The sequence below is a fragment of the Bradyrhizobium sp. WCU1 genome, assembly GCF_053474805.1.
The window spans coordinates 5384181-5440528 of sequence record NZ_CM130280.1; the positions used below are offsets into that span (position 1 = coordinate 5384181).

Annotated in this window: 49 protein-coding genes, 3 pseudogenes and 1 riboswitch (2 of these 53 cut by a window edge); of the genes and pseudogenes, 18 read left to right on the forward strand and 34 right to left on the reverse strand. The window is 65.1% G+C overall.

Going from position 1 to position 56348, the window contains the following annotated elements:
• Positions 1 to 290, forward strand: partial view of an SOS response-associated peptidase gene (locus tag ACTUWL_RS24865; RefSeq protein WP_021079991.1) — the final stretch only. 472 nt of this gene lie to the left of the window's left edge; only the last 290 of its 762 coding nucleotides appear in the window; the start codon falls outside the window, past its left edge; its stop codon occupies positions 288 to 290.
• A gap of 190 nt (positions 291 to 480) precedes the next feature.
• Here the strand turns inward: ACTUWL_RS24865 and ACTUWL_RS24870 are convergent, their stop codons facing one another.
• Genes ACTUWL_RS24870 through ACTUWL_RS24880 form a run of 3 tightly spaced genes read right to left on the reverse strand, consistent with a single transcriptional unit; the run spans position 481 to position 1779 of the window.
• Complete coding sequence (locus ACTUWL_RS24870) at positions 481 to 867, reverse strand: RidA family protein (protein ID WP_021079990.1); 387 nt, start codon at positions 865 to 867, stop codon at positions 481 to 483.
• A 4-nt stretch (positions 868 to 871) separates the two neighbouring features.
• On the reverse strand, positions 872 to 1351 hold the full coding sequence (locus tag ACTUWL_RS24875) for a DUF6691 family protein (protein ID WP_021079989.1): 480 nt from the start codon (positions 1349 to 1351) through the stop codon (positions 872 to 874).
• 2 nt (positions 1352 to 1353) lie between these two features.
• Positions 1354 to 1779, reverse strand: coding sequence for a YeeE/YedE family protein (locus ACTUWL_RS24880; RefSeq protein WP_021079988.1), 426 nt, complete (start codon positions 1777 to 1779; stop codon positions 1354 to 1356).
• A gap of 214 nt (positions 1780 to 1993) precedes the next feature.
• Here ACTUWL_RS24880 and ACTUWL_RS24885 point away from each other — a divergent pair, with 214 nt between their 5' ends.
• Positions 1994 to 2428 (forward strand): hypothetical protein, encoded by a 435-nt coding sequence (locus tag ACTUWL_RS24885; protein WP_021079987.1) that lies wholly within the window; start codon positions 1994 to 1996, stop codon positions 2426 to 2428.
• A 159-nt stretch (positions 2429 to 2587) separates the two neighbouring features.
• On the opposite strand, the gene ACTUWL_RS24890 is transcribed toward ACTUWL_RS24885, so the two are convergent.
• Positions 2588 to 3097, reverse strand: a complete 510-nt coding sequence (locus tag ACTUWL_RS24890; RefSeq protein ID WP_035652030.1) for a mismatch-specific DNA-glycosylase — start codon at positions 3095 to 3097, stop codon at positions 2588 to 2590.
• Positions 3098 to 3401: 304 nt separating this feature from the next.
• Positions 3402 to 3797, reverse strand: a complete 396-nt coding sequence (locus ACTUWL_RS24895) for a hypothetical protein (RefSeq protein WP_021079985.1) — start codon at positions 3795 to 3797, stop codon at positions 3402 to 3404.
• A gap of 155 nt (positions 3798 to 3952) precedes the next feature.
• Between ACTUWL_RS24895 and ACTUWL_RS24900 the strand changes: the two genes are divergently transcribed.
• Positions 3953 to 5623 carry a flavin-containing monooxygenase gene (locus tag ACTUWL_RS24900; protein WP_021079984.1) on the forward strand — a complete coding sequence of 557 codons (1671 nt, stop codon included), beginning with the start codon at positions 3953 to 3955 and terminating at the stop codon, positions 5621 to 5623.
• A 185-nt stretch (positions 5624 to 5808) separates the two neighbouring features.
• On the opposite strand, the gene ACTUWL_RS24905 is transcribed toward ACTUWL_RS24900, so the two are convergent.
• The 7 genes from ACTUWL_RS24905 to ACTUWL_RS24935 form a co-directional block, all read right to left on the reverse strand.
• Positions 5809 to 6528, reverse strand: coding sequence for a hypothetical protein (locus ACTUWL_RS24905; RefSeq protein ID WP_021079983.1), 720 nt, complete (start codon positions 6526 to 6528; stop codon positions 5809 to 5811).
• A gap of 120 nt (positions 6529 to 6648) precedes the next feature.
• Positions 6649 to 8547: a phosphomethylpyrimidine synthase ThiC gene (thiC, locus tag ACTUWL_RS24910; protein ID WP_021079982.1), complete on the reverse strand. Its 1899-nt coding sequence runs from the start codon at positions 8545 to 8547 to the stop codon at positions 6649 to 6651.
• 203 nt (positions 8548 to 8750) lie between these two features.
• Positions 8751 to 9359 carry a thiamine phosphate synthase gene (locus tag ACTUWL_RS24915; RefSeq protein ID WP_021079980.1) on the reverse strand — a complete coding sequence of 203 codons (609 nt, stop codon included), beginning with the start codon at positions 9357 to 9359 and terminating at the stop codon, positions 8751 to 8753.
• Positions 9346 to 10128, reverse strand: coding sequence for a thiazole synthase (locus ACTUWL_RS24920; RefSeq protein ID WP_021079979.1), 783 nt, complete (start codon positions 10126 to 10128; stop codon positions 9346 to 9348). The genes ACTUWL_RS24915 and ACTUWL_RS24920 overlap by 14 nt, the downstream gene beginning before the upstream one ends.
• A 173-nt stretch (positions 10129 to 10301) precedes the next feature.
• Positions 10302 to 10499, reverse strand: a complete 198-nt coding sequence (gene thiS / locus ACTUWL_RS24925) for a sulfur carrier protein ThiS (protein WP_021079978.1) — start codon at positions 10497 to 10499, stop codon at positions 10302 to 10304.
• Positions 10490 to 11503, reverse strand: a complete 1014-nt coding sequence (locus ACTUWL_RS24930; RefSeq protein ID WP_021079977.1) for an FAD-dependent oxidoreductase — start codon at positions 11501 to 11503, stop codon at positions 10490 to 10492. Before ACTUWL_RS24930 ends, thiS begins: the two co-directional genes overlap by 10 nt.
• Positions 11491 to 11633: riboswitch (TPP riboswitch) on the reverse strand. Its footprint overlaps the gene before it by 13 nt.
• 59 nt (positions 11634 to 11692) lie before the next feature.
• On the reverse strand, positions 11693 to 12217 hold the full coding sequence (locus tag ACTUWL_RS24935) for a lytic transglycosylase domain-containing protein (RefSeq protein ID WP_021079976.1): 525 nt from the start codon (positions 12215 to 12217) through the stop codon (positions 11693 to 11695).
• Between the two features lie 374 nt (positions 12218 to 12591).
• Between ACTUWL_RS24935 and ACTUWL_RS24940 the strand changes: the two genes are divergently transcribed.
• Positions 12592 to 12801, forward strand: coding sequence for a hypothetical protein (locus ACTUWL_RS24940; protein ID WP_021079975.1), 210 nt, complete (start codon positions 12592 to 12594; stop codon positions 12799 to 12801).
• 45 nt (positions 12802 to 12846) lie between these two features.
• Here ACTUWL_RS24940 and ACTUWL_RS24945 read toward each other — a convergent pair whose 3' ends face one another.
• Together ACTUWL_RS24945 and ACTUWL_RS24950 are read right to left on the reverse strand one after the other, a co-directional pair.
• Positions 12847 to 14205: an ATP-binding protein gene (locus ACTUWL_RS24945; protein WP_021079974.1), complete on the reverse strand. Its 1359-nt coding sequence runs from the start codon at positions 14203 to 14205 to the stop codon at positions 12847 to 12849.
• Positions 14206 to 14207: 2 nt separating this feature from the next.
• Positions 14208 to 14945, reverse strand: coding sequence for a response regulator (locus tag ACTUWL_RS24950; protein WP_021079973.1), 738 nt, complete (start codon positions 14943 to 14945; stop codon positions 14208 to 14210).
• A gap of 286 nt (positions 14946 to 15231) precedes the next feature.
• On the opposite strand from ACTUWL_RS24950, the gene ACTUWL_RS24955 reads away from it, so the two are divergent.
• Both ACTUWL_RS24955 and ACTUWL_RS24960 read left to right on the forward strand, forming a co-directional pair.
• A complete protein-coding gene (locus ACTUWL_RS24955; RefSeq protein ID WP_021079972.1) occupies positions 15232 to 15609 on the forward strand; it encodes a PRC-barrel domain-containing protein in 378 nt (125 codons plus the stop codon).
• Positions 15610 to 15982: 373 nt separating this feature from the next.
• Positions 15983 to 16501, forward strand: a complete 519-nt coding sequence (locus ACTUWL_RS24960; RefSeq protein WP_021079971.1) for a PRC-barrel domain-containing protein — start codon at positions 15983 to 15985, stop codon at positions 16499 to 16501.
• A gap of 397 nt (positions 16502 to 16898) precedes the next feature.
• Here ACTUWL_RS24960 and ACTUWL_RS24965 read toward each other — a convergent pair whose 3' ends face one another.
• From ACTUWL_RS24965 to ACTUWL_RS24975, 3 genes are read right to left on the reverse strand one after another with little or no spacing between them, the layout of a single operon-like run.
• Entirely contained in the window at positions 16899 to 17552 is a 654-nt protein-coding gene (locus ACTUWL_RS24965; protein ID WP_021079970.1) for an invasion associated locus B family protein, read from the reverse strand.
• Positions 17549 to 18337, reverse strand: coding sequence for a SapC family protein (locus tag ACTUWL_RS24970; protein ID WP_021079969.1), 789 nt, complete (start codon positions 18335 to 18337; stop codon positions 17549 to 17551). Before ACTUWL_RS24970 ends, ACTUWL_RS24965 begins: the two co-directional genes overlap by 4 nt.
• Positions 18338 to 18357: 20 nt before the next feature.
• The gene (locus ACTUWL_RS24975; protein WP_106940294.1) at positions 18358 to 25326 is read right to left on the reverse strand and encodes an autotransporter-associated beta strand repeat-containing protein; all 6969 of its coding nucleotides are present in this window, start codon (positions 25324 to 25326) and stop codon (positions 18358 to 18360) included.
• Positions 25327 to 25608: 282 nt separating this feature from the next.
• Between ACTUWL_RS24975 and ACTUWL_RS24980 the strand changes: the two genes are divergently transcribed.
• Complete coding sequence (locus ACTUWL_RS24980) at positions 25609 to 27273, forward strand: winged helix-turn-helix domain-containing protein (protein ID WP_021081464.1); 1665 nt, start codon at positions 25609 to 25611, stop codon at positions 27271 to 27273.
• An 87-nt stretch (positions 27274 to 27360) separates the two neighbouring features.
• Here ACTUWL_RS24980 and istB read toward each other — a convergent pair.
• The 6 genes and pseudogenes from istB to ACTUWL_RS25010 all read right to left on the reverse strand — a co-directional run bounded on the left by istB (position 27361) and on the right by ACTUWL_RS25010 (position 34372).
• Positions 27361 to 28225 (reverse strand): annotated as a pseudogene (gene istB / locus ACTUWL_RS24985) (IS21-like element helper ATPase IstB).
• Positions 28225 to 28515 (reverse strand): annotated as a pseudogene (locus tag ACTUWL_RS24990) (IS21 family transposase); the annotation flags it as partial. The pseudogenes ACTUWL_RS24990 and istB, both read right to left, overlap by 1 nt.
• 45 nt (positions 28516 to 28560) lie before the next feature.
• Positions 28561 to 29949 (reverse strand): glycerophosphodiester phosphodiesterase family protein, encoded by a 1389-nt coding sequence (locus tag ACTUWL_RS24995; protein ID WP_021081468.1) that lies wholly within the window; start codon positions 29947 to 29949, stop codon positions 28561 to 28563.
• A 151-nt stretch (positions 29950 to 30100) separates the two neighbouring features.
• On the reverse strand, positions 30101 to 31069 hold the full coding sequence (locus tag ACTUWL_RS25000; protein ID WP_021081469.1) for an HlyD family secretion protein: 969 nt from the start codon (positions 31067 to 31069) through the stop codon (positions 30101 to 30103).
• Positions 31056 to 33386, reverse strand: a complete 2331-nt coding sequence (locus ACTUWL_RS25005) for an ABC transporter permease (RefSeq protein ID WP_021081470.1) — start codon at positions 33384 to 33386, stop codon at positions 31056 to 31058. Before ACTUWL_RS25005 ends, ACTUWL_RS25000 begins: the two co-directional genes overlap by 14 nt.
• Entirely contained in the window at positions 33383 to 34372 is a 990-nt protein-coding gene (locus ACTUWL_RS25010) for an HlyD family secretion protein (protein ID WP_291730369.1), read from the reverse strand. The genes ACTUWL_RS25005 and ACTUWL_RS25010 overlap by 4 nt, the downstream gene beginning before the upstream one ends.
• Positions 34373 to 34826: 454 nt before the next feature.
• On the opposite strand from ACTUWL_RS25010, the gene ACTUWL_RS25015 reads away from it, so the two are divergent.
• Positions 34827 to 35114 (forward strand): hypothetical protein, encoded by a 288-nt coding sequence (locus ACTUWL_RS25015; protein ID WP_021081472.1) that lies wholly within the window; start codon positions 34827 to 34829, stop codon positions 35112 to 35114.
• A gap of 103 nt (positions 35115 to 35217) precedes the next feature.
• A complete protein-coding gene (locus tag ACTUWL_RS25020; RefSeq protein WP_021081473.1) occupies positions 35218 to 35370 on the forward strand; it encodes a hypothetical protein in 153 nt (50 codons plus the stop codon).
• A 111-nt stretch (positions 35371 to 35481) separates the two neighbouring features.
• On the opposite strand, the gene ACTUWL_RS25025 is transcribed toward ACTUWL_RS25020, so the two are convergent.
• The 5 genes from ACTUWL_RS25025 to ACTUWL_RS25045 form a co-directional block, all read right to left on the reverse strand.
• Positions 35482 to 36696 (reverse strand): ABC transporter substrate-binding protein, encoded by a 1215-nt coding sequence (locus tag ACTUWL_RS25025; RefSeq protein ID WP_021081474.1) that lies wholly within the window; start codon positions 36694 to 36696, stop codon positions 35482 to 35484.
• 166 nt (positions 36697 to 36862) lie between these two features.
• Complete coding sequence (locus tag ACTUWL_RS25030) at positions 36863 to 38431, reverse strand: DUF4403 family protein (RefSeq protein ID WP_021081475.1); 1569 nt, start codon at positions 38429 to 38431, stop codon at positions 36863 to 36865.
• A 208-nt stretch (positions 38432 to 38639) separates the two neighbouring features.
• Complete coding sequence (locus ACTUWL_RS25035) at positions 38640 to 39314, reverse strand: L,D-transpeptidase (RefSeq protein ID WP_021081476.1); 675 nt, start codon at positions 39312 to 39314, stop codon at positions 38640 to 38642.
• Positions 39315 to 39495: 181 nt separating this feature from the next.
• Positions 39496 to 40278: a sulfite exporter TauE/SafE family protein gene (locus ACTUWL_RS25040; protein ID WP_035653013.1), complete on the reverse strand. Its 783-nt coding sequence runs from the start codon at positions 40276 to 40278 to the stop codon at positions 39496 to 39498.
• Between the two features lie 113 nt (positions 40279 to 40391).
• The gene (locus tag ACTUWL_RS25045; RefSeq protein ID WP_021081478.1) at positions 40392 to 41774 is read right to left on the reverse strand and encodes a TAXI family TRAP transporter solute-binding subunit; all 1383 of its coding nucleotides are present in this window, start codon (positions 41772 to 41774) and stop codon (positions 40392 to 40394) included.
• A 138-nt stretch (positions 41775 to 41912) separates the two neighbouring features.
• Between ACTUWL_RS25045 and ACTUWL_RS25050 the strand changes: the two genes are divergently transcribed.
• The 3 genes from ACTUWL_RS25050 to ACTUWL_RS25060 all read left to right on the forward strand — a co-directional run bounded on the left by ACTUWL_RS25050 (position 41913) and on the right by ACTUWL_RS25060 (position 44529).
• Complete coding sequence (locus tag ACTUWL_RS25050; protein WP_021081479.1) at positions 41913 to 42968, forward strand: glycosyltransferase family 4 protein; 1056 nt, start codon at positions 41913 to 41915, stop codon at positions 42966 to 42968.
• A gap of 33 nt (positions 42969 to 43001) precedes the next feature.
• Entirely contained in the window at positions 43002 to 43691 is a 690-nt protein-coding gene (locus ACTUWL_RS25055; protein ID WP_021081480.1) for a class I SAM-dependent methyltransferase, read from the forward strand.
• 220 nt (positions 43692 to 43911) lie between these two features.
• Positions 43912 to 44529 (forward strand): hypothetical protein, encoded by a 618-nt coding sequence (locus ACTUWL_RS25060; RefSeq protein WP_021081481.1) that lies wholly within the window; start codon positions 43912 to 43914, stop codon positions 44527 to 44529.
• 282 nt (positions 44530 to 44811) lie between these two features.
• Here the strand turns inward: ACTUWL_RS25060 and ACTUWL_RS25065 are convergent, their stop codons facing one another.
• Complete coding sequence (locus ACTUWL_RS25065) at positions 44812 to 46476, reverse strand: aminotransferase class III-fold pyridoxal phosphate-dependent enzyme (RefSeq protein WP_021081482.1); 1665 nt, start codon at positions 46474 to 46476, stop codon at positions 44812 to 44814.
• Between the two features lie 34 nt (positions 46477 to 46510).
• Here ACTUWL_RS25065 and asd point away from each other — a divergent pair, with 34 nt between their 5' ends.
• Both asd and ACTUWL_RS25075 read left to right on the forward strand, forming a co-directional pair.
• A complete protein-coding gene (gene asd / locus ACTUWL_RS25070; RefSeq protein ID WP_021081483.1) occupies positions 46511 to 47380 on the forward strand; it encodes an archaetidylserine decarboxylase in 870 nt (289 codons plus the stop codon).
• Between the two features lie 135 nt (positions 47381 to 47515).
• A pseudogene (locus tag ACTUWL_RS25075) lies at positions 47516 to 47932 on the forward strand (NUDIX hydrolase); the annotation flags it as partial.
• Positions 47933 to 48416: 484 nt separating this feature from the next.
• Here ACTUWL_RS25075 and ACTUWL_RS25080 read toward each other — a convergent pair.
• The 5 genes from ACTUWL_RS25080 to ACTUWL_RS25100 all read right to left on the reverse strand — a co-directional run bounded on the left by ACTUWL_RS25080 (position 48417) and on the right by ACTUWL_RS25100 (position 53309).
• Positions 48417 to 49904, reverse strand: a complete 1488-nt coding sequence (locus tag ACTUWL_RS25080; RefSeq protein ID WP_291730356.1) for a FecR domain-containing protein — start codon at positions 49902 to 49904, stop codon at positions 48417 to 48419.
• A 208-nt stretch (positions 49905 to 50112) separates the two neighbouring features.
• Positions 50113 to 50439, reverse strand: a complete 327-nt coding sequence (locus ACTUWL_RS25085) for a hypothetical protein (protein WP_021081486.1) — start codon at positions 50437 to 50439, stop codon at positions 50113 to 50115.
• A 124-nt stretch (positions 50440 to 50563) separates the two neighbouring features.
• Complete coding sequence (locus tag ACTUWL_RS25090; RefSeq protein WP_021081487.1) at positions 50564 to 51211, reverse strand: inner membrane-spanning protein YciB; 648 nt, start codon at positions 51209 to 51211, stop codon at positions 50564 to 50566.
• Between the two features lie 129 nt (positions 51212 to 51340).
• Positions 51341 to 52444: an AraC family transcriptional regulator gene (locus ACTUWL_RS25095; protein WP_021081488.1), complete on the reverse strand. Its 1104-nt coding sequence runs from the start codon at positions 52442 to 52444 to the stop codon at positions 51341 to 51343.
• A gap of 115 nt (positions 52445 to 52559) precedes the next feature.
• Entirely contained in the window at positions 52560 to 53309 is a 750-nt protein-coding gene (locus ACTUWL_RS25100) for a DUF2147 domain-containing protein (RefSeq protein ID WP_106940290.1), read from the reverse strand.
• A gap of 200 nt (positions 53310 to 53509) precedes the next feature.
• On the opposite strand from ACTUWL_RS25100, the gene ACTUWL_RS25105 reads away from it, so the two are divergent.
• From ACTUWL_RS25105 to ACTUWL_RS25120, 4 genes are all read left to right on the forward strand, one after another.
• Complete coding sequence (locus ACTUWL_RS25105) at positions 53510 to 54301, forward strand: DUF2147 domain-containing protein (RefSeq protein WP_021077269.1); 792 nt, start codon at positions 53510 to 53512, stop codon at positions 54299 to 54301.
• Positions 54302 to 54769: 468 nt separating this feature from the next.
• Complete coding sequence (locus ACTUWL_RS25110) at positions 54770 to 54931, forward strand: hypothetical protein (RefSeq protein WP_158267770.1); 162 nt, start codon at positions 54770 to 54772, stop codon at positions 54929 to 54931.
• A 59-nt stretch (positions 54932 to 54990) separates the two neighbouring features.
• Positions 54991 to 56208 carry an extensin family protein gene (locus ACTUWL_RS25115; protein WP_021077267.1) on the forward strand — a complete coding sequence of 406 codons (1218 nt, stop codon included), beginning with the start codon at positions 54991 to 54993 and terminating at the stop codon, positions 56206 to 56208.
• Between the two features lie 115 nt (positions 56209 to 56323).
• Positions 56324 to 56348, forward strand: the 5' end (the start) of a protein-coding gene (locus ACTUWL_RS25120) for a response regulator (RefSeq protein WP_035650273.1). 359 nt of this gene lie beyond the right edge of the window; only the first 25 of its 384 coding nucleotides appear in the window; the start codon lies at positions 56324 to 56326; its stop codon lies beyond the right edge, outside the window.

A 56348-nucleotide genomic window follows, 5' to 3' on the forward strand; every position in this document is an offset into this window, starting at 1 on the left:
TGCATCACCGCGTGCCCGTCACGATCCGGCCCGAGCAATTCGCACGCTGGCTCGACTGCCTGCCCAACGATGTCGATGACGTGATGCCGCTGCTGAAGGGGCCAGATGTCGGCGAGTTCGCCTGGCACCGGGTGACGATGCGCGTCAACGCCGTCGCCAACGACGACGCGCAATTGCTGCTGCCGATGACCGCGGAGGAGATCGCCGCGGAAGACGCGCCGGCGGCGAAGAAGGTGGCAGTGCGCAAGACGGCGCCGCGGGAAGATGACGGGCAGGGGTCGTTGTTCTAGCGGCCGATGCTGTGTGGAAAGTGCACGCATACAGGCGCGGGCATCTCCACGTCGTCGTCCTGGCGAAAGCCGGGACCCATAACCACCGCATTTGATCGCAAGCGGGATCGCGGCCCCAGCGTCGCGCAACAACCGACATTTGGGGTAATGGGTCCTGGCTTTCGCCAGGACGACGGCGGTGGATGGGCGGCTATGTCTTCACCGACGCCACGCCCTCGATCTCGATCAGCATCTTCGGATTGGGCAGCGCCACCACGACGCAAGTGGTGCGTGCGGGATAGGGCGCGGGGCCGAACGCGCCGGCATAGAGCGCGTTCATCGTGGCGACGTCACTGGCGCGGGTCAGCAGCACGTTGACTTTGACGAGATCGCGCATCGTCGCGCCCGCCTCGGTCAGCACCCGCTTGAAATTGGTGACGACGTTGGCGAATTGCGCCTCGAAGCCGTCAGGCAGCTCGCGGTTGGCGTCGAAGCCGGGGATGCCCGAGATGAACAGGAGATCGCCGACGCGGGCGCCGAACGAAAGCGGCGGCGCCTGGATGCCGGGCGGAGGAGGAAAGTGCTTGATCGTTGTCATGAGGTCACCCGTCTGCACGAGATGGAAGAGAGGAAGGTTCGGCGGCGCGCGGCGCCATCGTGCGCGAGCGCCACAAAGTCTTGCCGAACAGATTCTGGCCGATCATGCCGGCCAGCATCGCTGCGACGAACGCCACGATCGGCAGCGAGAGGCCGGCGAGATTGACCAGCGCGGGGCCGGGGCAGATGCCGGCGAGGCCCCAGCCGATGCCGAACAGGATTGCGCCGCCAACCAGCGGCGCATCGATGTCGTTGCGGTCAGGCCAGACAAAGCGTGGCGAGAACGCCGGCGCAGCGCGCCGCCGCGCGAGCGCAAAGCCTGACGCCGCGACCGCGACCGCGCCCGCCATCACGAAGGCGAGCGTCGCATCCCAGGCGCCGAACAGGTCGAGGAAGCCGAGCACCTTCTGCGGATCGGTCATGCCGGAGATCAAAAGGCCCGCGCCGAAGATCAGGCCGCAAAGGAAGCTTGCGAGAACCTGCATCGCTAGCCTCCGATTCCGTGTCTGACGATTGCGACGGTTGCGATCGCCGCCGTCATGAAGATGAACGTCGCGATGATCGAGCGGCCGGACAGCCGCGCGAAGCCGCAGACGCCGTGGCCCGAGGTGCAGCCATTGCCCATGCGGGTGCCGAACCCGACCAGCACGCCCGCGATCGCGATCACGACGAGGCTGCCGTTCATCGCCGGCCGCGGCAGCGGCGCGCCGAACAAGGCCGCAATCAGGGGCGCTGCGATCAGTCCTGCGATGAACGCGACGCGCCAGCCGCGGTCGGCGGTATCGGGTTGGAGCAGGCCGCCGACGATGCCGGTAACCCCTGCGATTCGCCCGGTCAGCAGCATCAGCAGCGCCGCGGCGAGGCCGATCAGCGCGCCGCCGGCGAGGCCGGAAAATGGGGTGAAATCGTGCATCGGTGCGGGGCCTCTGTTGCGCAAACTCCTCAGCGATCCGGCAAAGCGGTCGGCGTGCATGCGCCAGCGTCGCGCGGCTGCGCGGGCGATGATAGACTTCGCCTGATCAGGAACAAGCGCAATCCCGCATGTTTCGCAGGCGTTTCAAGGGTGCCTGCCCGTCGGCTGGATTGCCGCGATTCGCATCTCGCCTCACTTCGTCCGGAGAACCCCCATGAGACTGTCATCCGCCGCCCGCGCCGTGCTGTTCGCGCTGGCGCTGCTCACCGGATCGTCCGCTGCGCTGGCCGACGAGGGCGCCGTGACGCTCGTCATCTTCAAGGGCGGCTGGATCTTCGGCGGCTCCGCCGGCAAGGGCGTGTTGACCTTCAAGGGGCAGACCTACGGGCTCACCGCCGGCGGGCTGGACTACGGCCTCGTGTTCGGCGGCTCCCAGACCACGTTGCAGGGCCGGGTGCGCAATATCCGCCGCGCCCAGGACATCGCCGGCGTCTACGCCGCGGCCGGCATGGGCGTTGCGCTCGGCGCCGGCGTGCGCGGCATCCTGCTGACCAACCAGAACGGCGCGGTGCTCGAGCTGAGCGGCAAGCAGATCGGCCTGATGGCCAATGTCGACCTCAGCGGGCTCGCGATCACGTTGAAGGAGTAGGTGAGGTTCGATTCTTGGCCTTGTCATTCCGGGGCTCGCGGAGCGAGAGCCCGGAATCCATTTATCCACTAACTGTGCGGCCCAATGGATTCCGGGCTCGCGCCGAGTAGCGCGCCCTCAGGTGCGCAATTGCGCACCGGGGAATGACGAAAAATTCGTCTACGTGATCCACTCGGCGAGCTCGCGCCACGGCTGCAAACTCCAATGCCCGGACGCCGCTCCTGATGGTGACGGCAGCACGAACACGTCAGGGAAGCCGCTCGTTGATGGCTGCCGCCCGAGCGCAAGCGCGCTGGTCGGCCTGTCGTAAAACAGGCTCGCCGCCTTCTTGCTGGTGAACGCGATGGTCCTCGGGCGATAGGTCTCGATCTTCGCTCTGAAGCCCACAACATCGAACGACTGTCGCGCGATCTCGTGATCCATTCCGGCGCCGGTCTTGGAGAGATCGGTGAAGCCGATGCCGAGCGATAGCAGCGCCGCGAACTCATCCGGCCGATAGTGCCGCGGCGTGATGCCGGCCTCGTGCAGCGCGCGCCAGAACCGGTTGCCGGGATGCGCGTAGTAGTGCCCGACCTCGGCTGAGCGCGTGCTGGCCGCGGTGCCGACGAACACCAGACGGAGATCGGCGCGGAGCTGGTCGGGGAGGCGGTGGGAATTGTTGTCAGGCATCTGATGGGAGACCGAGCAGAGCATACGCGCGTTAACGTGTGATGAGATCAGGTCGAATAGCGACAGCGCTGCGCTCCCTCTCTCGCTTGCGGGGAGGTCGGATCGCAGCCGCGCCGAGCCGTTCGCCGCAGATGCGCGGGGCCAAAATATCGAAAACAACCCCATGCAAAGGAGCCGGCGGCTGCCGCCGTCCGATACGACACCTTGACACGTCGGGCAAATCAGGGATAGATTTCCAATATTCCGAAATCGCGTGAGCATTCCCTCGCCCGCCGGGCCCGCGCATTTGGCGTCCCAATACGCGCTAGCGCACCGGCTCCCTGGTCTCGTCTTCGGTCGTCACCGCCTGCGCCGGCCCCGTCGCACGCACCATCAAAAACCGTCCCGAAAACGCCGTGCCGTGGATGCTCCAGCGGCCGTCGATCTCGGTCGCGTCGGCATTGACCGCGCCTTCATAGTGCACGGTGCCGTAGCCGTAACCGGCCGGCTCGTAGCGCTTGACGAATGTGACCGCGCTGCCGGAGCGGTGACCGGACAGCGAAGCATCGTGAGTGCTGATCGGGCAGCCCGGTGCGACGCAAGGCTCGGTCACGCTGCCGCCGAGCGCGCCGCCGGCATCGATCAGCGTCGCCAGGAACGTGACCATGCCGCCAGGCTGAACGTAGCTGCCGTCCCAGACGCCGGTGAGATTGTCGTCCATGTCGCTCGTCCGGATTTCCGCGCATTGCAATGCAGTGATCGATGTGGCGCTCGCAGCGTCTCAACGCAAGTCGCGCGCGCCGCGCCCGGTTGCCTGATCCGGCAAAAGGGTCTGTAATCCAGCCCAACAGATCAAGAAGAATTTTGGAGCGGAGCATGACGGGAGAGGCGAAAACCCATTACGAGGTGATCGTGGTCGGCGCCGGCGTCGCCGGCATCTACCAGATCAAGCGGCTCGCCGATCTCGGCATCGATGCCACCGTGCTGGAAGCCGCGCCCGATCTCGGCGGCACCTGGTACTGGAACCGCTATCCCGGCTGTCGTTTCGACTCGGAGAGCTACACCTACGGCTTCTCGTTCTCGCGCGAGCTGCTCGACGAGTGGCACTGGAAGGAGCGCTTCTCCGGCCAGCCCGAGAATCTGCGCTACCTCAACTACGTCGCCGACAAGTTCGACCTGCGCCGGCACATGCAGTTCAATTGCAAGGTCGAGGCCATGCAGTTCGACGAGACGCGCGATCTCTGGCAACTCAGGCTCGGTGACGGCCGCGAACTGACCTGCCGCTTCGTGGTGCTCGCGATCGGGCTATTGTCGGCGCCGACCATGCCGCGCGTGCCCGGGATCGAGGACTTCAAGGGTCGCTCGTTCCATACCTATTACTGGCCGCACGAGCCGGTCGATCTAACGGCTAAGAAGGTCGCCGTGATCGGCACCGGCGCCACCGGCATCCAGTTGATCGGCGAAATCGCCGACAAGGTAGGCCAACTCACCGTGTTCCAGCGCCGGCCGAACTGGAGCGCGCCGCTCAACAACAGCGAGATATCGGACGCTGAAATGGCCGACATCCGCGCGCGCTATGACGAGATTTTTGCCGCCTGCGCACTGACACCGGGCAGCTTTGTGCACGGCCCCGACAAGCGCGGCTTCTACGAGGTCAGCCGCGAGGAGCGGCTCAAGACCTGGGACAAGCTCTATGACGAGCCCGGCTTCGGCATCTGGCTGGCGAACTTCCGCGAGATCTTCATGGATGAAGCCGCCAACGCCGAGCTGTCGGAATATATCGCAGGCCGCATCCGGCAGCGCGTGAACGATCCCAAGGTCGCCGAAAAACTGATCCCGCGGGATCACGGATTTGGGGTGCAGCGCCTGCCGCTGGAGACGCGGTATTTCGAGGCCTACAACCGCGACAACGTCCATCTCGTCGATCTCAGCGAGACGCCGCTGGTGCGGATCACCGAGACCGGCCTGCGCACCACGGCGCGCGACTACGAGTTCGATATCATCGTCTACGCCACCGGCTTCGACGCCATCACCGGCGCCTACGATCTGATCGACATCAGGGGCATCGGCGGCGAACGCCTCGCCGACAAATGGAAGCAGGCGCCGTCGACCTTCCTCGGCATGCTCGTGCACGGCTTCCCGAACCTGCTGATGCCGACCGGCCCGCAAAGCGCCTCCGCGTCGACCAACTTCCCGCGCGGCATCGAGAACGGCGTCAACTGGTGCACCAACCTGCTGCAATACATGTGGGACCGCGGCCTGACCCGCGCCGACGCCACGCTGGAAGCCGAGCAGCGTTGGACCGCGCATGTCGTCAAGATGTACGAGATCATGCTGATGCGCAAAGCCAAGTCCTGGTTCACGGGCTACAACTCCAACGTCGCCGGCCACGAAGAGGGGACTGTGCGCTACTTCGTGTACAACGGAGGGACACCGAAGTTTCTGGGGATCATCAACGGCGTGGCGGCGGGAGGGTATCAGGAGATCGCATTTGGCGGTGGCTCGCAGCGCAACGTGCAAGGGGCGGCGGTTGGTACGTCGGCTTAGCTTCGAGAGAGGCAATGTGCGGTTAAATACCCAGACGTCACTTCGCATAGCCGGGCTACATTCTTGCGAGTGACTCCACTCGCCCGGTCGGCAGCGCCGGGAGGAGCCGACCGAACATAGCGCACAACGGACACAGAAAATCGTCGATCGCGATCGTTCGGTTGAATAAATGGCGCAACGTGAAGTCAGTCCTCTCTTTCAAGATCGGTCATGCCTGACCGGTTGACGTTAGTACCAAGGCCGACCTTTCCGCGGTCGTTCGCCTCAAGCATCTTGCGAGCAATCAGCTCCATCACTATTCCCCGCACCACATCAATAGGAGCATTCATTTTCTGAGATACTTTTATTGAAAGATCGGAGACAGCATATCGAAAAGGTTCATCCCCTATGATATTGAAGACGTCGTTGGATATTCGCGTCGCGAACGCCATGTGAGTTTGCAGCTGGTTAGTCATTTCGGAGATCATGGTAGCCGCGTTCGATTTCTGCAACGCCGCCATAGCGCTGTTGTGGTTATTCATGAGCTCAGCCTGGGCTTCTTTGTAGCTCTCGACGCCGCTGTCAAATGATTTGAGGCTGTACTTGTCCTCTTTCCTTTGCTCGAGGATATCTTGTTCCACCATTTCCAAGAGTACGAGCCGCAACGCCTGCGGCGAGAGCTCCTCTGCCTTAAGGTTGTACTTGCCGTAACCAACGGCCTCGTTTCTATATCGTTGTGCAATCTCGTCGAATGACAAGACGCGAACTGTTCCCTGAAATATTTGCTGAATCACAGCTCGTTGCCATTTCTGGATCGCTAAATTGCGCCGCTCGCGAGCTTGATCGATGAGTGAGATAATAAATGCGGCCGTTGCTGCGACGGCTGAAATTGATACGGTTACGTAGTAGATGTCTGATAGTGCCATGCGCTAGGCCCCCTTCATGACTACCTAAGATAGCGCCGAAAGGGGCTTAATCAAATGGAGAATGTGCGGCTTCAGTGATACCTAGCTTAGATTACCGAAGCCGCCTGACCGTCGCATGCCTCACAACACCCGATTGCTCTCCTTCACCTTCTCCGCGTCGAGATACAGGTTCTCGCCCATCTCCTTGAACTTGGCGCTCATCGTCGCCATGCCGTCCTCGATGGTGCCTGACATCGATGCGCCGACGCCCGAGGGGTCGTTGAGCGTCGCGGCGTAGTCGCGGACGTCCTGGGTGATCTTCATCGAGCAGAACTTCGGGCCGCACATCGAGCAGAAATGCGCGACCTTGTGGGCTTCCTTCGGCAGGGTCTCGTCGTGGAAGTTCTTCGCGGTCTCGGGATCGAGGCCGAGGTTGAACTGGTCCTGCCAGCGGAAGTCGAAGCGGGCGCGGCTCAGCGCGTCGTCGCGGAGCTGCGCAGCCGGGTGGCCCTTGGCCAAGTCAGCCGCGTGGGCTGCGATCTTGTAGGTGATGACGCCGACCTTGACGTCGTTGCGATCGGGCAGGCCGAGATGCTCCTTCGGCGTGACGTAGCAGAGCATCGCGCAGCCGAACCAGCCGATCATCGCAGCACCAATGCCCGAGGTGATATGGTCATAGCCCGGCGCGATGTCGGTCGTCAGCGGGCCCAACGTATAGAACGGCGCCTCGCCGCATTCCTTGAGCTGCTTGTCCATGTTGATCTTGATCTTGTGCATCGGCACGTGGCCGGGACCCTCGATCATGACCTGGCAGCCCTTGTCCCACGCGATTTTCGTCAGCTCGCCGAGCGTCTCGAGCTCCGCGAATTGCGCGCGGTCGTTGGCGTCGGCGATCGAGCCCGGCCGCAGGCCGTCGCCGAGCGAGAACGAGACGTCATACTTGCGCATGAGGTCGCAGATCTCGTCGAAATGGGTGTAGAGGAAGCTCTCCTTGTGATGCGCGAGGCACCACTTCGCCATGATCGAGCCGCCGCGCGAGACGATGCCGGTGACGCGGTTCGCCGTGAGGTGGATGTAGGGCAGCCGCACGCCGGCGTGGATCGTGAAATAGTCGACGCCCTGTTCGCACTGCTCGATCAGGGTGTCCTTGTAGAGCTCCCAGGTCAGCTTGACGGGATCGCCGTCGCACTTCTCCAGCGCCTGGTAGATCGGCACGGTGCCGATCGGCACCGGCGAGTTGCGCAGGATCCATTCGCGGGTGGTGTGGATGTTGCGCCCGGTCGAGAGGTCCATCACGGTGTCGGCGCCCCAACGGATCGCCCACACCATCTTGTCGACTTCTTCCTCCACTGATGACGTCACCGCCGAGTTGCCGATATTGGCGTTGATCTTGGTCAGGAAGTTGCGGCCGATGATCATCGGCTCGAGCTCGGCATGGTTGATGTTGGAGGGGATGATGGCGCGGCCGCGCGCGATCTCGTCGCGGACGAATTCCGGGGTGATGAAGGCCGGCACCGAGGCGCCGAAGCTCTCGCCATCGGCGAGCGCGGCTTCGGCACGCTCGAGTTGCTGCTTGCGGCCGAGATTCTCGCGCTCGGCGACGTAGATCATCTCCTTGGTGATGATGCCGGCGCGGGCGAATTCGAGCTGGGTGATCTTGTGGCCGTCGAGGCCGCGCAGCGGCTTGTGGTGCGCGGTGAACGCCTTGGCGGCGTGGGATGCGCCGACATTGCCGTTGTCCTCCGGCTTGATGGTGCGGCCCTCATATTCCTCGACGCCGCCGCGCTCTTTCACCCAGGCGAGGCGATTGCGCGGCAGGCCGGAGTTGACGTCGATCGTGACGGCCGGATCGGTGTAGGGACCCGAGGTGTCATAGACCGGCAGGTTCGGCTCGCCGGCGCCTTCCGACAGGATGATCTCGCGCAGCGGCACGCGAACGTCGGGCGCGCTTGCGGGCGTCGCGAAGATCTTGCGCGAGGCGGGCAGCGAGCCGGTGGTGACGGCGGGGAGCGTGGTGTCGGGGTTGGAGCGGATGTTCATGAGGGATCCTCCTTACTTCAATTCGTTGGCATTGCTGCGCGAGAAACAATTACCGCTGTCATCCCCGCGAAAGCGGGGATCCAGTATTCCAGAGGCCGCGGGGCGATACGGAGACGCCGCGGCGTACTGGATCGCCCGGTCCATGTGCGCAATTGCGCACAGGCCGGGCGATGACAGCAGAGTGTGTGGGACGAGAGTTTGCATCACGCGGCCTCCGCAGGGATGCCGAGCCATTGCCGCACCCGCGCGTCGGGGTCGGCGTTCTGGGTGACGTCACTGACGACGGCGATCGAATCGGCGCCGGCGGCGAAGATCTCGGCTGATTGCTCGAACTTGATGCCGCCGATCGCGACAAGCGGGATATTGCCGATCCGCTTCTTCCACTCGGTGATCTTCGGAATGCCCTGCGGCTCGAACCGCATCGACTTCAGCGTGGTGAAGAAGATCGGGCCGAGCGCGACGTAGTCCGGCTTGGCGGCGAGCGCGGTGGCGAGTTCGGCATCGTCATGGGTGGAGATACCGAGCGTGAGCTTGGCTTTGCGGATCTCGGCGAGGTCGGCGTCGGCGAGGTCTTCCTGGCCGAGATGCAGATGCTCGGCACCGGCGACAACAGCCGCGCGCCAGTAGTCGTTGACCACGAGCTTTGTGGGCGTGCCCTTCGTCACGGCCAGCGCGTCGGTGACGATCTGCAACGCCGCGGAATCGTCGAGGTCCTTGGCGCGCAGCTGGATGGTGCCGACGCCGAGCTTGGTCAGTCGCTCGACCCAGTTGATGCTGTCGACGACGGGATAGAACGGATCAGGATACGGCATGCCAGAACGGGGTCCCAACGACAGGGGTGGAGGGGGAGGCGAAGTCGCGGGCTTCCATCAGCCCGGCTTCATAGGCGGTGCGGCCGGCCTCGACGCCGAGGCGGAAGGCATTGGCCATCGCAACCGGGTCGGCGGCCTTTGCGACGGCGGTGTTGAGCAGCACGGCGTCATAGCCGAGCTCGAGCGCCTGTGCCGCATGCGACGGCGCGCCCAAGCCGGCATCGACCACCAGCGTGATGTCGGGCAGGCGGTCGCGCAGAAGTTTCAACGCGTCGCGGTTGGTGATGCCTTTGGCGCTGCCGATTGGAGCTGCCCACGGCATCACCACCTTGCAGCCGGCTTCGACCAGGCGCGAGGCGACCGAGAAATCCTCGGTGCAATAGGGGAACACTTCAAAGCCGTCCTTGATCAGGACAGTGGCGGCCTCGACCAGGCCGACGACGTCGGGCTGCAGCGTGTCGTTGTCGGCGATCACCTCGAGCTTGATCCAGGGCGTGCCGAACAATTCGCGCGCGAGCTTGGCAGTGGTGACCGCCTCGCGCACGCTGCGGCAGCCCGCGGTGTTCGGCAGCACGGTGACGCCGAGCTCGCGGATCAAGGACCAGAACGCATCGCCGGTCTTGCCGCCAGCGGCTTCACGGCGGAGCGATACGGTGACGATGCTGGCGCCGGAGGCGCGGATCGCGTTCTGCATGATCGCAGGCGAGGCGTAGAGCGCCGTGCCGATCAGCAGGCGGGACGGGAAGGATTTGCCGTAGAAGGTGACCATGGTCCGTGGTGTCTCCTCAAACCGTGCCGTCGTCCCGGCGAAGGCCGGGACCCATACGCCGCGGCCCTTCAACGAGGCACGCGGGGCGTCGTTCTTTCCGCCAATAACCGGTCGTGGTTATGGGTCCCGGCCTGCGCCGGGACGACGGGAGGAGAGCGCGTGCAGTCATCACATCACCCTCCCTGCCGCGGCGTGATGATCTCGATCTCGTCGCCGGCTTTCAGTGCAGTCTCGGCCCAGCGGCTCTTCGGCACCACGTCGTAATTCAGCGCGATCGCGAAATGGCTGCCCTCGTAGTCGAGCTCGGCCAGCAGCGCGTCGACGCTCGCTGCGTTGATCTCGCGCTGCTCGCCGTTCACGATCACGCGCATAGCATCACCTCATTGTCGATTTCGCCGCGCTGGAGATAGGCGAGCGTCAGCTCGGCCAGCGCCGGAGCCAGCAGGAAGCCATGACGGTAGAGTCCGTTCACCGTGATGCGTTCCTGCTCGATCCTGATTTTCGGCAGATTGTCCGGAAAGGCCGGACGCAAACCGGCGCCGAACTCGACGATGCGCGCCTCGCCGAACGCCGGATGCACGACGTAAGCCGCCCCCAGCAGCTCCAGCGCCGAGCGCACGCTGACGCCATTGTCCTCGGCCTCGATCGTGGTCGCGCCCAGCATGAAGCGGCCGTCGCCGCGCGGGATCACGTAGAGCGGCCAGCGAGGATGGATCAGCCGCACCGGGCGCGACAGCTCGACCTCCGACGTCTCGATGATGATCATCTCACCCTTGACGCCGCGCAGGCTCGGCTCGCGGTCGCGTGCGGCAAGCCCGCGGCAGTCGATCACGAGGCCGTCGAGATCGTCAGCTTCGGCATCGCTGCCGAACTTGATGGCGCCGCCGGCCTTGGCGATCGCGGCATGCAGCCGCGGCAGCACGCGGCGCGGCTCGACATGGCCCTCCTCGGGATAGAACAGGCCGGCGCCGAAGCGGCCCTCGAGCGCCGGCTCGAGCGCGCGAACGCCCTCGGCATCGAGCCGGCGATGGCCTGACGTGAGGCGGGCAAAGCGCTCGAAATCGGCGCGGTCGCGCGGATGCGCCACCACCAGCGAGCCGTTGAATGGGGTTTCCGGGAGATGCTGTCGCCACAGCGCGAGCGAGCGAATGCCGAGGCGGGTGATGACAGGCTCCGCGGCCTCCTCCTCGCACCAGGGCGCCAGCATTCCGCCGGCCCAGTGGCTTGTGGATTCCGTCATCGCCGCGTCACTGCGCTCATGCAGGGTGACGGCACGTCCGGCCTCTGCGAGCAATAGCGCATGCCAGGCGCCGGTTATGCCTGCGCCGATGATGGTGACGGGGGAATCCCCCCGCGGTCGCAACGTCTGATACATCCCTGTCCCTTCGCCGGCATGACCCGGATCAGGTTCAAAGGGTCACCGCGGTCCCGGACTGTTCGCCTGATGGCGAGGCCCAAGCTTGCGGTATCTCAGCTCCTCCTTCGGAGCACCCCTCGGAACGCCCCTAATGTAGGCGGATGGGCTGACGTGTCAACGTGTATGCCAGCGGGGGGCCGCGATCGGTTATTTTTCGGCCTGTTCCGGCTTCGGCTCGGCGGGTTCGGCCGCCACCTGATCCTGCCTGGCGAGCTCTTTCGGCGGCGCACCGGCGGCGCCATGCATCGCCTCCTTGAGGTGGCCGCCGCGCTGCCGCTTTGCGACGTAGTAATACCCGCCCGCGAAATAACGCACGGCTCGGTCGAAATCGCCGTTGGCGGCACGGTAGGCGCCGGCGAGGTATTTGACGCCGTATCGGAGGTTGGTCGCGGCGTCGCGCAGACCTTCGGCGGTACCGGTGTAGCCGACCCCACGGGCGGTCGCGAGCTTGATCTGCATCATGCCGATGGCGCCGCCGCGCCCGATCAAATGCGGCTGGTACTTGCTCTCACGGACGATGACGCGATGCACCAGCTCTTCCGGCACCAGATTGGCCTGCGCCTCGGCTGCCACCATCGCCTCATATTGCGCGCGAGACTGCGCCTGCGCGCCGGCGCAGGACACAAGCCACGCGATCGCGGCAAGGCAGCTAAGGGTCTGAACGGTCTTCATGTCTGATACGCTCGGGGTAATCAATGCGCGTCGGTTCTGCGGTCTCATTGGTACGGCGAGCGGGCAGGAATGTGGCAAAACCTTCGCATCAGCGAACGTTCTGCGTCCGTGATTGTCCGGATCTGGGCGAGGCGGACGACGCGATTGCGAAATGCTTCAAATTGTCTGCTTCGATCGACTCAGCCAGGAATTGTTCTGTCACATCCTGGCTTTCAGTTTTCGCGGCCGCGCTTTGATGCACGCTATCCACAGCTGATTGTCGTGCAAACGACTCGATGAAGGTTTACACTTGGTGGCAAGGCAGAGCGCGCGCGGTGAGTCAGCACGTCTGCCCATTCCAAAGCACGCAAGAAACAACATTCGGGAGATGCGCCATGAATCGTCAAGATTCAGTCCGTCAGGACATTGGCTACATGCCTCGCGAAAATCCCTGCGCGCAATGCGGCAAGCCGATTGCACGCCCCGATTGGGTGGAGCACAGCGAGGGACGCACGTCGTTCCTGTGGAATTGCCGCGCCTGCAATTACCGCTTCGAGGCCGTCGCGATCTACGACCTGACGCAGCTCACGCCACTCGCCGCCTGATGCGTTAGTCGCCGGTCCGTTGCGTCGCCGGTCAGCCGCAGCTGATCAGGCCGCGGACTTCTGCGGCTGCTGCAACTGCTGTTGCCGCGCCGGCAATTCGATCCGGACCACGAGCCCGTGCGGCTTGCGATCGTGCAGCGACAGCGTGCCGCCATGCGCGAGCACGATGGCGTTGGCGATCGACAGGCCGAGGCCGAAGCCTTCGGCCTCATCCATGTTGCGCGCCTGGTCGCCGCGCACGAACGGCTCCAGCACGCTCGCCTTGTGCGCCTCGGAAATGCCGGGGCCGTCGTCCTCGATGTCGATGACGAGGCGCTCCGGCTCGACGTCGAGCCGGACGGTGACTTCGCCGCCGAAGCGCACGGCATTGTCGACCAGATTAGTGATGCTGCGATGCAGATCGGCGGGCCGCGCGGTCGCCATCGCATGCTGCGGACCCTCGTAGCTGACCTTGTGGCCCATGTCGGCGAACTGGTCGGTGACGAGATGCAGCGTGCTTGCGATGTCGACCAGCGTCATCTCCTCGAGCTTGCGGTCGTTGCGCAGGAACGACAGCACCGATTCCAGCATCGAGCGCATCTGGTCGAGGTCGCGCAGCATGCGGTGGCGATGGGTCTCGTCCTCGATGAATTCGGCGCGCAGCCGCATTCGCGTGATCGGCGTGCGCAAGTCGTGGCTGATCGCGGCCAGCATCTTGGTGCGGTCGTCGATCAGTGCCGTGATGCGCTCGCGCATCCGGTTCAGCGCCTTGGCCAGCGAACGGATCTCCTCGGGGCCGCGCTCGGGCAGCGGCGCGGCGGCGCCGTTCAGGCTGAAGGTCTCTGCGGCCTTGACGAAGGACGACAGCGGCGCGGTCAGCGCCCACGCCGCCCACAGGCCGAGCAGGGTGACGCTGATGACGGCGAACAGCACCGTCATCATCCAGGGCCCGCCCCAGAACGGCCGCATGTGCTGATCCGGCATCAGGTTCGCGGCGAACATGGCGCCATCCGGCAGGCGGATCGCGACGCGGCGGATCTCGCCCTCATGCGGCGTGCTGCCCGCCTCGCGCGGCAGCGAGAAGACATGGTAGCCGGCACCGAGCCGGCGCAGCGCATGCAGGCTCGGCGTTTCGGTTTCGGTGAGCGGGCCGATATCGGCCGACAGGTCGCTGATCGCAAGCTGCGGGAAGGCCCTGATGATATCGGCCTGCAGCCGCGGCCGCTCCGATGCCGGGGCATGTCCCAGCAGTTGCGCGGCGGCGGCGAGCTGGGTGTGCCAGCGATCCGACGGCTCCGGCCGGTCGGGGCGATGGATCAGGAAGGTCGCGGTGATGATCAGGTGCAGCGCGACGATCGAGACGACGACCAGCGCCGCCATCTGGGCGCCGATCCCCCGCAGACTCAGCACACGCAGCAGCTTCATGGTCAGTTGCTCGTGGCGGCAACCGCCTCCACCCTCGGAGTGAACACATAGCCGCCGGAGCGCACCGTCTTGATCATGGTGGCTTCCTGCGGATCGGGCTCGATCTTGCGTCTGATACGGCTGACCAGCACGTCGATCGAACGCTCGAACGAACCGGCGCTGCGGCCCTGCGTCAGGTCGAGCAGGCTGTCACGCGACAGCACGCGGCCGGGTCGTTCGCAGAAGGTGCGCAGCAGGTCGAACTCGGCGCTGGTCATTGCGACGCGCGCGCCTTCGGGATTGCGCAGCTCGCGCAGGCGGATGTCGATGCGCCAGCCGAGGAAGGTCAGCGTGGTCGCGCCCTCGATCGCGCTGGCGTTGCGCGCGGCGGCCTGGCGGCGCAGCACGGCGTTGATCCGCGCCAGCAACTCGCGCGGGTTGAAGGGCTTGGCCAGGTAGTCGTCGGCGCCCATCTCGAGGCCGAGGATGCGGTCGACATCCTCGCCGCGCGCGGTCAGCATGATGATCGGCGTCTGCGACTCCGCGCGCACCTTGCGGCACAGGCTGAGGCCGTCCTCTCCCGGCAGCATGACGTCGAGCACCAGGAGATCGACCCGGTGGTCGGTCATGGCCTTCGCCATCTCGCGGCCGTCGGAGGCGGTCGTGACATGACAGGAATTGGTGCGGAGATATTTTGCGATCAGGGATCGCGTTTCGCGGTCGTCCTCGACGACGAGGATATTGGGCGCAGCCTGGGTCATACCGACTCTTTTGTCCGTGATTCGGGGGAAGCGGCTCAGGAATTTTGTTTCAGTATATGTCTGAAATTTTGCCCGGAATAACGAGTTAACAGGTCGGCGGTGCGGAGAAAAGTTATCGTTCTGTCATCCAGCTAGTGCGTTGAAATACAGATCGAAGTCGCCTTCGGCATGGCACCGTCCTGCGCTGCTGCGGTCACCGGAAAAGGGAAGGGCAGCTGCCATATCCAGCGGCGGAACCGGTTCCCCCGGCGATGCGTTGTTTCTCTTTCAGGCCAGGGAGGGTGAGATGGCTGTCGAGGTCAGGACGAGGCCGCATCAACTGATTGCCAGCGATCGCGTCGAGGGGACCGCGGTGCGCCGGGCCAATGGCGACATGATCGGCCACATTGAGCGGCTGATGATTGACAAGATCTCGGGCAAGGTGTCGTACGCCGTGCTGAGCTTTGGGGGCTTCCTCGGGATCGGAACCAATCTGATTCCGCTGCCGTGGGGCCGGCTGCACTACAACCCGAAATTCGAAGCCTACGAGCTCGACATCGAGGACGACGAGCTGAAGCGCGCGCCGTCGTTCCGCGCCGACAAGGATTTCGATTGGGGCGACCGTTCGCAGGAAGTCGAGCTGCATCGCTTCTACGGCGTGCCGCCCTATTGGGGCGGCTTCTGATCGCAGGGCTGGGCGTGCGCGTGATCGACGCATGTCGATCGACGATGCCGCAGCGTGGGCGCGTGCCGGCTTGTGCAGCGCGGTTCGCCGGGACGACTTAGTGAGCCAAACATCGTCACATCCGGGACTGCGGGTCCGGCGCAGTCGTGAGGCTCAACCGCAAACCCAATTGAGAGGTGACGGTCGCGTTCGTCAAGGAGCGCGACGTTCCATGCGTTGGAAACGCACGCGCTGCTTGCCGCGTCGTATTCATGGCGTTCCAGGATCGCGTTCGCAGGCATCGGGGCGGCTTTTGAGCGCACGCGAAATAGGAACGGACGCCTACATCACGGGTTCTCCCGGCATCGATTTTGCGAACTGAGGAGAGCGCATAATGTTGATCAAATCCATCGTTGCCGGCGTCGCCGGTTCCGCCCTGCTCGCAACCGTCGCGGTTGCGCAGACACCCGCCGAGAGGGCCGACAAGATGGCTCCTGCGGCGTCGACGACAACGTCGACCACGACGCCCACCGCGTACACGGGCGAATGGCGCGCGTCCAAGGTCGTCGGCCTCAGCGTGTACAATGACGGCAACGAGAGCGTCGGCTCGATCAACGACCTCTTGATGGACAAGGGCGGTACCATCAAGGCGGTCGTGATCGGCGTCGGCGGCTTCCTTGGCGTCGGCGAGCATCTGGTCGCCGTGCCGATCGACAAGGTGAAGTTCGTCAACGAGCCGGTCTCTTTGACCAGTGCCGCCAACACCGGCAGCACGACCAAGCAGACCACCACCGGCGCGGCGCCTGCTGCGACGGCGTCGAAGCCGAATCCCTGGTACCCGGATCACGCGGTGTTCAGCGCGACCAAGGATGAGCTGAAGGCGATGCCGGAGTTCAAGTACTCGACCGACTAACGCGGATTGTGCGCCCGAATGTCCAACTGCGTAGAACGTGAGTCAAAAGCGTAAAAGCCGAGTCAACCCAAGGGACGCCTCGCGACGCCGTTCGCGGAGGCGTCCTCAGATGATCGCGGAGTGGGCGGCCGAGGATCGGTCTCCCTGGCGGACATCGGAAATGAAAAGCCCCGCCGTCGCCGGCGGGGCTTTTTCTGCTTCAGAGGAGGACAGGTTTAGACCGAGACCGACATTTGTTGACGGTTGACGGTTAACGCTCCAGCTGCGGCGCCTCCAGCACGATTATAAGGACCAAATCTGACATAAAGCCATGGCCGCTGAAGGGCGGCCTGGTCGTTCCGGTCACCCGGATAGGCGGCGATCGAGGTTTACCCGGCCAGGCGCATAATGATCGTCATCAGCGGGCCAGCGCCGCCACGCGATCAAGCGCGGTGCTGAAGCCCTGAAGCGAGATCGAGAAATTTGCCAGAGCCCCGCCATCGGCGACGGCCTTGACCTTGAGTGCCGTGCCCGCCCGAACGGCCACCAGCGTGGCCGCGTCGAAGGTGACATTGACGAGGCAACCGGCCGGCAGGCAGGTCCGGAAGCGGATTGGCGACAGGGCTGGCTTGTCGTCGATCTGGAAAGTGACGCCGGAGTCGAGCGCGAGGCCGAATGGCAGAACGAGAGTGCCCGACACGGTATTACCCGACGGTGCATTCAGTTCGATCGCCAGCACCCGCTGTCCGTTTTGCTGGGACTGGAGCTGCGACAGCGCACAGCGCTTTGTGCTGCCGTCTTGTGCGCAGACCACGCCCCAGTCCTTGTAGGTCTCGTTGAGGGAGGACGCGCCGCCCGGCAGGGACGATGCCGTTGCGCCGGCGGGTTGGCTTCCGGATTGCGCCTGAGCCAGTTGGAAGCGTTGGGGCGCCGGCTCGTCGCGATTGTCAGTGATGGATGCGGCCTGGGAAGGCGTCGAAGACGCAAGTTCGGGCACGAGGTACAGCGTCACGCCTGCCGCGATCGCGGCGGCGGACGAGATTCCAATAAGGCAGACTTTGCGGCTCATCATGCGAGCGCCTTTCGTTCGTCTGCGCGCTGCGCATTGAGGCCGAGCAGGCTTTGAAAATTCTGAAGCGAAGCTAGATGCAGCGTGGCGAGATCAAGCCAGCCTCTAGCGTGCCAGTCGGCGACTGTTTTTGCAGGCAATGCCCGGAATGCCTTCTCATCCACCACGCAGAAGCCGTCGAGCGTCTGTTGACCGCCGTCGGGAAACTGCATCTGAACGTGGTTCGGAGTAAGAAGCTTCGCCTCGCCAAGCGCCTTTGCGAAGGCGAGCGTATTGACGATATCGGCATGGTAGGCTTGGCAGAAGGCCATGGCCGACTGCGCCGTCGAAGTCGGCTTGCCGTCCGCGCCGAACAGGCGTTCCGCGTCCGTCCGCGCCGATGCCGAGGCGACGAAACGGTTCGACTTCCGGTCGATAGTCAGGAGTTGCTGCGCCTTGTCGGGCGTCTCGACACCGATGAAAGGATAGCGGCGCACATAGGCCGGAATGTAGGTGCCCGCGCGCCATCCTCCGTCGCGTTCGACGAAGAGGTTGTGACCTTGCCGAATGCCGACGACAACAAGTGGCGAAGCCGAACCGTCCGCCGCGAAGACGATCGGATAGTGGCGCATGGCGGGAACGAACTCGCCAACGCAAAGCGGAATGACGACGGCCTCGCTCGCGAACCCGAAATCGGCGGGCGGAGCGAGCCCCACATCGCCGTGGTCCTCGAAGCGCAGGAGCACCGGGTCTTTATAAAAGAGAGGAAGCGTTGGCGCCCCTGTTGCTGCGTGCGTATTTTTGGTCATCGTCAACCTTGGATTGCAGCTCAGAATTTGACGTTGAAATTGGAGCGGCCGGACTGATCGGAAACTCCGGAGCCGAACTGGCCACCATAGGTGACGCTGAGGGTGGCCTTGGGCGACAGCGCGTAGTCGATGCCGGCCTCGACCACCGAGGCATTGCGGGCGATTGGAACGCCGCCGATGGTGAAGTCACCGCCGCTTGCGAAACGCATCGTCGAGAACGGCGTGGCGTCCCCGAAAGCGTGACGCCAGCCGACCACGCTTCTCGCCGTCAGAACGGTTCCGCCAATGTCGAAAGTGGTCGATGTGCGCAGGCCGAGCGTGGAGAAGGTCGTATCCGTTGCGGTGGCTGCGCTCGTCAGCGCCGCCGCGCCGCCCTTCTCGGTGAAGGCGTCGGTATGCAGGCTCACATAAGCGAGGTTGGCGAAGGGCTCGAACCGGGCAGCGCCGGCATTGATGCCGTAGCCGAGCTCACCGAAGACCTGGGCCGTACCGGCGTTGTAGTGGCCCGTCAGCGTGTCACTGAGGCCGGGGAGGATCACGCTGCGGGTCGCGGTGATGTCGTGAACGGTGAAGGCCGTGCCAGTGCGGAAAGCGAGAGCGCCCCAGGTCGTGCCGCCATAGAGGCCGACATGATAATTGTCGCTCCAGCCGGATGAACGGTAATCCTTCACGTCGAAGTGGGTGGCGCTATAGCCGGCCACCGCGCCAAAGCGCCAGTTGTCGAAAGCGGGCGCATCCGCCCCGATGAAGAAACCGTCGATCGAACGGTTGAGGCGCGTGGCGTTGCCGTCGCCATTGGTGTTGCCCCAGGAGCCGAAACCCTGGCCCCAGACCGCAAGGTGGTCCGTGGTCGCAGCGACGGTGACCGGTTTGCCGTCGATATAGGTCGTGACCGCGCCGTTCGCGGCGCCGACACGGTCGAAGGCGGCCCGGATGCGGTCGTTGACGGCGCCGCGAACGAAGCGGCTGTCGTCGATCATCGTCGTCTTCGCCGAGGCGTTGATCTCGCCCGAGAGCTGGCCGAAAGCCGACCGCGCCTGCGGGGCGGAAAGGTTCGACACGGCATTGTAGATCGAATTGCCGAAGCCGAGGCTTTCGACCCCGCCGCCTGCGGCGATCTGGTTGGGCGTGACGCCGATGGCTTTGAAGTCTATATTGTTACGGGTCATCGTCAGCCAGACATTGCTGGCGTCATAGCTGAGCGAGGGCGTGAGGAAGGCCAGATTGGTAGTCACGCCGGAGAAGGTGCTGTTGGCCGTGAGCCCGCCGGTCGCTGTGAGGATATTGTACCTCGTTTGCGGCGCGTAGTTGCCTGCGCCGGCCAGCACCTGCACCGTGCCGCCGTTGATCGTTGCCGTGCCCGAAGCGACGATCTTGTCGGATTGCCCCTGTGCGTTAATCTCTACTTCGTAGATCGAGCCAGGATTGAAGGTGATGCTACCGGCAATGGTGAGCGTCCCGATCGAGTTGCCCGGTGCGACCGTGCCATTGACGGTGGTGCTGCCGACCGTGCCGATGCCCTGAAGGCGGCCTCCGGCAAGCACATCGAGCATGCCGCCGAGCAGACCGTTCACCGCGAGCGTGCCGACCTGAACCAAGGTCGTGCCCGAAAATGCGGAGGAGTCGCCGGTAAGGTTCAACAGGCCGGTGCCGGTCTTGTTGAAGCCGCCATTGCCCGACAGCACGCCGGCATAGGCGGCGTTGGCAGTCTGGTTGAAGGTGAAGGACGCGCCTGAAGCGATGGCGGCGTTGCCGCCGAAGCGTCCGGCCGAAGAGACAAGGCTTCCTGCCGAAATCGTCCAGTCGAGCGAGGACATGCCGGTCAAGGTCAACGTGCCAGCGCCCCGCTTGACCATCGTACCGCGCGTGCCATTGAGTGCGCCAACGTCGCCGGCGAAACTGGCGTCCGTTGCCTGATTGAATATCACCGTGCCGGCATTGCCGATGTTGCCTGAGATCGAGCCGGCATGTCCGATCAGCGTGCCGGCTGCGACAAGGGTGTTGCCGTAGGCGTTGGCTCCGTTATCGAGCCGCAGCGTGCCACCGCCCTGCTTGACGAGATTGCCGCCTCCGGAAACCACGCCGGTCAGACCGAGTTCGGTTCCATTAGCGACGTCGAAGTTGCCGGCCTGCGTCAGCGCGATCAAACGGGCGGTATCGAAGCTCGCGGTAGTCGCGAGCGTGCCGCCGGTGAAGGTCAGGCCGCCCGGCGCCGCGCCGAGATTCGCGTCGCGCGACACCGACAGCACACCGCCGGCGATGGTGGTGCCTCCGGTATAGGTGTTGTCAGCGGTTAGGGTGAGCGTGCCCACGCCGGCCTTGATCAGCGACGAGCCGTTCCAGCCGGTCGCGGGATTGGCGGCCTGGTCGGTGAGCGCTGTTCCGACCGTGAATGTGTCGGTCGCGTTGGTCAGCGTGAAGGTGCCGCGGGCGAGATTGTTGCCGGCGAACCAGCTCAGGCCGTAGCTGGCGAGATATTGCAAATTGTCGGCTGACTTGTGAGTCGAGACGGTGAGATAGTCCACCGTGCCGCTAAAGCCGCCCACGGTGACGTTGGCGAAGTCGCCGCTGATGCCGGAACGGGTGTCGATCAGCACTTTGTCGAGCTGGCTCGCACTGTCGATGCCGCCGATGTTGAAGGTGACGCCGCTGCCGATCGAAACGCTGCCCGCCGATAGCGCCGGACTCTTAGTGCCCGCGACGATCGAGAGCGTGGTGTTGTCGGCAAAGGTCACAGCCCGCGCGACATTTGCGGTCGCCGGTGTCTGGATCGCCAGCGTGCCGCCGGTCACGGTCAGGTTGCCGCCGAGATTGTTGCTTCCGCCCGCGCTGCCGTTTCCAAATTGCAACGTCCCGCTGGAGACAAGGGTGTCGCCGGTGTAGCTGTTCGTGCCGGTCAGGATCGTGGTGCCCATGCCTATCTGCTGCACTGTGCCCGTGCCGGAGATATTGCCGGAGTAGGTCGCCATGTCCGAGCGATTGAAGGCGAGCGTGCCGTTGTTGACGACATCGCCAAGAAGCGAGCCGGTATTCCCTCCATTGCCGAGTTGCAGGGTGCCCGCCGAAATCGTCGTGCCGCCGGTATAAGTATTGTTCGCGATCAAGGTCAGCGTGCCCGCGCCGGTCTTGACGACATCGCCGGGGCTCGACCCATTCGAAATCACGCCGCTCTGCGTCACGGTCTGGCCCGCGGCGACATCGAAGGTGGGATCGCCCCCGACGGTGATCGCGTGAGTGTAAACGCCGCCCTGGGTGAAGGCCAGCGTCGTGCCGTTCAGAAGGGCGAGCGTGCCGCCGGTGCCGAGATTGCCGTCCGAGGAAATGCTCAGCGTACCGCCCGCGACCGTCGTGCTGCCCGTGTAGCTGTTATTTCCCGACAGCGTGAGCGTGTCCGTTCCCAGCTTCATCACGGAACCGCTGCCGGAAATGGCGCCGGAAAAAGTCACCGCGTCGGAGCGGCTGAAGGCGAGCGTTGCGTTGTTGACGACATTGCCCGCGATCAGACCGCTCGTGCCGCCGTTACCGATCTGCAAAACGCCAGCGGAAATGGTCGTTCCACCGGAGTAGCTATTCGTGCCGGTTAGGATGGTCGTGCCCGCACCGATCTGCCGCACCGCGCCGCTGCCGGAGATGTCGCCGGAAAAGATCATGGTGTTGCCGCGGTTGAAGACGAGCGTCCCGTTGTTGGCGACATCGCCAAGGATCGAACCGGTGTTCCCGCCATTGCCGAGTTGCAGCGTGCCACCGCTGATCGTGGTGCCGCCGGTATAGGTGTTGGTGCCGGTCAGGATCAGCGTGCCCGCGCCGGCCTTGGTCAGCGACGAGCCGTTCCAGCCGGTCGCGGGATTGGCGGCCTGGTCGGTGAGCGCTGTTCCGACCGTGAATGTGTCGGTCGCGTTGGTCAGCGTGAAGGTGCCGCGGGCGAGATTGTTGCCGGCGAACCAGCTCAGGCCGTAGCTGGCGAGATATTGCAAATTGTTGGCTGACTTGTGAGTCGAGACGGTGAGATAGTCCACCGTGCCGCTAAAGCCGCCCACGGTGACGTTGGCGAAGTCGCCGCTGATGCCGGAACGGGTGTCGATCAGCACTTTGTCGAGCTGGCTCGCACTGTCGATGCCGCCGATGTTGAAGGTGACGCCGCTGCCGATCGAAACGCTGCCCGCCGATAGCGCCGGACTGTTGGTGCCCGCGACGATCGAGAGCGCGGTGTTGTCGGCGAAGGTCACAGCCCGCGCGATATTCACGGTCGCGGGCGTTTGGATCGCCAGCGTGCCGCCGGTCACGGTCAGGTTGCCGCCGAGCGTGTTACTTCCGCCCGCGCTGCCATCGCCGAACTGCAACCGGCCGCCGGAGACGAGGGTGTTGCCGGTGTAGCCGTTCGCGCCGGTCAGGATCGTCGTGCCCGAACCGATCTGCTGCACAGCACCGCTGCCGGAAATAGCGCCGGAGAAGGTCGCTGTATTGCTGCGATTGAAGGCGAGCACCCCGTTGTTGAGTACATCGCCAACGATCGAACCGCTGGCACCGCCGTTGCCCACTTGCAGCGTGCCCGACGAAATCGTCGTGCCGCCGGTGTAGGTGTTCGCGCCCGACAACGTCAGGGTACCGGTGCCGATCTTGACCAGCGAACCGCCGCTACCCGAAATGACTCCGCTCACCACGGTCGATAGATTGTTCGAGCCGACCGTTAGTTCGTTGGCCCCGAGATTAAAGGTGCCGCCGCCCGCGATTGATCCCGCGCTCAGCTTGCCATGGCCGTTCGGGCCGAAGCTGCTCGAAAAGTCGGTGACGGCCACCGCACTGTTGGCGACGGCGGCGTTGCCAGCCGTGCTGGTGTTATTAAAATTCAGATTGCCGTTGTTGGTGATAGTGGCGTTGCCGGCCGTACTGCTGTTGTTGAAATTCAAACCGCCGTTGTTGGTGATGGTGGCGTTACCGGCCGTACTGGTGTTGTTGAAATTCAGACCGCCGTTGTTTGTGATGGCGCTGCCACCGGCCGTGCTGCTGTCGTTGAAAAACAGGCCGAAATTATTCGTGATGTTGGCGCTACCGGCCGTGCTGCTGTTCAGAAAATACAGGTAGTGATTGTTGGTGACGGTGGCGCTACCTGCGCTCGTGCCGTTTCTAAAAAAGGTGATGCCGCTGTTCGTGATGGTGGCGATGCCGCTGGTGTCGGCGTTGACGACGTTGAACGTGCCGCCCGCATTCACGGTCGCCGCGCCCTGGATGGCGCCAGCGCTGACGGCGGTGCCGAGTTGCAGCGTGCCGCCGTTGATCGTGGTGCCGCCGCTATAGGTGTTGGCGCCCGAAAGCGTCAGCGTGCCGGTGCCGACCTTGACCAGCGAGCCGCCGCTGCCCGAAATGATGCCGCTCACCTCGGTCGTGGAATTGTTCGAGCCGACTGTCAGTTGGTTGGCCCCAAGAGCATAGCTGCCGCCACCCGCGATCGACCCCGCGCTCAGCTTCCCGTCGCCGTTCGGTCCTATGCTGTTCGAAAAATCGACGGTGGCATTCACATTGCTATTGTTGATAGCAGCGCTGCCCGCCGTGCTGGTGCCGAAGAATTGCACGTATCCGTTGTTTGTGATGGTGGCGCTGCCGGCCGTGCTGGCGTTTTTGAAAACTAGGCCGAAGTTGTTAGTGATATTGGCGCCGCTGGCCGTGCTGGCGTCGACGAAAGCCAGGCCGTTGTTGTTGGTGATTGTCGCGCTGCCAGCCGCGCTGGTGCCGTAGAAATACAGGTAGCCGCTATTGGTGATGACAGCACTGCCCGCGCCGCTCGTGCCGTAGAAGTTCAGGTAGCCGCTGTTGCCGAAAGCGATGCTGCTTGCGCTGGTTCCGGTCTGGAAGTTCGTCGTGCCGATGTTCGTGATGCCGGTGATCCAGGAGGTGATGGCATTGGTGACGTTGAGCGTGCTGCCTGCGTTCACGGTCACCGCGCCCGAGACCGCGCCGGTGTTGGCGGCGGTGCCGATCTGCAATGTGCCGCCGTTGATCGTGGTGCCGCCGCTGTACACATTAATGCCCGACAGCGTCAGCGTGCCCGAACCGGTCTTGACCAGCGAGCCGGTGCCCGAAATGACGCCGGTCACCTCGGTCGAGAGCCCGTTCGAGCCGACAGTCAATTGGTTGCTGCCGAGCATATAGCTGCCGCCGCCCGCGATCGATCCGGCGCTCAGCTTGCCGTCGCCGTTGGGGCCGGTGCTGGTCGAAAAATCGGTGGTGGCGCCCGCGCCGGTGATGATAGCGGCGCTGCCGCCCGTGCTGTTGTTGTAGAACCTCAGGGTGCCGGTGTTGGTGACGTTGGCGCTGCCAGCGGTGCTACTGTTTTGGAAATACAGATAACTGTTGTTGGTGATATTGGCGTTGCCGGCCGTGCTGCTGTTGAAAAACGTCAGGCCGAAATTGTTCGTGATGGTGGCGCTGCCGGCCGTGCTGTTGCCGTAGAGCCACATGTAGTTGTTGTTAGTGATATTCGCGCCGCCAGCCGTGCTGGTGTCGTAGAACCGCAGGTAGCCGCTGCTGCCGTTGGTGATGGTGGTCGTGGCGGGGCCGGCAGTGCTGCTCCCGAAGAAGTTCACGTTGCCGTTGTTGGTAACGGCGATCGTGCCGGTGCCGTTGTTCGTGATGCCCGTGCCCCAGAAGCCGAGGGTTGCGTTGTTGTTGAGGTTGAAGGTGTAGTTCGGCGCGCCTGCGCTGAAGGTCCAGCCGGCGATGGCGTAAGTTGTCGGGGTGCCTGGCGTGATCACCAGGTTGGATTGCGTCGAGGCGCCGAAAACGGCCGTGGCGGTCTCTCCGTTCGGCACCACCCCGCCGTTCCAGTTGGCGGCGTTGGCGTAGTTGCCACCGGTCGGAGTGGTGCTCCACGCCGCCGTCTGCGCCCGCGCTGCGTATCCGGTGACCGTCAGCGCGGTCGAGGCCAACAAGGCCGCGCGGAACAGGCCGTCCATGACGCCACGCGGCGAAGCCGAAATCGTTCGTGAAGCCATTATAACCAGTCCCCCGGCCTAAACGCGAGGGGTGCGGCTCCGTGCGTGTTCAGGCCCCTGCCTTCGCCCGCGCATTTTGCGACCGTATTCCCCGCATCATATTCGTTGTCTCTTCGTCTTATGTCAGCGCGTCTCGGCACAGTCCTGAAGCAGGGCCGGTGGAGTTCTGAGATTTCGCTGATAATTTCTGATTTCGAGGGAATTCACATGATTTTTGAGGATTCTGTGTGCTTTTGGCATGATGCCGCGATTCTGCGGCTTCGCTGGGAAGAGGGGGGATGAGTGCTCAGATTCGCCGGGTTCGAAATCGATCGGCAGCGTTCCGAACTGCGCGGTCCCGGCGGCCAGACGATCAAGCTGCGGCTGAAGGCGTTCGCCCTGCTATCGCTGCTCGCGGCCAACCCGAGACGAATCATCGGCAAACAAGAACTGATGGAGGCGGTGTGGCCGGGCGTCCACGTCAGCGACGATAGCCTGTTCCAGACCATCCGGGAGCTTCGCGCCGCCCTGGGCGATGACAAGCGTCAGTTGATCCGAGCCGTTTCCGGCCGAGGCTATCTGCTGGAGGCCGATGTGTCCGGTCCGCCGGACGCCGCCGACATTCCTGCAAAGCCGCTCCCGGACGCCGACGCCGTCGCCCCGGAAACCATAAGCGAACCAGCCGAAAGCCGGCCTGGGTTCAGGATGAGCCGCCGCGCCGCCCTCGTGGCCATGGGGGGCGGCGTGTCGGCTTTGGCGGCGGCCACGACCCTGCTCCCGCGTTTCTTCGCTGGCTCTCCGGCAACCATGGCCGTGATCCCCATGACAACCGTGAGCAACGACCCGGAAACCGCCCGGATGGCGAGCGGTGTAATCCGTGAACTGGCGGACGGTCTGGCGAAAATCGAGACGATCCGCGTGATGACGGCGCCGGGCGTTGTTCAAGGCGCCGATTTCGTCGTCAACGGCGATCTCGAAAAAACCGAATCGGCTTGGAATTTGCGCGCGCGCCTGACCGAATCGTCCACCGGCACGGTGAGATGGACGACGGCGCTTTCGGTCGCTCTCGCCGGCGACGACATGCAACTCCAGCAGACCCGCCTCGTAGCCGGCACGGGCTACCCGCTCGCACTGAGCATCAACGCGCTTTTGAGGTCAGGCAATCGCTCGGCCGATGGCTTGCCCTCTGGCAGCGCCAAGGCCGCTATCGACCAGGCGACGGCCGCGATCAACCGCACCACGCTGGAGCGCTATCACGCAGCGCTGGCGATGCTTGAAAATGCTCTTGCCGCCGATGCCGGCAATGTCGATCTGCAAGTTGCGCTCGCGGCATTCCAACTGCGCGGAATTCAGATGGCCTGGTTTCCTGCCGCAGAGCGCGAACCGACGGAGGTTCGGATCGGCGCGATCATGGAGCACGCGTTGCGCACGCGGCCCGACTATATTCCGGTGCTCCAGACCCAGTGCCGGTTTTTGTCGGCAACCAATAGCTTCGTCGAAAGCCTGGTGGTGTGCGACAGAGTGCTCGCTCTCGATCCATGGGACGGGATCGCACTCTATCTGATGGGGCTCGCCCAGGTCTTTCTCGGCCGTTTCAATGACGCGCTCGCGACGTTTGAGCAGGCGGACCGGTTCGATACGCCTCAGGTCGCGCGCTGGACCTGGGCGATCGGGGTGGGTTGGACCTGTCTGCTCTTGGACCGTCCTGCGGATGCATTGCCCTGGCTGCAACGGTCGATCGCGATCACCCCGGCGAGCGGACGCACTCATATGCTGCTGGCCGCGGCTTATCAGCAATTGGGTCAGACCGCCGAGGCGCGTGCAGCCATGGCAAAGGCGCTGGAACTGAGGCCGGGCTCGACGGCGCGTACCGCGCCGCCTCCCACCAAGAATACCAGCCCGGTTTATCTCAAGGCCACCGATCGACTGATAAGCCTTATGGTCGCCGCCGGGCTACCCGAGAACTGACGCCTCGCAAGAGTGGCGCCGATCGAGTGGCGCTGCAAATCCGAGTGTTTTAATGCGTTTGTCGCTCACTCCGCAGCGAACGCCTTGTCAACCGGCGTCCAAATCTGCCCCCTCATCGGCGTCCAATTTTGCCCCCTTTGCACGGCGTGGTTTGCTGGTAGCGCTCGTCTCGTCGGAGCTGGCCGGGAGAGCGGAGGCGAGACGAGCGCGGGTGATGTGATCGTCGTCTCGGCTGTTGAATCGCCAACTGTCGTTTCCGGTCTCGACGATGTCGCAGTGGTGGGTCAGCCGGTCGAGCAGCGCGGTGGTCATCTTGGCATCGCCGAACACGCTCGGCCATTCGCCGAAGGCGAGATTGGTGGTGACGATGACGGAGGCGCGCTCATATAGCCGGCTGATGAGATGGAAGAGAAGCTGGCCACCCGACTGGGCAAAGGGAAGATATCCAGGTTCGTCCAGGACGATAAAGTCCATCCGGGTGAGATGCTCAGCAAGCCGGCCCTGCCGTCCGTTGCGGGTCTCGGTCTCGAGGCGGTTGATGAGGTCGACCACATTGTAGAAGCGGCCACGGGCGCCGGATCGGATGCAACTTCTGGCGATTGCGATGGCCAGATGGGTCTTGCCCGTGCCAGTACCGCCAACGAGCACGACGTTGCGCTGCTGAGCGATGAAGCCGCCGCTAGCAAGGTCGTTGACGAGCGTCTGGTTGATCGGTGTGCCAGTCGAACTGGAAGTCGGCGATATCCTTGGCGAGCGGCAACTTTGCAATGGTGAGCTGGTACTTGATCGACCGGGCCTGCTTCTCGTTGATCTCGGCGTTGAGCAGGTCACCGACGATGCGCTGAGGTTCATGCTGTCGCTTGATGGCGGTTGCCATGATCTCGTCGAAGGCGGCCTTCATGCCGTAGAGCTTGAGCTCGCCCATGAGGTCGAAGATTTGAGTTCGTTCCATCAGTTGGTCTTCCGGAGGTTGTCGTAACGGGCACAATCGGCGATCGGCGCATGGCGGAGCGTTAGCGCAGCCGGCGTCATGATGTTTGCCGGTGGAGCGGGTTCGCGTTGCCTGGCCAGGATGTTGAGCACGACGTCGTCAGAGTGGACGCCGTGGCCGAGTGCTTCGGCACAGGCGGCTTCCACCGCCGGCAGACCGTCGGTCAGCACCGCGTTGAGGATGTCGACCATCTGCCGACTGCCATCGTCGATGCTGGCAAGCCGGCGCCGAATCCGCCCGGCGATGCCGGGCGCATTTTGTCGCCAGTTGCATGAAATCCGCGTCTGGTGCCGGTCTCACCAGCCCAGTTCACGCAAGTAGGCCGCGCGGGCGGCGATACCGGTGTGGGTGAAGTCCGTGAAGACGCCATCCACGCCGAGACGGAAGAACTTCAGGTACTCGAGGCTCGGATCGTTGCGATAGTCGGCCGCCAGGTACTTCTTCTCGTTCCGGAACGTGAAGACGTGGACGAACAGGCCGAGCTTGTGCGCGTCGGCGATGACGCTGGTGGCGTCCTGCGTCGATGCGTCTGCCGTCGAGCCCTTGTAGGGCGTGCCGTCGGCATTGCTGTCCTTCCACGGCGAGATCTTGTACGGCACGATATAGGCCTTCCACGGGCCGATGCCGTCGGCATAGGTCTTGATCTCGGCGAGGCCTTCCGGCGTCAGCATCGCATCGAAGGTGCGGCTGTCCCCGGCAACCGTCCAGTCATAGGGACGGGAATTGGCGATGTTGTTGAGCAGCACCTTGCCGGTCTTGAAGTCGACGCCGTTGCCGTCGATCAGCTGGACCTGCCGCGTTTCCAGTCCGTGGCTGCGCATGTATTTCAGGCTGCCGGGCTCGAAGCTCTGCACGATGATCGGCGCGTCCTTCGCATTGAGGCCGTTCTCCTTGATGATCTTGATCAGGGCATCCTCGAGCGGATGGCTGCCGGGCGCGCCGCAGCCGTTGGCGATCGCCTGCGCGTTGTTCCAGGTCGGATTCTTGGTTTCCGGATAGACCGAGATCGTGCGCCCCGTCGCCTTGCTCTTGGCCCTGGCGATGTCGATGATGTCCTGGAAGCTGATGATCGGGAATTTGCCGTTGAACAGCTTCGGCCGTTCGTTGGCCGCATCATAGGTGGTGCCGGCGATCCACTGCCTCAGCTCGGCCATGGTGAAATCGGTGATCGACCAATCGTTGGTGTGATCGTCGCCGTCGACGATCAGCGCCTTCAGCACCGACTTCGGATCGGCCGGATCGACGAGGTCGCTCGGATACTCAGCCGGCCCGCTGGTCGGCGTTTGCGCCCATTTCACCTTGACGGGCACGCCCGGCGTCGTGCGCTTGCGCTTGGCGACCTCCGCGTTGGTCTTTGCCACTTCGGCAACGTTGGTGTTGTCGCCGAGCCATGGATTGTGGCGTGCCACCAGCACGCAATCCTTGGTCAGGTGCAGGTCCTCTTCGAGCGAGTCCGTGCCGAGGTCGGCGGCCAGCTCATACGAGGCCTCGGTCTCCTCCGGCACCAGGCCCGGCACGCCGCGATGTCCGATGACGAGCGGCAGCTTTCCGTCGACGGTCAGGAAGGGCTTTGCGCCTGATGGTGCCGGGCCGGTCTGCGCCGACGCCATCGACGGCAGCAGGACGGCCGCACCGAGCAGCATCGCTGCAAAATGTAGTTTCCGTCCCGAACGAATGTGCTTCACGGCCAAGTCTCCATCTCTTGTGCGGCATCGGGGCGATGCCGCAACGGCCGAGCCGAACCGGGCCGACGCGGCTATCTTCTTGTCTCAATCTTCTGACAGTCCGATGACTGTTGGGCAGGCGCGGGCGGACAACGGGCCGGCGTCCCGCGTATCAGCGTTCGATCCGGACGCTCATGCCGGGTTCGAGACCTTCTGCGGCGCCGGCGGGGTCGAGGCGCAGCCGCAGCGTGTTGCGGTCGTGATCGCCGATCACGCGCTCGGCCTGCCAGGTGGCGAACACGCCGAGCGGCCGCAACTCGGTGACGAGGGCCTTGGTCGCGCCGCCGCCGGCATTGCGGTTGACGTTCACGGTGCTTCCGATCGCAAGACCGTCGAGATGGTCCTCGCGCACGTTGAACGAGAGCCATTGCCCGCCGGCCGCCGCGACCGCCATGATCGGCTGACCCGCACGCACGTTCTCGCCCAGTTCCGCAGCGATCACGCTGACCACGCCATCGACCGGCGCGCGCAGCACCATCTTGTCGAGCCGGCGTTCGAGCACCGCGACGGCGGCCGCAGCGGCCTGCACCTGCGCGTCGGCGATGGCGCGCTCCTCCTTGGTCGGCCCCGCCACCGCGGCATCGTAATTCGCCTGCGCCGCCGCCACGCCAGCGCGCGCCGCGGCGACGTCATTCTCGGCCTGGTCGAGCGCCTGCTGGGTTTCGAAATTCTGGCCTGCCAGCGTGTTGATCCGCTTGAACTGGGTCTCGACATAGTCGAGGCGCGAGTTGGCCTTGGAGATCGCCGCTTTCAGCGAATCGACCTGCTCGCGGCGGACGCCGGCATAGACATTGTTGCGGCTTGCGACCGCGGCGGCGAGCGCTGCCCGCGCCTGATCCGCCTGCGCGGTTAGCTCGACGGCGGAGAGCCTGGCAAGGACGTCGCCGGCGTGCACCTGCGCGCCTTTCTCGACCGCGATCGACACCAGCTGGCCGTTCACCTCCGGCTCGATCCTGACCTCGGTCGAGCGGACCACGCCGACGATCGCGGGCGTCGGCGTCGCGCGGCTTGCATAGATCAGCGTGCCTGCGACGAGCGCAAGGGGGATCGCGATGACGGCGACGCGCCTAGCGTTGGGCATCTTGCTGTCCTCTCTTGAACACCAGCGCGGAGATCACGGCGAGCGCGAAATAGCCCACGGCGAGGCACCACAGCCTGAGCCAGTCATGCGAGACCTCCCAGATGCTGGCGCCGAGTTGGTTGATGCGCACGAGGCCATCGATCGCGGAGTCGGCCGGGAACAGCCGGCCGAGCGCGGTGGCCGCAGCGGGGATCGCCTCGCGCGGCCATGCGAAGCCGGCGGTGAAGAATTGCGGCAGGCTGGTCGCCAGCAGCAGGATGGTGGCGTTCTCCGGCCGCGTGAACCAGGCGCCGATCGCCTGTCCCAGGAAGCTCGTCGCCAGCAGGAACACGCTCGCCAGCGCGAAGATCTGCGGCAGATGCCCGAGCGTCGAGAAACCATAGATCCGCGGCAGCACGATCAGATAGAGCGCGAGCGCCGGCAGATAGATCGTCAGGTGGGCCACGCCGCGCCCGAACACGCCCGCGACCGTGTTGCGGGAATTCGCCAGCGCCGTGCCGGTCAGCATCGCCGCGCCGATCAGCAGCGTCTGTTGCAGGATCAGGATGAACGCCGCCGGCACGATATAGCTCGCATAGCCGCCGACCGGGTTGAAGATCGGTTGCAGCAGGACGTTGGCCGGGCTGAGGCTCGCCAGCTTGGCCTTGACAAGGCTGCCGTCGGCGCGGGCGCCGCGCGACACCAATTCGGATGTCAGCGTGCCGATCGCGGTGGCGACGGCGCCAGCGGTCGAGCGGAAGATGAACAGATAGGTGGCGTCGGCGTAGACCGGGATATGCGCCGTGATGCCCTTCAGCACGTCGCGCTCGGTGCCGGGCGGGATCTGCACCGCGGCAAACGCTTCGCCGCGATCGATCGCGCTCCGCGCCTCCGCCAGCGTGCGTGCGCGAACCGTCACGCTCAATGTCCCGCTGGCATCCAGCGTCTCGACGACCTGGCGGGAGAGATCGCTGAGATCATTGTCGACGACCGCGATCGGGAGCTTGCGCAGGATCTGGTTCAGATAAGGTTGCGGGTAGTAGATGCCGTAGATCAGCGGAGCCAGGAACAGCAAGGTGAACGCACTGCGCGTTCCGAGCACGCGCCGCCACTCCCCCAGGAAGGCGCCGCCGATGCCGGGCGGCGTCGGGCCGCGCTCCGGCGCTTCGGCAGGCTGAGCCATTTCGAAGAAGCCCTTGCGCGTCAGGCTCGCCATGCGCAGCCATGCAAGACCGGCAAACAGCAGTGTGAGCCCGGCGAGCGCAGCGAAGGGAAATGCGGATTCCGAGACTGGTAACCCGCGCGCTGCCTGTCCCATCAGCACCGCCATGTACCAGCGCAGCGGCAGTATCGCGCTCCAGACCTGCGCAAACGTGTTCATGCCGATGGTCGGAAAGCCGACGCCCGCATAGCCGAAGGCGGGGGAGGCGACCAGGCCGGCGAGTCCCAGCCCCGTCGCGAGGTCGCCGACCGCGAGCTGCAACAGCGCACCGATCGACAGATAGGCGATGATGAGCAGCGAGCCGGCGGCGATCATCAGCAGGATGTCGCCCTTGAACGGGATCTGCAGTGCGCCCTCCAGCACGAGGGTCACCGCCAGCATGATCACGACGAAGATGCAGAACAGCGGCGCCAGCTTGCCGGCCAGCGCTGCGACCGGATCGCCGCCTGCGCTTGCGAGCCACTCCCGCCCGTTGCGGCGGCGGAATTCGGAGCCGACCGAGTAGCCGGCGGCGAGCGTGATCACAACATGGATGATGGTCGGCAGCAGCGCGCGCAGCAGGAACTGGGCGTAGTTCTTCTGCGGATTGACCAGCGCGATGGTCTCTGCTGATAGCGTGCCGATCGACGCCGGCGCTGGGGCGGCGCGGCTGGCCGGCGCTGCCGCGTTCGCCGCGGCGGACAGGGCATCGTTGAGGCCCGACGAGGCGATGCCGGCCGCGGTCAGGAATTGCTGGTTGTAGAAGCCGACCACCTGCGGACGGCGATCGGCCTTCAGGTCGCGTTCAAAGTTCGGCGGGATGAAGATCGCCGAGATCGCCTTACCGGAACGGATGTCCTGCACGGCGGTGGCGAGCGAGCCGGAATCGTCGACGATTTTCAGGCTCGGAGACGCCGCCACGTGTTGCGTCAGCGCGCGCGAGGTATCCGACTTGTCGGTGTCGACGATCGTGACGCCGAGGCCGCGGATGACCGGCTGGCTGAACACGGTCGTGAGCACCGCGAAGGCAAACAGCGGCACGCCGAAGATCAGCAGCAGTGCGACGCGGTCGTGCAACAGCCACCGGCACTCGCGCTGTGCGACCCGCCAGAATCCGGGCTTCGACGCCAGCGTCATTGGCGCGACCGCCAGTCGAGATAGGCGCTCATGCCGGGCCGCAACTCGGGCACCGGCTGCACCGGATAGGCGCGGATCGAGAATGTCCGCAAGTCGAAATCGCCGGTGGCGCGGGTGGCGCGCCAACTCGCATATTCGCCCTTGGTCGCGATCAGCTTGACCTCGACCGTGACATGGCGGTCATCGAGCGCCGGAATGCGGACGTCGAACTTGTCGCCGACCTTCAGCCCCTTGACCAGATCTTCGCGCAGATCGAAGTGGATCCACAGATCGGCCAGGTTGATCAGCGTCACCAGCGGCACGCCCGGGGAGACGAACTCGCCCGGCTCGACGTTGCGCTGATAGACTTGCGCTGCAACCGGCGCGTAGACTGCGAGCTGGTCGATGACCGATTGGACGCTCTGGATATCAGCTTCAGCCTTCTCGACGTTTGCCTTCGCGATCGCGCGTTCTTCCTTGGTGTAGCCGTTGACCGCCTGCTCATAGGCTGATTTCGCCTGATCGAGCCCGCGCTCGGCTTCGTGCAATGCGTCGGTGGTCTGGTCGAGGCGAGCCTGCGGCGCGTTGCCTTGCTCGGTCAGCGTCTTGGCGCGATCGTAGGTCTTCTGGGCCAGCACCTGCGCGGCCTCGGCGCGCTCCATCTCGGCCTTGCGAGCGGCGATGGTCTCGACCCGCGTGCCGACCAGCACATTGGCGAGCTGCGCATCGGCGACGGCCTTTGCCGCTCGCATCTGGTCCTGCTTGGCAAGCGTTTCCGGGTTGTCGATCTGCACCAGCACGGCACCCGCGGTCACGTTCTGTCCGCGTTCGACCGGGATGTTCTTGACGCGACCGTCGACGCGCGCGGCGATGTCGAGCCGCGTCGCATCGACCTCGCCCTGCACCAGCAGCGGCTCGGGCCGCAGCAGATAATAGGCAGACAGCGCGACGATGACGGCGGCAACGACGCCGACGATGATCGCCGGCATGCGCGTTGAGGCGTGCACATTCTCCTGGGGCGTTGCTTGTGGCGGCTGCGGCGTGCTTTGGCTCTCGCTACCAGAAGGTGACACGTCCATAGCTGACCCCACATTGGCTCATGACCAGGATAGTCATTCACTATGGCGCGGATGTTAAATCCTGCCAACCTCGGCCGCTTGTCCGATCTTGCTCGAATCTGTCCGGTTCAACTGCGCGCGCATTCGCTGCTGCCATCACGTTTCAATGTTCCAGAGCGATTGCGATCACTGCCGGTTGATGCGACGTCGGCGCGAGCGGTGCGATGCGAACAAACCGGCCTTGCCGGCCGCGCATGGCCGCGCCGATCACACGGATAGTTGAAGCCCTGGCACCCGAATAAATCGCATCCGATTAAATCGGGATACTTGAAGGCTGGCCGCGCCATCCCTTTATCAAGCGCGAGCGAATTAATCGTGTACGATGTAAATCAGGAGCGTTACCATGACCACCAGGATTTCCTATCTCGCCGGGACGTTGAAAACCATCGCGCTGGCTGCGGCGCTGTCGGCCATCGCGGCGACGGCGGCCTCTGCCCAGGCCGCGATCTCCGAGCCAGCCGCCTTCCAGGCGCTCTATCCGTATCGGGACGTGCTCAACAACGGTGCGCCGACGCCTGCCGCCAAGCTCGTGCTCGAGCCGCCGGCGGTGCTGCAGAGGCTCCAGGCGCTGGAAAGCGGTATCGGCGTCGTTGAGGCGCCGCGCCGCATTTCGCATCGTGCCCGGCGCTGAGGCTCTCGAATCTGTGATTGAATGATGATTGTCATCCTATTGATCGCAAGCTTGCGCCGACTACGTCGAAATACAGGACTTTCCCTTATGACGGAGACGTTCCATGACCAAGCAGATCGACGACCTCTCGAGGTTCTATCGCTTTGAACTCGTGCACGGCGACCATGCCGACTTCATTGCCTATCAACGCAATCTGGGCGATGGCGTCTGGCAGACCTATTCGACCTGGATGATTCCAGGTGCGAATGGCGAATAGCGCGGGCTGACGGCCCGAAATGAAAAACGCGCCCGGTATGGCCGGGCGCGTTTTCATTGGCTCTTGGCGGGCGCGCATTGCAGCGGACCCGGCCGCTTGCCGCGGCGTGCGTCAGTTCGACTTCACCAGCGGGCAGCCGCCCTTGTCGAGCGGGCGGAACGCTTCGTCGCCGGGCACGGTGGCGATCAGCTTGTAGAGGTCCCACTCGTTCTTGGATTCCTCGGGCTTCTTGGTCTCGAACAGGTACATGTCGTGCACCATGCGGCCGTCGATGCGGATATGGCCGTTCTTGGCGAAGAAGTCGTTGATCGGCGTTTTGCGCATCTGCTCCATCACCTTCGGCGCCTCGTCGGTGCCGACGGCCTCGATCGCCTTCAGGTAATGCATGGTCGCCGAGTAGAGGCCGGCCTGGATCATGGTCGGCATGTGGCCGACCTTCTCATTGAAGCGCTTCGAGAAGGCGCGGGTCTCGTCGTTCATGTCCCAGTAGAAGGCGTCGGTGACGATCAGGCCCTGCGTCGCCTTCAGGCCGAGTGCGTGGGTATCGGTGATCTCCATCAGCAGCGCGATCAGCTTCTGGCCGCCCTGGGCCAGGCCGAACTCTGCGGCCTGCTTCAACGCGGTGGTGGTGTCGCCGCCGGCATTGGCCAGCGCCACGACCTTGGCCTTGGAGGCCTGCGCCTGCAGCAGGAAGGACGAGAAGTCCGACGAGTTGAGCGGATGGCGCACGTCGCCGAGCACCTTGCCGCCGGTCTCCTTGACGACGTTGGCAGCGTCGCGCTGCAGCGCCATGCCGAAAGCGTAGTCGGCGGTGACGAAGAACCAGGTGTCCTCGCCGCGCTTGACCATCGCCTTGCCGGCGACGTTCGACAGCGCGTAGGTGTCGTAGGTCCAGTGCACGGTGTTGGGCGAGCAGGCGGTGCCGGTGATGTCGGATGAGCCGCCGCCGGAGTTGATGTGGATCTTGTTCTTCTCGCGCGTCAGCGCCGAGATCGGCAGCGCGACCGATGAGGTCGGCACGTCGAGGATCGCATCGACCTTGTCGTTGTCGTACCAGTTGCGCGCGATGCTGACGCCGACGTCGGGCTTGTTCTGATGATCGGCCACGACGACCTGGATCGGCTTGCCCTTCACCTTGCCGCCGTAGTCGGCGACCGCCATCTCGACGGCGGCGACCGAGCCCTTGCCGGTGGCGTCCGCATAGAGGCTCGACATGTCGGTGAGCACGCCGAGCTTGACGACGTCGTCGGAGATCTGGGCGTTGGCCGCGGTGCCGGAGGCCGCAAGCGCGAGGCTGGCCGCCGCTGCGGCCAAGAGCGATTTCATCGTGTTTCTCTCCCTGGTTTTTCGTCGAAGATTGCTTCCACGGGCACCTTCTATCCGGTGCGGCAACCTGTCGCAAAGGCGACTTTTTGGGCATGCGGCGGGGGAGCGAGGCACGGCGGGCGCCATTCACCTCTCCCCGCAAAGAGCGGGGAGAGGGAGAGCCAAGTTACAGCGCCGGTAGCGCGGTGACGGCGGCCTTGATGGTGCCGTCGGTTTCCACGACCACGCGGAGCGTTTTCGAATCGAAAGCGATGCTGGCGAGGCGGATGCTGGTGACGTCGGCATCGACCCGGATGCCTTCCTCGTTCTTCTGCAGGTCGGCGATGGCGGCGGCGATCTTGCGCTGCGCGTTGCTCGCGAACGGCTTGAGGTCGACCACCATCCGGTCGGCGAGCGCCTGCTGCAGATGCGGGATCGCGGCGCGCGCGGCGGCGCCGAGCAGGCCGAACGCAGCCTCGGACTCGACCGCCAGCTCGACGTCGGCGAGCCGCAGCGTCTGCGCCGCCTGGTCGAGCCGCGGCCGGCCCCAGATGTGCACGGTCGCCTCGGCGCCGAGGCCGAAGAAGCTCTTCTTCTCCTTGGCGTGCACCAGCAGCGAGATCAGAAGCCGGTCGCCGGAGGCGGCGATGCTCGCGCTCTTGACGGTGACGTCGACCGGGCCGGAGCCGTCCTCGGGGAAAGTCTTGCCTTTCAGCTGCGCCTCGACGAGCTGCGTCAGCGTCGTGAAGGACATGTCGACCGGCAGGCCGATCGCGACCTGGCTCGACATCGGCGGCACGATGGAGAGCTTGTCGGGGAACGGGCAGTTCGGGGTCGTCTGTGCCTCGGTGATCCGCGTCTCGGCCTCGATTCCCATGGTCAGGATCACCGACGACGCATCGACCTTGGGCTGGGCCGCGATCGCGCGGGTCGGCCGCAGCTCGAGCCACATCGGCGGCATCGACGAGGTGCCGCCGGTGCCCTGCAGCGGGATCGACCGGCAGGCTTTGGCCCATTGCGCGCGGGCGCTGTTCTGGAACACCGGGTCGTTGCGCAACCGTGCCTCCACCACGGAAATCTGGTCGGCGACCGCCTTGTCGATCACCGGCTTGACCTGGGCCGGCACGCTGATGCGGACGCCGGCGGCCGACAGGCTGGTGTCGCCGAGATTGACCTGCGCCTGCAGGTTCGGCTCGATCCGCCAGGACGCGCCGAGCTTCGGCCGCGCAGTCAGCGTGACGCTGCCCTTGATGTCGGCGTTGGCGTTGACGTTCTTGATGTTCACGGAGCCGATCTGCCTGGCGACATTGCCGCCGAGCAGGCTGCCGAGCGCGTTGGTGACGGCACCGGTCGCCTTGTCCGATAGCGAGCCGGTGACCTTGAGCGTGCCGTTGATCGGGGTCGTCAGCGTCAGCACGTCCTGCGCGCCGGTGGCCGCGATCGGCCCGCGCGACGCGGTCCAGCCGATGTCGGCATTTTGCAGGATTTGCTGGACCGGGTTGTCGGCCTTGCCGCCGAAGGTCTTGGGCGCGCCGCGTTCGGCGGCATCGCGGATCGCCGACAGCGCGACCGAGACCTGCGCCACGACCGTCGAGGAGCGCGGCGACGGCGGCAGCGGCGGCAATTGTACCAGTGGCGGCGTCTGCACGGTGACGCTCGGCGCGAGCCAGTCCATGGCTTTGAGGCTGATCGCGAACGAGACGAGGACCACGGTGAGCCCGAGCGCGATCGTCCTTGGATGCATCGGTAGACGCATCGTCCCCCCGGATGAAAATCAACTTGACGGGTTGTACAGGCCCCCCGACGAGGGCGCCAGTGTGGCGGGATCACGCTGCTTCGGGGGCGGGGGCCGGCGGCCCGCCCGGGATCACTCAGACGTTAACGATCTGGTCGTTAACGAATATGAACGCGACAACGGCCCCGGCAAGATGCCGGAGCCGTCGTCGATGTCTGGAAATGTCCGGCTAAAGCGCGGCGCGACGGTCGGTCATCGGCAGCACGATCACCTTGGTGCCGACGCTGACCCGCGAATAGAGGTCGGTGACGTCCTCATTGGTGAGGCGCAGGCAACCGGAGGAGACATGGGTACCTATCGTCTCCGGCGCGTTGGTGCCGTGGATGCGATACACGGTACCGCCGAGATACATGGCGCGGGCGCCGAGCGGGTTGCCGGGGCCGCCAGCCATGTGACGCGGCAGATAGGGCTGGCGCGCGATCATTTCCGGCGGCGGGGTCCAATCCGGCCACTCTGCCTTCTTGGTGATGGTCTGGGTGCCCGACCAGGTGAAGCCGTCGCGGCCGACGCCGATGCCGTAGCGCATCGCCTGACCGCCTCCGAGCACCAGATAGAGATAGGTGTGCGGGGTGTCTATGATCACGGTGCCGGGCGCCTCGCGGGTCGGATAGGCGACGACCTGGCGGCGCAAGCGCGCGGGCAATTCAACCGAACGGTCTTCCTCCTGCGCCTGCGGCATCGACTGCACCGGGGGCTGCACGGCCGCGGTCGGCGGCGTCAGGATGAAGGGGAACATCGGCAGCGGAGCGGCCGCGGCGGAGTTCGAGAAGGCAACGGCGCCAATCGCCAGCGCGCCGAAGGCGGCGGCAGCCAGACGCGTATTTAGCATGATGGAATTGAACATTGTCGACCCCTGTTGTTTGCGCCCTGCGCGCCAGTTCGGCGCATCGTTGAGGAAACCAATACAGGGGAGGCGTTTCAGGACGTTTGCACGAAATCGCCAAAATGGTTTCGTGGCATTAGGGTTTTGTTTCGTTCGTGTTTCGTCGCAGGGTTAAGGGCGGGTTGCCGGCAAGCGGGCGACCTCAGAGGTGGATGTATCCGGCCAGTCCGTCCCACAGCAGCTTGGCCGCGGTAATGACGAGAATGGCGTAGCAGAGGCGGTACAGCGCCCGCTGGTCGAGCCGTTCGTGCAGCCGCCAACCGGCCCAGACGCCGACCGGCACGGCCGGCACGCAAAGCGCCATCAGCATCCACAGGCTTCGCGACGGCGTGGCGAGCACGAGCCACGGACCGGCCTTCAGGAGGTTGCCGACCGTGAAGAACAGGCTGGTGGTGCCGGCGTAGAGCGCCTTCGACATGCCGAGCGGCAGCAGATAGATCGCAAGCGGCGGCCCGCCCGAATGCGCCACCATCGTCGTGACACCGGAAGACAGGCCGGCGACCGCGGCCTTGAAGGTCGAGCGCGGACGCGGCTTGATCTCGCCGCCGCCGATGAACCACAGCGCGGCGAACACCAGCGTCACGACGCCCATCACGATCTCGACGGCATGGCGGTCGAGATCGCGCAGCACGAAATAGCCGAGGCCGATGCCGACCACGAGCGCGGGCAGCAGCATCGCGAGGTCGACCCGCGACCACGTATTGGGGCGCCAGAATCGCAGCGCCGTGATGTCCATGATGACGAACAGCGGCGCGAGCAGCGCGCCGGCCGCGATCGGATCCATCGCCAGCGAGAGCAGCGGGATGCCGACGATGGCAAAGCCGCCGCCGAACGCGCCCTTCATGAAGGCGATCAGGAAGACGCCGGCGAGCGCCACCGCGAGCACGAAAGGCGCAGGCAGGTCTGTGATGATGGACGTGATCATGGTGTGGTGCGGAGCGTTGTGGTCGTGCTCATACATGGCCACGCGCGCATGCATGTGCAATCCAAATATTGCTCTCGGTGCACATTGCTCTCGGTGCAATCGGCGTCTGTGCGCTAGCCGGTGCGCATCCGCGGCAGGCCCGGCCTGTCGCCGTTGAGCGCGGCTCGGCGGTCGGCGACGGCGTGATGGAATTGCTCCAGCGTCAGCCCGATCACCGACAAGTCGCCTTCATCGATCGCGCCGTCGTCGTAGCAATCGAGCGCCTCGCGCAGCAGCGCGTCAGCATCGCTCTGCATCGCCGCGAGCTGCTCCGCGGTCTCGGCGCCGCGCACCCGCGCGATCAGCGTCAGCAGATTGTCGCGGTGGGTGATGTATTGCTCACGCTCGTCGCGCTTCATGTAGTGGCGCAGCCAGGCGCCGGCCGAACCGAGGCCGGAGAGCAGCAGGATGCCGCCCCAGATATAGTCGGAGTATTTTTCCAGGAAGGTGCGCTCGGTGCCGTCGATATAGGCGGCAGCGCCCTGATGCGCCGGCAATGCGGCGTCCTTGTCGGTATCCGGCTTCTCGATCTTGGCTGCCGCCGGCAGGTCGCGCGCGACCTGGAGGCGCTGCGTAAACAGCTGCCGGTCCAGCGCGCCGACGGTTGCCTCGTGCAGGCTGTGCTGCGCGATGATCAGGTGGTTGACGCTGACGGTCTCGACCTTGTCTTCGGGACGGGCCGGCGACGAAGAGAAGATGCTGCCGGCGATCTCCTCCGATTCGTAGAGCGGATGCTTCTGCGCGATTGCTTCGGAGACCTCGATGGGAATGAATTTCGGCTCGCCGCGCGCGGCCGCCGTCGCCGCGATCGCTTCCGCCGTCACCTTGCTGTCGAGCGGGCCGACCGTCATGTAGGCGTCGAGCGACGGATCGCGCGCGAGGTCCGCGATCTTGTTGACGGCGAACTGGCTGACCGCGACCTTGTCGGGGTTGACGCCGGACTCGGTCAGGATCACGCGCAGCAGCGTGACATTGGCCTGAGTGCTGCCGACCACGCCGACCTTGTGCCCGGCAAGGTCGTCGATGCTCTTGATCTTGGCGGACCGCCGCTTGCCTTTGCCGCCCGAGGGCGCCCAGAGCACCACGACATTCTTGCGCAGGACCGCGACCGACTCGGCGCTCGCTGGCAGATTGAGGTCGCCGCGCACCACCGCGAGATCGACCTTGTTGGCAGTGAACAGCGCGATGCTTTCGGCGGCGCCCTGGGTCGGGACCGGCTTCAATCGCACCGGGCTTCCGCTGTGCGCGAAGGCCTGGGCGAAGCCCTGGACGAGCTTGACGTCCTCACTGCCGGTCGGGCCGACCGCGATCAACAGCGTCACCGGACGTAGCGCGTAGAGCAGCGCGCCCGCGGCGCCGCCGAACACAAGGATGCCGATCGCCAGGATCAGGAGCGACGAGTTTCGTCGTTTGAGCCTGCGGCGCGTGGTGCCGGGATTTTCACTCTGCTCTGACATCTGATTGTCACGTTACACGAAAAACCGGCCGTTTGCCCCGAAAAACAACCTAACATTTCGATGACGTCATACGTTTGAAACATCCATGTCAGAACGTCGTGCGAGCAGAATCAAGATTAACGGTTTGGATCTCCTGCAATGCGCATACTCGTTGCGACCGATGCCTGGCATCCGCAAGTCAACGGCGTGGTCCGGACGCTGACGTCGCTGGCGCGCAGCGCAGCGACGCTGGGCGCCGAGATCGAATTCCTGACGCCCGACGGTTTCCGTTCGGTCGGCGTGCCGACCTATCCGGGGCTTCGGGTGGCGCTGCCGAACCGGCGCGAGATCGCGCGCCGGATCGAGGAGGCCGCGCCCGAGGCGATCCACATCGCGACCGAAGGGCCCATCGGCTGGGCGGTGCGCGGCTATTGCCAGCGCAACAAGCTCGCCTTCACCACGTCCTATACAACGCGCTTCCCCGAATATGTTTCGGTGCGCACCGGAATTCCCGACAGCGTCGGCTACGCCGTGCTGCGGCACTTCCATGCCGCAGGCTCCATGACGATGGTTGCGACCGACTCGCTGCGGACCGAGCTTGCCGAGCGCGGCTTCCGCAGGCTCGGCTCTTGGACCCGCGGCGTCGACACCAAGATCTTCAATCCGGATCAGCCGGCCGTGCTCGATCTGCCGCGGCCGATCTTCATGACCATGGGCCGTGTCGCGGTGGAGAAGAACCTCGACGCCTTCCTGTCGCTGGAGCTGCCGGGCTCCAAGGTCGTGGTCGGCGACGGCCCGCAACGGGCGGCGCTGGAACAGAAATATCCCGACGCGATTTTCCTCGGCGAGAAGAAGGGCCAGGATTTGACCTCGCACCTCGCTGCCGCCGACGTCTTCGTGTTCCCGAGCCTGACCGACACGTTCGGCGTCGTGCAGCTCGAGGCGCTGGCCTGCGGCACGCCGGTCGCGGCGTTCCCTGTGACCGGCCCGAAGGACGTCATATCGGACCATCCGATCGGCGCGATCGACCATGATTTGCGCAGCGCCTGCCTGCGCGCGCTGAACATGTCGCGCGCGGACTGCCGCAATTTTGCGTTGGAGCGTTCCTGGGAAAACAGTGCGCGTCAGTTCATCGGCAATCTTGCCACGCTGCAGCCGAGCCGCGCGCCGCGGCCCGCCCGCCGCGTCGCCGGCCGCAGTGCGGTTCCGAATTAACAGCTCAATCGAACGAAAGACGAGAGACTCTCTATGGCTGAAATTATCAAGCTGGGCGCCGACCGTTCCATGGACTTCGACCGCGAGACGGTCGAGCAGGCCTACGACCGCTGGGCGCCGATCTACGACCTCGTGTTTGGCGGCGTGTTCAGCAAGGGCCGGCAGGCTGCGATCCAGGCTACCAACAAGATCGGCGGCCGCGTGCTCGAGGTCGGTGTCGGCACCGGCATCTCGCTGCCGCTCTACGGCCAAAACGTCCGCATCTTCGGCACCGACATCTCCGAGGCGATGCTGGAGAAGGCCAAGAAGCGCGTCGCCGAGCAGGGCCTGAAGAATGTCGAGGGCCTGGCGGTGATGGATGCCGAGAAGCTCGAATTTCCCGACAATTCGTTCGATGTCGTGATGGCGCAGTACGTGCTGTCGGCGGTGCCGAATCCGGAAGCCGCGATGGACGAGTTCGCGCGCGTGGTGAAGCCTGGCGGCGAATTGATCATCCTGACCCGCGTCAGCGCCGATGCCGGCGTCCGCCGCTTCATCGAGCAGACACTGCAGCCGGTGGTGCGCCCGCTCGGGTTCCGGACCGCCGAATTCGCCTGGTCGCGCTACACCAAGTGGCTGGCCGGCGCGCGCGGCATGGAGCTCGCGGAGCGCCGCCTGATCCCGCCGCTCGGCCATTTCTCGCTGGTCCGCTTCCGCAAGGCGGACGTCGCCAAGGCGGCCTGAGGCCAGGCAGCTCCTTCCGGGTGAGGTCGCGCACAGCGCGGGTCCGAACCGGGAGGCTACGATACCCTCCGCCTCATCCGCGCAAATCGCCGGGATGAGGCGAGACCTTCTCCAGTCGCGTCAAGGTGTCGCTCCGCATTGTCATATGTCATTATGATGATGTCACACGCGGTACATCGAAGCCCTGTAAATCCTGTCCCGAAAGATGTTGGGGGAACCAATGATCAAGAATTTTCTGCAAGAGCTGCGTACCCAGCGCTGGGATGACCATCGCTTCTACCATCACAGCCGGATCAACCAGAGCCTGCACTTCGTCAGCGCGCTGAGCTTCCTGTTCGCCTATGTGATGCTGTTCTTCGATCCGGTCGTGTCGGCGCTGGTCGGCTGGCTGGTCTCGATGACCTCGCGCCAGGCCGGTCACTTCTTCTTCGAGCCGAAGGGGTATGACCACGTCAACCAGGCGACCCACGAGCACAAGGAAGACATCAAGGTCGGCTACAATTTGCAGCGCAAGGTCGTGCTGATGGCGATCTGGGCGCTGTCGCCGATGGTGCTGTATTTCGATCCGACGCTGTTCGGCCTGTTCAAGCCCTGGGTCACGATGGGCGACTTCACCCGTCAGGTCGCCAAGATCTGGCTTGCGGTCGGCGTCGGCGGCCTGCTGTTCCGCACCATCCACCTGTTCTTCATCCGCGACGTCGAGACCGGCCTCGTCTGGATGACCAAGATCGTCACCGATCCGTTCCACGACCTGAAGCTCTATCACAAGGCGCCGTTGTTCCTGATGAAGGGCGAGCTGATCGATCCGGGTCTCGAGAAGCACGTCAGGCACGCCTGATCGTTGCTCCCAGCGTCTTCAAACTGCGTGATGCCCGGGCTCGTCCCGGGCATCACCGTTCTTAGGGCCATGCAAGAAGACGGCTTCGCCTTGAATCTTCTCGACCACGCGCTGACTTCACCTCGCCCCGCTTGCGGGGAGAGGTCGGATTGCATCGTAGATGCAATCCGGGTGAGGGGGACTCTCCGCGAGTCCGTCTATCGGTGCTCTCGTCGAGAGTCCCACTCACCCCGACTCTCTCCCCGCAAGCGGGGCGAGGGAGCAAACGGACGGCGCCAGCCGTCAGCGCCCGAACTTCACGGCGACCATCTCCTTCAGGATCTGTCGCTTGATGTTCTTGTTGGTGAGGCCTTCCTTGTGCCACCACCAGCCGTCGCGCTTCATCTTTTCGGCGGCGGCGACGAAACGATCGCTGACCTCGGCGAAGTCGGCGTCGGTGTAATTCAGGGTGAAGATCAGGCGGCCGGTGCCGACCCAGCTCAGCGCCAGGCCTTCGGCCCGCAGGTAATATTGCAGCATCCAGTTGTAGCGGGACGGCTCGGTGTAATAGACGGTCCAGATCGACGAGATGTTGCCGACGCGAACCGGAAGGCCCGCGGCCGTGAGGCGGTCGTTGAGCGCCTTGGCGCGTCCGTTCCAGGTCTCGTCCAGCCCGTTATAGATCGAGCGGAAGTTCGGGCTGGCCAGCCGGCTCAGGAACTCGTCCATCGACGTCATGACGTAGGGGTGCGAGTTGAAGGTGCCGCGCGCAAAGCAGATGTCGGCGGGACGATCGTCGCGGAAGCGCCGCATCAGATCCTTGCGGCCGCACACCACACCGACCGGCAGGCCGCCGGCGAGGCTCTTGCCGTAGGTCACCATGTCGGCCTTGACGCCGAAATATTCCTGGGCGCCGCCGGCCGCGAGGCGGAAGCCGACGAACACCTCGTCGAAGATCAGGACGATGCCGCGCTCGGTGCAGACCTCGCGCAGCTTCTTCAGCCATTCGGTGTAGGCGGCGCGGTCGTATTTCGAGCTGCGCGACGAATCGACCAGCGCGGAATCGCCGGGCGCGTTGGAGTTCGGATGCAGCGCCTGCAGCGGATTGACCAGCACGCAGGCGATGTCCTTGCGGGTGCGCAGCACATGCAGTGTCTTCTCGGACATGTCGGCGAGCGTGTAGGTCTCGTGCGGCGACACCGGATTGCCGACGCCGGGCTGCACCTCGCCCCACCAGCCGTGATAGCTGCCGGCGAAGCGCACCAGGTGCGTGCGCTTGGTGTGGTAGCGCGCGAGCCGCACCGCCTGCATCACGGCTTCGGTGCCGGACATGTGGAACGAAACCTCGTCGAGGCCGGAGAGCTCGCAGAGCCGCTTGACGTTGTCCGCGATGATCGGGTGGTAGGGGCCGAGCACGGGGCCGAGCGCTTGCGCCCGCTTCTCACCCTCGGCGATGCACTCCTTGTAGAAGTCGTTGCCGAAGATGTTGACGCCGTAGGAGCCGGTCAGGTCGTAGGCCACATTGCCGTCAAGGTCGGTGACGGTGACGCCGCTGGAGGCCTGCACGAATGCCGAGGTGTTCAGATGCTCGCGCACCAGGCGGCTGTACTGGAACGGCACGCGGTAGGATTCGGTGAACTGCAGGTCGGAGATGCGCTCCGTCACCTCGGCGGTGAGCGCGCGGCCCTTGGGGTAGCGATCCCCGTAGAGGCCGGCGAGGCGGAAGAAGCCGTCCTGGCGCTGCATCGCGATGTTCTTCGGCGCGCCGTCGGAGCAGAAGAACTCGTCGATGTCGAATTCGTAGTGCGGCACCATGCGCGCGACCATCTTGGACATCTTGGAATGTCCGGTCAGCGAGCGGTGCTTGGCGCGCGACAGCGCGATGCGGGCCTGGATCTTGGGGAAGGCTGCGGCGGCGCCGGCAAGGGCGGCGGCGGACAGCGAGAGAATCGGAAGGGATGTTTCCATGACAGAAGCGCTAGCCTCGGCACCTAACAAATTCATGACAGTCAAGGGCCTGATCTCGGCATTCACCCAGCAGGAGGACCTCAATTTCCTGCTAACCAACCGGATTCCGCGGGCGGCGCTGACCCGCTTCATGGGCTGGTTCTCCAAGGTCGAGAATCCCTTGGTGCGCGATGCCTCGATCGCCTGCTGGAAGCTGTTCTCCGACCTCGATCTGTCGGAAGCGAAGAAGACCGAGTTCAAGAGCCTGCACGATTGCTTCACCCGCGAGCTCAAGCCCGGCCTGCGCCCGGCGGTGGCCGATCCTGCCATCATCGCGAGCCCGTCGGATGCCATCATCGGTGCGCATGGCCGGATCGAGGACACTCAATTGTTCCAGGTCAAGGGAGCGCCCTATTCGCTGCTCGATCTGCTCGGCGATCCCGCGCTGGTGGAGCAGCACAAGAACGGCCGCTTCGTCACGCTGCGGCTGACCTCGAGCATGTATCACCGCTTCCACGCACCGTATGATCTTGCCATCGACAAGGTGACGTTCATCCATGGCGACGTCTGGAACGTCAATCCGATCGCGCTGAAGCGGGTCGAGCGGCTGTTCTGCAAGAACGAGCGCGCGGTGCTGCGCGCAAAACTGCCGACCGGCGAGGCGCTGACCCTGGTTCCGGTCGCCGCGATCCTGGTGGCAAGCCTTCGCCTGCATTTCCTCGATGTCACGCTGAACGCGCAGTCGCGGGGGCCGGTGGATTTCACCTGCGACGCGCATGTGAAGAAAGGCGATGAACTCGGCTGGTTCGAGCACGGCTCGACCATCATCGTGCTCGCGCCCGGCAATTTCGAGTTCTGCGACAATGTCGTTGAGGGAACGCGGATCAAATGCGGCGAACCGCTGCTGCGAAAGCCTGTGATTTGATCGGGTTTTTCCCTCGCGTGTCATTGTTTGAGCATGATCTGCCCGGAAAACTGGTTTCCCCTTTTCCGGATCATGCTTTAGAATGGCGTTGATCGTCGAGCGACGATCCTAAATCGCAAACCTTTGGGATATGAGATGGCGCGGACGCCTGTTCTGGCGGCGGGAGGCATCGTGCTGCGGCGGGAGACGCCGCCGCGCTTTGCCGTCGTGCGCCTGCGCAAGCGCAATGAGTGGGTGCTGCCGAAGGGCAAGCTCGACGACGGTGAGACGGCGCGCGCCGCGGCCGAGCGCGAGGTGCTGGAGGAAACCGGCCACGCCGTCGAGGTGCACGAATTCCTCGGCACGCTGGTCTATGAGTCCGGCGGGCGCTCCAAGGTGGTGCACTACTGGCGCATGGATGCCGGCGGCCGACCGGTGCGCGAGTTGATGAGCGACATCAGGGAAGTCGACTGGCTGCCGCTGGACGCGGCGCTCGACCGTTTGTCGCGCAGCTATGAGCGCATGTTCCTGGAGAATGTCGGCCCGATCGCGCTGCAGGCTGCGGCGCAGGCGGAGCGCGAGCGCCGTGCGCGGCTGCGGGTCGCCGCCGCCGAACGCCGCCGCGCGCGCGTTGCCGCGGAAGAGCCGGCCGTTGACGCACCCGTCGTCGTCGATACGCCTGCGATCGCTGATCGGCCGGAGTTCACTGAACTGCCGGAGTTCACTGAAGTGCCCGAGGTCGCCGAGACGCCGATCGCGGCTGACACGTCACTGCCAGTTGACGTGTCAGTCACCCCGGAGCCGTCAGATCTCGCGGAGACACCGACTGTCGATGCCGAGCCGGATCGGCCGGCCATGGTGCCCAACCATGCGGCGGATGCTGGCGAAGTGGTGGAGACCGAGTATGTCGTGGCGGTCGCTGCATCGGATGAGCAGCCGTCATCCGCGCGCGAGATCGAAGCCGCGGCCACGGCCGATCAGCCCATCCTGCGCAAGAACCTGATCGAACGCGTGCGCGACTGGCTGCGCCGCGCGGCCTGACGCGGCGCGCTTCCAATCAATTGTGGCGCTTGCTCTTGGGCGGCGGCTTTGCCGCGCGCGGTGGCGGTGCGCGCCGTTGCTGGAAGGCCGGACGCGCCTGCGCTGCGGGCCGTTGCAGGTCCGGACGCGCGCCCGGTGCAGCCTGCTGAAGGCCGGGTCGCGGCTGGCCAGGTGACTGCGGCACCGGCTGGGCCGTGCCCTGTCGCGGCAGGCCCGGTTGCACGGGCTGGCGCACGCCGCCCGGCGCCTGCGTGCGTCCGGGCTGCTGGCCGCCTTGACGTGCCGGCGGCTGTTGAGCGCCGGGTTGCGTGGCGCCGCCTTGTCGCGCCGGTTGCTGTCCAGCAGGCTGCTGGCCGGCCGGCGTCTGGACGCCGGGCGCATGCGGCAGCGTCGTGCCGCCGGGCTGGCCGGGCAGCGCGTGCCGTGCGCCGCCTTGCTGCTGCGTGCCCGGCTGCTGCGAGCCTGGCTGTTGCGCACCTTGGCGGCCGGGCGTGCCCGGTTGCTGCGGCTGGCCGGGACGGTTCGGCTGACCGGGCTGCTGCAACTGGCCCGGCCGATTCTGCTGAGCCGGCGGTTGCGGGCCGTTGCGGTTCTGGCCCGGCAGACCGTTCTGGCGCTGCGGGTTCGGCTGCACCGGCTGGCCGCGGTTCGGATAGGGCGCGGCCGGATTGGTGCGGCGGAAATCGGGATTGGCTCTGCGGAAGTCGCGCTGCTCGGTCACGACCTGGCGGCCCAGCGTCTGCGCGGAATGCACCGCGCGCACGAAACCCTGGTCGCGCGTCATCTGCTGCGGCGAGATCGTCAACGGCACCGCGGCAAAGCGCGCGCCGCCGGTGCCGGGACGAATCGCAAAACCGCTGGCGCCGCGCGTCAGTACGCCGAGCGAGGCGCCGCTGCGGTCATTGACCTCGATGCGGCCGACATGTCCGTCGGCGTCGGGATAGAGCTTGATGCCGACATTGTTGCTGGTCGCACGCGCGCCTTCGGGCACTTCGACAAGGCCGGTGGTGCCGCGGATGCCGAGGGTTGCGGTCGGCGTCGAGATCTTCATGTTGCCGGTCTTGGCGACGGCGGCGGCGACGAACGCCGCCGTTCCCTTGGCGACGTTGAACAGCGCGCTGTTCTGCTGGCCGCCATCCTCATAGACGTAATTGTCGATCGTGATCCTGGCATTGGCGCGCAGGTTGAAGGTGGTGCCGTCGTTGAAGGTGATGCCGAGCGAGGAGGTTGCCGATGTGGCGACATCGTCATTGGCGAATATGTCGTCGCGGATCTGCAGCGGCGTCGTGGTGTTGTTGCGCGTGACCGTCGCGGTTCCGGTCAGCGTGGCGACGTTGCCGATCGGCTCGGGCGCGGTGGCCTGCGGCGTCGCGGCCGGAGCAGCGGTTGCGGGCGCGGCCGGCGTCGCGCTCGGCGCCGCGCCAGGAGCGGGGGCCGGAGCAGGCTGTGCTTGTGCAAGCTGCGTCAGCTCGGGCGCGGCATCGGCGGTTGTATGCCAACCCATGGCGACGCCGGCACCAAGCAGGAGCGCAAAGAGAAAGGTGCGGCGCATCACCATCGATTCCCGGGGAGGCCTTGGGGATCGGCAATTGAGCCGCGTCAGGCTGAATGCCGAATGAACGGTCCTGCCTTGTTGTCATGGCGGACCAGAACGATCAAGCACCGCGCCCCCGACAGGAAGCGCGGTGCCCGGTCGCTGCTTGGGGTTTTGGTTATCCGCGCTTGTGAGGAGTGATGTTGAGTGGCTTCGCCGGCTTGGCCGCGGGGGTGTAGCTTGCGGGCTGCGCGGCCGCCGCAGGGGGCACGTAGTGGAAGACGGCCTTGCAGCCGTCGCTGAGCAGCGCGCGCTGGCGCACCATGCAGGCGGTGACGCGATCGACATCCGGGATTTCCGAACTGCACAGCCGCATCGCGTCGCCGGTGCACATCTGCTGCTGCTCGTCGGTGTAGGCATAGGACGCGGACGTCAACAGACCGAGCGTGAACGCCGTTGCCGCCAGCAGTTTGCCGTGACGGAGCGCGGAAGCGGTGAAAGCCATCTTGTCCCCCTTGTGGTGATCGCGCCGATGCAGCGCGTCGTCGGGAGCATCACTAGGCAGGCTTGGTTTCAGCGATTCTTCATGCGCCCGGCAAAATGGTTTCGTCGCGCGCCGGTTTGTTTCGTTAACCACTCGCGGACGGCGTGAGATCGGCCGTGACGGCAGCGCGGGCCTCCGGAGCACGCTCGAGCGCGAGCACGGCTTCGCGTTCGGCCTCGGGCATGGCGCGGATGCGGCGCCTTGCGGTGAGGCGGAGCGCGGCAAAGCCGCCGAGGAACACCACGACCTTGCTGACGATGCCGAAGATCGGCATCACGACGGCCCAGGTCGTGATCTCGCAGGTCAGCGCGACGAAGGCGTTGACCGCGGCGGAGGCGAACATCAGCCCCGACCAGACATAGCCGACCTTGACGGCGACATCGGGCACGACTTTCTGTGCGATCTCGGGCAGATAGCGGTTGAGCCAGCCGCGCTTCAGCATCACGACGCCGACGATGGCGTAGATCACGCTGGGCTTGAACAGCACAAAGCGCGGGTCGTTGGTGAGCAGCGTCGCGGTGCCCGCGGTAACCACCAGGAACAGGCTCAGCCATTCCATGGTATCGATCCGCCTGCCGCGCATGATCTGGAGGCCGATCTGCACGACGCCGAACGCGATGCCGAGGCCGACCGAGAGCGCGGTGTTGTGGGTCACCAGGAACAGAACGAGAAAGACAAGGGTCGACGCCAGGTCGAGGGCCAGCAGCCTAGCCGCGGTGAGGAAATGCTTCATCGGTGGTCGCGCTCCGCTTGCCTTGTCATGCCTGATCACGCCTTGCCGCGACGCGGCGCCTGCGTCGGAGCAGCTAGGCAGATTGTGGGGCTGCAAGCCTATCGATTTCTGAAATCGAGGAGCGAATTCTCACCCCGACCGCGCGATTTCCGCCGCATCCGCGGTTTGCCCGGCGATCGCCTGCCGGCGAAACTCGGTCGGCGTCAGCCCGGTGTCCGCCTTGAAGGCGCGGTTGAACGGCGCCAACGACTGGAACCCGGCATCGAGCGCGATCGTCAGCACCGGTACCTCGGCCTGGCCCGCATCGGCGAGCGCCGCCTTGGCCTCGTCGAGCCGATAGCGGTTGAGGAAGGCATTGAAGTTCCGGTGGCCGAGCCCGTCATTGATCAGGGTGCGCAATCGGTATTCCGGCATGCCGAGCTTGACCGCCAGCACGCCGATGGTCAGCCCCTCCTGCCGATAGGTTCGCTCGGTCGCCATCAGATGCCTGAGGTGATTGAGCGCGGCCTGGCTCGAGGCCGGCGGGCCGGCATGCGCGAGCGGGCGCGCCTGCCGCGCGGCCGGTCCGTTTCCCGCGCCGGCGACGGCCGGCTGGTTCTCGGGCGGATCGAACAGCATCATCCAGATCGCGATCAGCGCGAATGCGGTAAGGGCGAGTGCGGCGCTGAGGTCGATCGAGCGGGTCGGAAGCGCTGCCCACCCGGCCGCGGCGGCGAACGTCATCTGGAGACCGATGCCGACGACCAGCGCGATCAACAGCCGCCCGCGTGCCGTCGTCACGGCCGTGCGCCATCCCCTCGGCAGCTGCGCCATCCCGAGCAGCGCGAACACGATCGTCGCCAGCGCCAGCGTGCGGCCGCAGCCTGCTGCGAGCGCGGGCGACATGGTCCAGCCGCTATGGCTCACGACGCCGAGGCCGGCGACCAGCGTCCACACCGCCGCGTGCCAAGGGCGCAGGGCAAACCGCTCCTCGAACATCGCGCGCGCCCATAGCCAGAAGATCACCGGAGACCCCATCGCGAAGGCGACGAACGGTGAGCTCCAGCCGAATGATGATGCGGGAAAGAAGGGGGCGGTCGTAATCGCATAGGCCGCGCCGGCCGCGCCCATCGCGGCGCCGAGGCTTGCGGCGCGATTGACTGCCGCGTAGCGCAGCAGCAGCACCGCGCAAACCACCAGGAACAGCGCGACCACCGCGCCTCGCAGACCGAGTTCAAGAGCCGTCATCGCCATCGCAAGCCGCCTGCAGGTTCAAATCAACCTCGACACTGCGACGCTTATAGCGCGCCCGGCGGTCCGCATGAAGCGACCGCCGGGGCAACCACAAAAATCTGATGTCAGTTGCGGTTCAGCTGACCCGCTTCCAGGTCTGGCCGCCGCAGAACATGCCGCCGAAGGCGCAGCCCTGCACGCGCATCGCATTCGGGCCCTTCATCGCGATCGTCGAGTCGTAGTTGCGGCCGGAGTCGGGATCGTGGATGCGGCCGCTCCATTTGCCGCCGTCGGGCTTCATGTTGATCAGAATGCGTTCGTTGGTCTTCTCGGAATAGCCGCAGAGACTGGCACCGCAGGCTTCGACGCGGACATTGCCCTTGTTCTCCTCCGTGGCCCAGACGCCGATCGGTCCGGTCGGCGCCGTTGCCGGCGCTGAGGCAACCGGCGCGGCCTGCGGCTGCGGCGAAGGCTGCGCTGCGACCGGGGCCGGTGCGGTCGCAGCGGGGGTGGCATCGACCGGCGCAGGGGCGGCGGTCGCAACCGTTGCCGGGGGCGGAGGAGGCGGCGGGACCGCGGCGGCGACCGGCGCGGCCGGCTGCGGCGCTGCGACCTGAGCCGGCGCGGGGGTGGGCGCCGGTGGCGGCGAGCTCGTCGCGGCGACGTCCTCAGCATCATCGGACTTCGAGCCGAAGTTCTTGCTGATGCCGCCGATCGTGCCGCTATAGCCCGGCGCCGAGATGCGGATGCAGGACAGCGCGCTGCAATTGCGCGGCGCCTCGACATGCACGCGCTGGCCGTCGATCTCGAAGGTTATGCCGGTGCCGCCGGCATGCGCCGATGTGGTGGCCATCAGCAGCGCGGCGATCGCAACGAGCTTCTTCATCTGGGTCTCCGTGGCGTGGGGCGGGGTGGATCGATTGGTCCGGACGCTACGCGGCCGCGCGGCCAGGTTCTGTGATCCACATCACGCCGGCGGACGCAGCCGAAGGCGCGCCGCGGCGGGGAGAAATTGCCATGGTGATGCAAGTCACTGCGCCGTGAGCACCGCATCCCTAAGCGTCGTCGGATGTTCTGGAGGCTTCGATGAAGCGCACCTGCCTGCTCGTCGCGCTGACCCTGTTCGCGCCGTTCGCCTATGCCGGCGAGGGGCTCTCGTTTTCGATCGGCGGCCACCGCGTCCATCTCGATTCGGCGCGGTGTCGCTCGCTCTCCTGCGTCTCGGTGTCTGACAGATCCAGGCGCGACGATGGTGGCGACAACGGTCGCATGTTGAATCCGGTGCCCGCGCCCGCAGCGATCCCGGTTACGCCGGCCGCAAGCCCGCCGCCAGCACCGCCGCCGATCATTGTGTACAAGCCCGCTCCCGCCGTGCCGCCGCCTGTTGCCGCGCCACCACCGCCGGCGCCGACGCGCGTGATGACGCCCGAGCCGCCGCCGGCCGTCGCAGCTCCGCCGCCGGCCGCCGTGCCTGCGGGTCCGGTGCCGCCGCTGATCCGAGTCTCGCGCGAGGTCGACGAGCCGGACGACGGCCCGATCGGCGACTGGCAGACCGAAGCCAACGACCTGGTCCGCATTCGCCTCTGCGGCAACGCGCTGTGCGGCTACGCGCTCGACAGGTCCACGCGCGATCTCGGCGAAGCGGTGCTGATCAACATGAAGCCGAAGCAGGATGCGCGCTGGAAGGGCGGTGTCTACAGCCAGGACAGCGGCATCATCCGTTACGGCACGATCGCGGTGCAGGGCGCGGACAAACTGCGCGTCGAATCCTGCGTGCTCGGCCGCTTCTATTGCAGCGGCGTCGACTGGGTCCGCGTCTGGCATTCGCGGGCGCGGGTGATCACGCAGGGGCAGCTCCGGGGTGAGCCGCGCACCTGAGTGCGCAGCTGTCCAAATTTGTAACCGGATGCCTTCATCGGTGACGCAAAGCGCCCGGCGGGGGGACGGCCGCCGGGCGCTGAACTCATCGCCTGTCTGATTGTCTAGAACACGCCGAGAATGATGGCGCCAACGAAGGCGAACGCGATGTACGCGGCCACAATGCTCAGCTTGCTCAGCAGAGGACTCGCGAAATCCATTGGGAAACTCCCTTGGTTCACAACGCTGCCCGCATTAACGCAAAAGCTAGCAAGTGGTTCCTGGCGGATAAAGTCAGCGGTGCTGTCCGGCCGGAGTTTCCGAGCGATGCCGCATTGCGATGTGCGGTTCAAACGGATGCCGAATCAAGGCGTTGAAGCGGCACCAAATATTTTCCAGGGCGTTGCGCAGAACGTATGCGCCAGCAGTACCGGATACCGCCTGTCAGTTCCCGATCCGGGTTGTTGTGGCAGGAACTGCTACCTATAGATGAATTTCCTGCGCCGGACACGGATGCTGAATGCCAAGGCATTCTCCATCGCGACACGAGCGGCGATCTCCTTGCGCTTCTACGTCGTGATGCAGAGCGCGTGTCAGTGGTTGACGCAACAAGCATTACGCCGCAAGCCGCGCATGGTTAAAAGCAGCTGAAATCATTCAGTCGAAATGCGTTGAAGAGTCTTTAATCAAATTCGCAGAACCTCCGCGCCATGACGCGTGGAGTTCGTTTGTATCTCGTCGGCTCCCTTGTCCTTGTGTCGCTTGCTGGTTGCGGCCGTGGTCTGTTCCAGACCGCCGAGCGCGAACCGTGGCGGGCCGAGGCCGAGGCCGCTTGCCTGAAATCAGGTGCGGTCAAGGAAGGGCCCGACCTCGTCCGCATCGATCCGATTTCCGGCCCCGGCGTCTGCGGCGCCGAATTCCCGCTCAAGGTCGCAGCCCTCGGCGAAACCAGTTCAGCCTATGGATTTGCCGATGACAGTCTGCGTCCGCCGGCATCGGTCGGTGGCCAGCCGCGCTGGCCGATCAACCGTCAGCCCAGTCCGGGGCCCGCGCAGGCGCCATATTCCGATCAGGCCGTCGGCCAGCCGAACTATGGCAGCCAGCCGAACGGGCCGGTCTCGTTGTCGGCGCCCGGCGTGCCGCCGCAGCAGGGCGAGATCGACCTGCCGCCGGACGGGTCGCCCGAGGCAAGCGGCGAGCGACCTTATTATCCAGGCCTGCCGCGCAATCCGCAGCGCGAGGGCGCAGCCGCGCCGTATTCACCGGCGCCTTATTCGCAGCAGCCGCCCGGCGCGCCATCGCCGCCGCGGCTCGGTCCGTCGAACGGCAATCCGGTGATGACGGTCGGCCCGGTCGCAGTGAAGCCGGCGGCGACACTGGCGTGCCCGATCGTCTCCGTGCTCGAGCGCTGGCTCGCCGATTCCGTGCAGCCGGCGGCGCAGCGCTGGTTCGGCGCGCGCGTCGTCGAGATCAAGCAGATCTCGGCCTATTCGTGCCGCGGCATGAACGGCAATTCGCACGCGCATATTTCTGAGCACGCCTTCGGCAATGCGCTCGACATCGCAGCCTTCACGCTGTCCGATGGCCGCCGCGTCTCGGTGAAGGATGGCTGGAAGGGCCTGCCGGAAGAGCAGGGCTTCCTGCGCGATGTCCAGGCCGCCGCCTGCCAGCAATTCACCACCGTGCTGGCACCGGGTTCCAACGTCTATCACTACGACCACATCCATGTGGACCTGATGCGCCGGGCCAGCCGGCGCCTGATCTGCCAGCCCGCCGCGGTCTCCGGCGAAGAGGTCGCGGCGCGCGCCGGCGGCCGTAACCCCTATGCAACGCGCGAACCTTATGTCACAGGATCGCTTGGCGGCAGAAAGCCGGCTCCGCGGGGTAGAGCGGGGGTCAACGAAGAAGACGAATTCGCCGACGAATAGACACGCGTCTGATACCCGTATTTTTACTGGGTGACACCGTGCAAACGGTGGCCACTTTTATGCTGCATATGCTTCGGAGCCGGGAGCGCGCCCGGCTGATTTCTGGGGGATAGCTTTGCAAGACGCTCCGATCATTCTCG

Bases quoted from the DNA above. Each gene is read 5' to 3' on its own strand.
- ACTUWL_RS24870 (WP_021079990.1), bottom strand. From the start codon at position 867: ATGACAACGATCAAGCACTTTCCTCCTCCGCCCGGCATCCAGGCGCCG.
- ACTUWL_RS24875 (WP_021079989.1), bottom strand. From the start codon at position 1,351: ATGCAGGTTCTCGCAAGCTTCCTTTGCGGCCTGATCTTCGGCGCGGGC.
- ACTUWL_RS24880 (WP_021079988.1), bottom strand. From the start codon at position 1,779: ATGCACGATTTCACCCCATTTTCCGGCCTCGCCGGCGGCGCGCTGATC.
- ACTUWL_RS24885 (WP_021079987.1), top strand. From the start codon at position 1,994: ATGAGACTGTCATCCGCCGCCCGCGCCGTGCTGTTCGCGCTGGCGCTG.
- ACTUWL_RS24890 (WP_035652030.1), bottom strand. From the start codon at position 3,097: ATGCCTGACAACAATTCCCACCGCCTCCCCGACCAGCTCCGCGCCGAT.
- ACTUWL_RS24895 (WP_021079985.1), bottom strand. From the start codon at position 3,797: ATGGACGACAATCTCACCGGCGTCTGGGACGGCAGCTACGTTCAGCCT.
- ACTUWL_RS24900 (WP_021079984.1), top strand. From the start codon at position 3,953: ATGACGGGAGAGGCGAAAACCCATTACGAGGTGATCGTGGTCGGCGCC.
- ACTUWL_RS24905 (WP_021079983.1), bottom strand. From the start codon at position 6,528: ATGGCACTATCAGACATCTACTACGTAACCGTATCAATTTCAGCCGTC.
- thiC (WP_021079982.1), bottom strand. From the start codon at position 8,547: ATGAACATCCGCTCCAACCCCGACACCACGCTCCCCGCCGTCACCACC.
- ACTUWL_RS24915 (WP_021079980.1), bottom strand. From the start codon at position 9,359: ATGCCGTATCCTGATCCGTTCTATCCCGTCGTCGACAGCATCAACTGG.
- ACTUWL_RS24920 (WP_021079979.1), bottom strand. From the start codon at position 10,128: ATGGTCACCTTCTACGGCAAATCCTTCCCGTCCCGCCTGCTGATCGGC.
- thiS (WP_021079978.1), bottom strand. From the start codon at position 10,499: ATGCGCGTGATCGTGAACGGCGAGCAGCGCGAGATCAACGCAGCGAGC.
- ACTUWL_RS24930 (WP_021079977.1), bottom strand. From the start codon at position 11,503: ATGTATCAGACGTTGCGACCGCGGGGGGATTCCCCCGTCACCATCATC.
- ACTUWL_RS24935 (WP_021079976.1), bottom strand. From the start codon at position 12,217: ATGAAGACCGTTCAGACCCTTAGCTGCCTTGCCGCGATCGCGTGGCTT.
- ACTUWL_RS24940 (WP_021079975.1), top strand. From the start codon at position 12,592: ATGAATCGTCAAGATTCAGTCCGTCAGGACATTGGCTACATGCCTCGC.
- ACTUWL_RS24945 (WP_021079974.1), bottom strand. From the start codon at position 14,205: ATGAAGCTGCTGCGTGTGCTGAGTCTGCGGGGGATCGGCGCCCAGATG.
- ACTUWL_RS24950 (WP_021079973.1), bottom strand. From the start codon at position 14,945: ATGACCCAGGCTGCGCCCAATATCCTCGTCGTCGAGGACGACCGCGAA.
- ACTUWL_RS24955 (WP_021079972.1), top strand. From the start codon at position 15,232: ATGGCTGTCGAGGTCAGGACGAGGCCGCATCAACTGATTGCCAGCGAT.
- ACTUWL_RS24960 (WP_021079971.1), top strand. From the start codon at position 15,983: ATGTTGATCAAATCCATCGTTGCCGGCGTCGCCGGTTCCGCCCTGCTC.
- ACTUWL_RS24965 (WP_021079970.1), bottom strand. From the start codon at position 17,552: ATGATGAGCCGCAAAGTCTGCCTTATTGGAATCTCGTCCGCCGCCGCG.
- ACTUWL_RS24970 (WP_021079969.1), bottom strand. From the start codon at position 18,337: ATGACCAAAAATACGCACGCAGCAACAGGGGCGCCAACGCTTCCTCTC.
- ACTUWL_RS24975 (WP_106940294.1), bottom strand. From the start codon at position 25,326: ATGGCTTCACGAACGATTTCGGCTTCGCCGCGTGGCGTCATGGACGGC.
- ACTUWL_RS25000 (WP_021081469.1), bottom strand. From the start codon at position 31,069: ATGCCCAACGCTAGGCGCGTCGCCGTCATCGCGATCCCCCTTGCGCTC.
- ACTUWL_RS25005 (WP_021081470.1), bottom strand. From the start codon at position 33,386: ATGACGCTGGCGTCGAAGCCCGGATTCTGGCGGGTCGCACAGCGCGAG.
- ACTUWL_RS25015 (WP_021081472.1), top strand. From the start codon at position 34,827: ATGACCACCAGGATTTCCTATCTCGCCGGGACGTTGAAAACCATCGCG.
- ACTUWL_RS25020 (WP_021081473.1), top strand. From the start codon at position 35,218: ATGACCAAGCAGATCGACGACCTCTCGAGGTTCTATCGCTTTGAACTC.
- ACTUWL_RS25025 (WP_021081474.1), bottom strand. From the start codon at position 36,696: ATGAAATCGCTCTTGGCCGCAGCGGCGGCCAGCCTCGCGCTTGCGGCC.
- ACTUWL_RS25030 (WP_021081475.1), bottom strand. From the start codon at position 38,431: ATGCGTCTACCGATGCATCCAAGGACGATCGCGCTCGGGCTCACCGTG.
- ACTUWL_RS25035 (WP_021081476.1), bottom strand. From the start codon at position 39,314: ATGTTCAATTCCATCATGCTAAATACGCGTCTGGCTGCCGCCGCCTTC.
- ACTUWL_RS25040 (WP_035653013.1), bottom strand. From the start codon at position 40,278: ATGATCACGTCCATCATCACAGACCTGCCTGCGCCTTTCGTGCTCGCG.
- ACTUWL_RS25045 (WP_021081478.1), bottom strand. From the start codon at position 41,774: ATGTCAGAGCAGAGTGAAAATCCCGGCACCACGCGCCGCAGGCTCAAA.
- ACTUWL_RS25050 (WP_021081479.1), top strand. From the start codon at position 41,913: ATGCGCATACTCGTTGCGACCGATGCCTGGCATCCGCAAGTCAACGGC.
- ACTUWL_RS25055 (WP_021081480.1), top strand. From the start codon at position 43,002: ATGGCTGAAATTATCAAGCTGGGCGCCGACCGTTCCATGGACTTCGAC.
- ACTUWL_RS25060 (WP_021081481.1), top strand. From the start codon at position 43,912: ATGATCAAGAATTTTCTGCAAGAGCTGCGTACCCAGCGCTGGGATGAC.
- ACTUWL_RS25065 (WP_021081482.1), bottom strand. From the start codon at position 46,476: ATGGAAACATCCCTTCCGATTCTCTCGCTGTCCGCCGCCGCCCTTGCC.
- asd (WP_021081483.1), top strand. From the start codon at position 46,511: ATGACAGTCAAGGGCCTGATCTCGGCATTCACCCAGCAGGAGGACCTC.
- ACTUWL_RS25080 (WP_291730356.1), bottom strand. From the start codon at position 49,904: ATGGGTTGGCATACAACCGCCGATGCCGCGCCCGAGCTGACGCAGCTT.
- ACTUWL_RS25085 (WP_021081486.1), bottom strand. From the start codon at position 50,439: ATGGCTTTCACCGCTTCCGCGCTCCGTCACGGCAAACTGCTGGCGGCA.
- ACTUWL_RS25090 (WP_021081487.1), bottom strand. From the start codon at position 51,211: ATGAAGCATTTCCTCACCGCGGCTAGGCTGCTGGCCCTCGACCTGGCG.
- ACTUWL_RS25095 (WP_021081488.1), bottom strand. From the start codon at position 52,444: ATGGCGATGACGGCTCTTGAACTCGGTCTGCGAGGCGCGGTGGTCGCG.
- ACTUWL_RS25100 (WP_106940290.1), bottom strand. From the start codon at position 53,309: ATGAAGAAGCTCGTTGCGATCGCCGCGCTGCTGATGGCCACCACATCG.
- ACTUWL_RS25105 (WP_021077269.1), top strand. From the start codon at position 53,510: ATGAAGCGCACCTGCCTGCTCGTCGCGCTGACCCTGTTCGCGCCGTTC.
- ACTUWL_RS25110 (WP_158267770.1), top strand. From the start codon at position 54,770: ATGAATTTCCTGCGCCGGACACGGATGCTGAATGCCAAGGCATTCTCC.
- ACTUWL_RS25115 (WP_021077267.1), top strand. From the start codon at position 54,991: ATGACGCGTGGAGTTCGTTTGTATCTCGTCGGCTCCCTTGTCCTTGTG.